Source organism: Streptomyces sp. MCA2 (genome assembly GCF_023544705.1).
Lineage (GTDB): Bacteria > Actinomycetota > Actinomycetes > Streptomycetales > Streptomycetaceae > Streptomyces > Streptomyces decoyicus.
The window spans coordinates 56,720-112,761 of the sequence record NZ_JAMJFM010000026.1 but is presented as its reverse complement, the minus strand read 5'-3'; the positions used below and the strand labels follow the sequence as shown (position 1 = coordinate 112,761).

54 protein-coding genes (1 of these 54 cut by a window edge) are annotated in these 56,042 nt (G+C 71.5%); 28 read left to right on the top strand and 26 right to left on the bottom strand.

Going from position 1 to position 56,042, the window contains the following annotated elements; genetic code table 11:
* From M8I34_RS22205 to M8I34_RS22190, 4 genes are all read left to right on the top strand, one after another.
* Positions 1 to 803, top strand: the 3' portion of a protein-coding gene (locus M8I34_RS22205; RefSeq protein WP_250051605.1) for a PfkB family carbohydrate kinase. 70 nt of this gene lie to the left of the window's left edge; the window shows 803 of its 873 coding nt (coding positions 71–873); its start codon lies off the left edge, out of view; it ends in the stop codon at positions 801 to 803.
* Complete coding sequence (locus M8I34_RS22200; RefSeq protein ID WP_250051603.1) at positions 800 to 1,423, top strand: 2'-5' RNA ligase family protein; 624 nt, start codon at positions 800 to 802, stop codon at positions 1,421 to 1,423. Before M8I34_RS22205 ends, M8I34_RS22200 begins: the two co-directional genes overlap by 4 nt.
* A complete protein-coding gene (locus M8I34_RS22195; protein ID WP_250051601.1) occupies positions 1,420 to 2,184 on the top strand; it encodes an inositol monophosphatase family protein in 765 nt (254 codons plus the stop codon). The genes M8I34_RS22200 and M8I34_RS22195 overlap by 4 nt, the downstream gene beginning before the upstream one ends.
* 223 nt (positions 2,185 to 2,407) lie before the next feature.
* Complete coding sequence (locus M8I34_RS22190; protein WP_374210966.1) at positions 2,408 to 3,049, top strand: TetR/AcrR family transcriptional regulator; 642 nt, start codon at positions 2,408 to 2,410, stop codon at positions 3,047 to 3,049.
* Positions 3,050 to 3,157: 108 nt separating this feature from the next.
* Here M8I34_RS22190 and M8I34_RS22185 read toward each other — a convergent pair whose 3' ends face one another.
* Together M8I34_RS22185 and M8I34_RS22180 are read right to left on the bottom strand one after the other, a co-directional pair.
* Positions 3,158 to 4,141, bottom strand: a complete 984-nt coding sequence (locus M8I34_RS22185; protein ID WP_279614403.1) for a DeoR/GlpR family DNA-binding transcription regulator — start codon at positions 4,139 to 4,141, stop codon at positions 3,158 to 3,160.
* Positions 4,142 to 4,443: 302 nt separating this feature from the next.
* The gene (locus M8I34_RS22180; RefSeq protein WP_250051599.1) at positions 4,444 to 5,889 is read right to left on the bottom strand and encodes an NAD(P)H-quinone dehydrogenase; all 1,446 of its coding nucleotides are present in this window, start codon (positions 5,887 to 5,889) and stop codon (positions 4,444 to 4,446) included.
* A gap of 139 nt (positions 5,890 to 6,028) precedes the next feature.
* Here M8I34_RS22180 and M8I34_RS22175 point away from each other — a divergent pair, with 139 nt between their 5' ends.
* The 3 genes from M8I34_RS22175 (at position 6,029) to M8I34_RS22165 (ending at position 9,658) form a co-directional block, all read left to right on the top strand.
* Positions 6,029 to 6,466 carry a gamma-glutamylcyclotransferase gene (locus M8I34_RS22175; protein WP_030087091.1) on the top strand — a complete coding sequence of 146 codons (438 nt, stop codon included), beginning with the start codon at positions 6,029 to 6,031 and terminating at the stop codon, positions 6,464 to 6,466.
* A gap of 182 nt (positions 6,467 to 6,648) precedes the next feature.
* Positions 6,649 to 7,470 carry a purine-nucleoside phosphorylase gene (locus M8I34_RS22170; RefSeq protein ID WP_250051597.1) on the top strand — a complete coding sequence of 274 codons (822 nt, stop codon included), beginning with the start codon at positions 6,649 to 6,651 and terminating at the stop codon, positions 7,468 to 7,470.
* 487 nt (positions 7,471 to 7,957) lie between these two features.
* The gene (locus M8I34_RS22165; protein WP_250051595.1) at positions 7,958 to 9,658 is read left to right on the top strand and encodes a phospho-sugar mutase; all 1,701 of its coding nucleotides are present in this window, start codon (positions 7,958 to 7,960) and stop codon (positions 9,656 to 9,658) included.
* 492 nt (positions 9,659 to 10,150) lie between these two features.
* Here M8I34_RS22165 and M8I34_RS22160 read toward each other — a convergent pair whose 3' ends face one another.
* Complete coding sequence (locus M8I34_RS22160) at positions 10,151 to 10,774, bottom strand: PH domain-containing protein (RefSeq protein WP_250051594.1); 624 nt, start codon at positions 10,772 to 10,774, stop codon at positions 10,151 to 10,153.
* A gap of 231 nt (positions 10,775 to 11,005) precedes the next feature.
* Between M8I34_RS22160 and deoC the strand changes: the two genes are divergently transcribed.
* From deoC to M8I34_RS22125, 7 genes are all read left to right on the top strand, one after another.
* The gene (deoC, locus tag M8I34_RS22155; RefSeq protein ID WP_244420243.1) at positions 11,006 to 12,001 is read left to right on the top strand and encodes a deoxyribose-phosphate aldolase; all 996 of its coding nucleotides are present in this window, start codon (positions 11,006 to 11,008) and stop codon (positions 11,999 to 12,001) included.
* Positions 12,002 to 12,008: 7 nt separating this feature from the next.
* The gene (locus M8I34_RS22150; protein WP_250051593.1) at positions 12,009 to 13,460 is read left to right on the top strand and encodes an aldehyde dehydrogenase family protein; all 1,452 of its coding nucleotides are present in this window, start codon (positions 12,009 to 12,011) and stop codon (positions 13,458 to 13,460) included.
* Complete coding sequence (locus M8I34_RS22145; protein WP_250051591.1) at positions 13,460 to 14,326, top strand: aldehyde dehydrogenase family protein; 867 nt, start codon at positions 13,460 to 13,462, stop codon at positions 14,324 to 14,326. The genes M8I34_RS22150 and M8I34_RS22145 overlap by 1 nt, the downstream gene beginning before the upstream one ends.
* A gap of 139 nt (positions 14,327 to 14,465) precedes the next feature.
* Entirely contained in the window at positions 14,466 to 14,801 is a 336-nt protein-coding gene (locus M8I34_RS22140; RefSeq protein ID WP_250051589.1) for a hypothetical protein, read from the top strand.
* Positions 14,798 to 15,943, top strand: a complete 1,146-nt coding sequence (locus tag M8I34_RS22135) for a WXG100 family type VII secretion target (protein WP_250051587.1) — start codon at positions 14,798 to 14,800, stop codon at positions 15,941 to 15,943. The genes M8I34_RS22140 and M8I34_RS22135 overlap by 4 nt, the downstream gene beginning before the upstream one ends.
* A 31-nt stretch (positions 15,944 to 15,974) precedes the next feature.
* Complete coding sequence (locus tag M8I34_RS22130) at positions 15,975 to 16,745, top strand: hypothetical protein (protein ID WP_250051584.1); 771 nt, start codon at positions 15,975 to 15,977, stop codon at positions 16,743 to 16,745.
* A gap of 27 nt (positions 16,746 to 16,772) precedes the next feature.
* Entirely contained in the window at positions 16,773 to 17,468 is a 696-nt protein-coding gene (locus M8I34_RS22125; RefSeq protein WP_250051582.1) for a hypothetical protein, read from the top strand.
* A gap of 114 nt (positions 17,469 to 17,582) precedes the next feature.
* Here the strand turns inward: M8I34_RS22125 and M8I34_RS22120 are convergent, their stop codons facing one another.
* Positions 17,583 to 17,987, bottom strand: coding sequence for a hypothetical protein (locus tag M8I34_RS22120; RefSeq protein ID WP_250051580.1), 405 nt, complete (start codon positions 17,985 to 17,987; stop codon positions 17,583 to 17,585).
* A gap of 157 nt (positions 17,988 to 18,144) precedes the next feature.
* Here M8I34_RS22120 and M8I34_RS22115 point away from each other — a divergent pair, with 157 nt between their 5' ends.
* Complete coding sequence (locus M8I34_RS22115) at positions 18,145 to 18,900, top strand: ATP-binding protein (protein WP_250051578.1); 756 nt, start codon at positions 18,145 to 18,147, stop codon at positions 18,898 to 18,900.
* Positions 18,901 to 19,186: 286 nt separating this feature from the next.
* Here M8I34_RS22115 and M8I34_RS22110 read toward each other — a convergent pair whose 3' ends face one another.
* The gene (locus tag M8I34_RS22110; protein WP_250051576.1) at positions 19,187 to 20,014 is read right to left on the bottom strand and encodes a SigE family RNA polymerase sigma factor; all 828 of its coding nucleotides are present in this window, start codon (positions 20,012 to 20,014) and stop codon (positions 19,187 to 19,189) included.
* Positions 20,015 to 20,240: 226 nt separating this feature from the next.
* Here M8I34_RS22110 and afsQ1 point away from each other — a divergent pair, with 226 nt between their 5' ends.
* The 5 genes from afsQ1 to M8I34_RS22085 all read left to right on the top strand — a co-directional run bounded on the left by afsQ1 (position 20,241) and on the right by M8I34_RS22085 (position 24,308).
* Entirely contained in the window at positions 20,241 to 20,918 is a 678-nt protein-coding gene (gene afsQ1 / locus M8I34_RS22105) for a two-component system response regulator AfsQ1 (protein WP_026169550.1), read from the top strand.
* A 95-nt stretch (positions 20,919 to 21,013) separates the two neighbouring features.
* Positions 21,014 to 22,762 (top strand): HAMP domain-containing sensor histidine kinase, encoded by a 1,749-nt coding sequence (locus M8I34_RS22100; protein WP_250051645.1) that lies wholly within the window; start codon positions 21,014 to 21,016, stop codon positions 22,760 to 22,762.
* On the top strand, positions 22,759 to 23,406 hold the full coding sequence (locus tag M8I34_RS22095; protein WP_250051574.1) for a hypothetical protein: 648 nt from the start codon (positions 22,759 to 22,761) through the stop codon (positions 23,404 to 23,406). Before M8I34_RS22100 ends, M8I34_RS22095 begins: the two co-directional genes overlap by 4 nt.
* 131 nt (positions 23,407 to 23,537) lie before the next feature.
* Positions 23,538 to 24,053 carry a VanZ family protein gene (locus tag M8I34_RS22090; protein WP_284050641.1) on the top strand — a complete coding sequence of 172 codons (516 nt, stop codon included), beginning with the start codon at positions 23,538 to 23,540 and terminating at the stop codon, positions 24,051 to 24,053.
* Positions 24,054 to 24,098: 45 nt separating this feature from the next.
* A complete protein-coding gene (locus tag M8I34_RS22085) occupies positions 24,099 to 24,308 on the top strand; it encodes a PspC domain-containing protein (protein ID WP_030087060.1) in 210 nt (69 codons plus the stop codon).
* Between the two features lie 228 nt (positions 24,309 to 24,536).
* Here M8I34_RS22085 and M8I34_RS22080 read toward each other — a convergent pair whose 3' ends face one another.
* Both M8I34_RS22080 and M8I34_RS22075 read right to left on the bottom strand, forming a co-directional pair.
* Positions 24,537 to 24,806, bottom strand: coding sequence for a hypothetical protein (locus M8I34_RS22080; protein WP_250051572.1), 270 nt, complete (start codon positions 24,804 to 24,806; stop codon positions 24,537 to 24,539).
* 141 nt (positions 24,807 to 24,947) lie between these two features.
* Entirely contained in the window at positions 24,948 to 26,108 is a 1,161-nt protein-coding gene (locus M8I34_RS22075; protein ID WP_250051570.1) for an adenosine deaminase, read from the bottom strand.
* A 103-nt stretch (positions 26,109 to 26,211) separates the two neighbouring features.
* On the opposite strand from M8I34_RS22075, the gene M8I34_RS22070 reads away from it, so the two are divergent.
* Positions 26,212 to 27,030, top strand: a complete 819-nt coding sequence (locus tag M8I34_RS22070) for an alpha/beta hydrolase (protein ID WP_250051569.1) — start codon at positions 26,212 to 26,214, stop codon at positions 27,028 to 27,030.
* Positions 27,031 to 27,057: 27 nt separating this feature from the next.
* On the opposite strand, the gene M8I34_RS22065 is transcribed toward M8I34_RS22070, so the two are convergent.
* Positions 27,058 to 28,074 carry a LysR substrate-binding domain-containing protein gene (locus tag M8I34_RS22065; RefSeq protein WP_374210965.1) on the bottom strand — a complete coding sequence of 339 codons (1,017 nt, stop codon included), beginning with the start codon at positions 28,072 to 28,074 and terminating at the stop codon, positions 27,058 to 27,060.
* A 62-nt stretch (positions 28,075 to 28,136) separates the two neighbouring features.
* Between M8I34_RS22065 and M8I34_RS22060 the strand changes: the two genes are divergently transcribed.
* Positions 28,137 to 29,462 carry an MFS transporter gene (locus tag M8I34_RS22060; RefSeq protein WP_250051565.1) on the top strand — a complete coding sequence of 442 codons (1,326 nt, stop codon included), beginning with the start codon at positions 28,137 to 28,139 and terminating at the stop codon, positions 29,460 to 29,462.
* A gap of 143 nt (positions 29,463 to 29,605) precedes the next feature.
* On the opposite strand, the gene M8I34_RS22055 is transcribed toward M8I34_RS22060, so the two are convergent.
* From M8I34_RS22055 to M8I34_RS22005, 11 genes are all read right to left on the bottom strand, one after another.
* On the bottom strand, positions 29,606 to 30,883 hold the full coding sequence (locus M8I34_RS22055; RefSeq protein WP_250051563.1) for a thymidine phosphorylase: 1,278 nt from the start codon (positions 30,881 to 30,883) through the stop codon (positions 29,606 to 29,608).
* 89 nt (positions 30,884 to 30,972) lie between these two features.
* Complete coding sequence (locus tag M8I34_RS22050; RefSeq protein WP_250051561.1) at positions 30,973 to 31,389, bottom strand: cytidine deaminase; 417 nt, start codon at positions 31,387 to 31,389, stop codon at positions 30,973 to 30,975.
* Entirely contained in the window at positions 31,386 to 32,666 is a 1,281-nt protein-coding gene (locus tag M8I34_RS22045) for an ABC transporter permease (protein ID WP_250051559.1), read from the bottom strand. The genes M8I34_RS22050 and M8I34_RS22045 overlap by 4 nt, the downstream gene beginning before the upstream one ends.
* On the bottom strand, positions 32,663 to 33,844 hold the full coding sequence (locus tag M8I34_RS22040) for an ABC transporter permease (RefSeq protein WP_374210964.1): 1,182 nt from the start codon (positions 33,842 to 33,844) through the stop codon (positions 32,663 to 32,665). Before M8I34_RS22040 ends, M8I34_RS22045 begins: the two co-directional genes overlap by 4 nt.
* Entirely contained in the window at positions 33,841 to 35,382 is a 1,542-nt protein-coding gene (locus M8I34_RS22035) for an ABC transporter ATP-binding protein (protein ID WP_250051557.1), read from the bottom strand. Before M8I34_RS22035 ends, M8I34_RS22040 begins: the two co-directional genes overlap by 4 nt.
* 233 nt (positions 35,383 to 35,615) lie before the next feature.
* Positions 35,616 to 36,647 (bottom strand): BMP family ABC transporter substrate-binding protein, encoded by a 1,032-nt coding sequence (locus tag M8I34_RS22030; protein WP_250051555.1) that lies wholly within the window; start codon positions 36,645 to 36,647, stop codon positions 35,616 to 35,618.
* 268 nt (positions 36,648 to 36,915) lie between these two features.
* Positions 36,916 to 38,187, bottom strand: coding sequence for an amidohydrolase (locus tag M8I34_RS22025; protein ID WP_250051553.1), 1,272 nt, complete (start codon positions 38,185 to 38,187; stop codon positions 36,916 to 36,918).
* A 139-nt stretch (positions 38,188 to 38,326) separates the two neighbouring features.
* A complete protein-coding gene (locus M8I34_RS22020; RefSeq protein ID WP_374210963.1) occupies positions 38,327 to 39,541 on the bottom strand; it encodes a hypothetical protein in 1,215 nt (404 codons plus the stop codon).
* 28 nt (positions 39,542 to 39,569) lie between these two features.
* The gene (locus M8I34_RS22015; protein WP_030087032.1) at positions 39,570 to 40,499 is read right to left on the bottom strand and encodes an N-acetylneuraminate synthase family protein; all 930 of its coding nucleotides are present in this window, start codon (positions 40,497 to 40,499) and stop codon (positions 39,570 to 39,572) included.
* An 81-nt stretch (positions 40,500 to 40,580) separates the two neighbouring features.
* A complete protein-coding gene (locus M8I34_RS22010) occupies positions 40,581 to 41,873 on the bottom strand; it encodes an acylneuraminate cytidylyltransferase (protein ID WP_250051552.1) in 1,293 nt (430 codons plus the stop codon).
* Between the two features lie 38 nt (positions 41,874 to 41,911).
* Positions 41,912 to 43,246: a DUF6716 putative glycosyltransferase gene (locus M8I34_RS22005; protein ID WP_374210962.1), complete on the bottom strand. Its 1,335-nt coding sequence runs from the start codon at positions 43,244 to 43,246 to the stop codon at positions 41,912 to 41,914.
* 187 nt (positions 43,247 to 43,433) lie between these two features.
* On the opposite strand from M8I34_RS22005, the gene M8I34_RS22000 reads away from it, so the two are divergent.
* The 3 genes from M8I34_RS22000 to M8I34_RS21990 are packed head-to-tail and all read left to right on the top strand — an operon-like array spanning position 43,434 to position 46,917.
* Positions 43,434 to 44,411 carry a glycosyltransferase gene (locus tag M8I34_RS22000; RefSeq protein WP_250051551.1) on the top strand — a complete coding sequence of 326 codons (978 nt, stop codon included), beginning with the start codon at positions 43,434 to 43,436 and terminating at the stop codon, positions 44,409 to 44,411.
* On the top strand, positions 44,411 to 45,766 hold the full coding sequence (locus M8I34_RS21995; RefSeq protein WP_250051549.1) for an alpha-2,8-polysialyltransferase family protein: 1,356 nt from the start codon (positions 44,411 to 44,413) through the stop codon (positions 45,764 to 45,766). Before M8I34_RS22000 ends, M8I34_RS21995 begins: the two co-directional genes overlap by 1 nt.
* Positions 45,763 to 46,917, top strand: a complete 1,155-nt coding sequence (locus M8I34_RS21990) for an acyltransferase (RefSeq protein WP_250051547.1) — start codon at positions 45,763 to 45,765, stop codon at positions 46,915 to 46,917. Before M8I34_RS21995 ends, M8I34_RS21990 begins: the two co-directional genes overlap by 4 nt.
* Positions 46,918 to 46,929: 12 nt before the next feature.
* Here the strand turns inward: M8I34_RS21990 and M8I34_RS21985 are convergent, their stop codons facing one another.
* Positions 46,930 to 47,628 (bottom strand): TetR/AcrR family transcriptional regulator C-terminal domain-containing protein, encoded by a 699-nt coding sequence (locus M8I34_RS21985; RefSeq protein WP_250051545.1) that lies wholly within the window; start codon positions 47,626 to 47,628, stop codon positions 46,930 to 46,932.
* Positions 47,629 to 47,666: 38 nt separating this feature from the next.
* On the opposite strand from M8I34_RS21985, the gene M8I34_RS21980 reads away from it, so the two are divergent.
* Entirely contained in the window at positions 47,667 to 49,238 is a 1,572-nt protein-coding gene (locus M8I34_RS21980) for an FAD-dependent monooxygenase (protein ID WP_250051544.1), read from the top strand.
* A 34-nt stretch (positions 49,239 to 49,272) separates the two neighbouring features.
* On the opposite strand, the gene M8I34_RS21975 is transcribed toward M8I34_RS21980, so the two are convergent.
* Complete coding sequence (locus M8I34_RS21975) at positions 49,273 to 49,872, bottom strand: TetR/AcrR family transcriptional regulator (protein WP_250051542.1); 600 nt, start codon at positions 49,870 to 49,872, stop codon at positions 49,273 to 49,275.
* A 69-nt stretch (positions 49,873 to 49,941) separates the two neighbouring features.
* On the opposite strand from M8I34_RS21975, the gene M8I34_RS21970 reads away from it, so the two are divergent.
* Positions 49,942 to 50,934, top strand: coding sequence for a DMT family transporter (locus tag M8I34_RS21970; RefSeq protein ID WP_250051540.1), 993 nt, complete (start codon positions 49,942 to 49,944; stop codon positions 50,932 to 50,934).
* A 38-nt stretch (positions 50,935 to 50,972) separates the two neighbouring features.
* On the opposite strand, the gene M8I34_RS21965 is transcribed toward M8I34_RS21970, so the two are convergent.
* Positions 50,973 to 52,370: a gluconate:H+ symporter gene (locus tag M8I34_RS21965; protein ID WP_250051538.1), complete on the bottom strand. Its 1,398-nt coding sequence runs from the start codon at positions 52,368 to 52,370 to the stop codon at positions 50,973 to 50,975.
* Between the two features lie 65 nt (positions 52,371 to 52,435).
* Positions 52,436 to 52,957, bottom strand: coding sequence for a gluconokinase (locus M8I34_RS21960; protein WP_250051536.1), 522 nt, complete (start codon positions 52,955 to 52,957; stop codon positions 52,436 to 52,438).
* A 132-nt stretch (positions 52,958 to 53,089) separates the two neighbouring features.
* On the opposite strand from M8I34_RS21960, the gene M8I34_RS21955 reads away from it, so the two are divergent.
* A complete protein-coding gene (locus tag M8I34_RS21955) occupies positions 53,090 to 53,791 on the top strand; it encodes a FadR/GntR family transcriptional regulator (protein WP_250051535.1) in 702 nt (233 codons plus the stop codon).
* Positions 53,792 to 53,849: 58 nt separating this feature from the next.
* On the opposite strand, the gene M8I34_RS21950 is transcribed toward M8I34_RS21955, so the two are convergent.
* From M8I34_RS21950 to M8I34_RS21940, 3 genes are read right to left on the bottom strand one after another with little or no spacing between them, the layout of a single operon-like run.
* Positions 53,850 to 54,062: a hypothetical protein gene (locus M8I34_RS21950; RefSeq protein ID WP_250051533.1), complete on the bottom strand. Its 213-nt coding sequence runs from the start codon at positions 54,060 to 54,062 to the stop codon at positions 53,850 to 53,852.
* Positions 54,063 to 54,076: 14 nt separating this feature from the next.
* A complete protein-coding gene (locus M8I34_RS21945; RefSeq protein ID WP_250051531.1) occupies positions 54,077 to 54,376 on the bottom strand; it encodes a hypothetical protein in 300 nt (99 codons plus the stop codon).
* Between the two features lie 27 nt (positions 54,377 to 54,403).
* Entirely contained in the window at positions 54,404 to 56,002 is a 1,599-nt protein-coding gene (locus M8I34_RS21940; protein ID WP_250051529.1) for a methylmalonyl-CoA mutase, read from the bottom strand.
* Between the last annotated feature and the right edge of the window lie 40 nt (positions 56,003 to 56,042).

The following is a 56,042-nucleotide window of genomic DNA, read 5'->3' as shown; positions in this document are numbered from 1 at the left end:
TCCAGACGGAGCGCTTTCCGGAGGAACACGAGAAACTCCGGGGCGGGACATGCTGGGCGTCACCAGGAGGCTCCGCGGCCAACACCGCCCTGGGGCTTGCCCATCACGGCTGCGCGGTGACACTGGTCTCCGCGGTGGGTGACGACGCCCTGGGACGGGTGTGCCTCGACGATCTGCGGGCCGGCGGGGTGGACACTTCGTTGACGCGTATCGCCCCGGCCACCCGGACCGGCATGGCCATCGTCTTCTCCTCGGGCGCGGGCAAAAGGATGATGACCTTCGCGGGTGCGGACCGGGACGCGGCGATCGACGCGGTCACTGCGGACGAGATACTCGCCCTGGACCATGTGCATGTCGTCGGTGACATCACTCCGCCGCTCACCCGGTTAGTGGCCCTGACCCTGCGGCTCGGCCGTTCGGTGTCGGTCGAATGGAACGGCCGGGACATGAGTTCGCTCGCCGGGCCCGCGACGCTGAACCTCATGAACGCGGACGAGATGAGGAATCTCCCCGGCGCAGCGGCGCACGACCCTGCGGTCACTGCACAGCGGTACGCCGAGGCGCTGTCGGCCGAAGTGATCGTGACCCTGGGCCCGGACGGTGCGCTATGGGCCTCCCCCGGCCGCCCTCCGCTGCTGGTCCCCACCATTCCCGTCGAACCGGTGGACCGCACCGGTGGCGGTGATGCCTTCAACGCCGGTGTGATCGCGGCGAGGCTGAGCGGCGCCCCGCCGACCGAGTGTCTGCGCCGGGGCCTCGACGCTGCCGTACACGTGATCACTAAGAGAGGAGCCCATCCGTGACCAGCTGGCTTGGCGTAGCGCTGCTTCCCAGAGCGGACCACCTGCTTTCCGCAATCCAACTGCAAGAGGAGGTCGGAGGTGAGCACCGGCTGCACCCAGCCCTGGCAGCGGACGGCAATCTCCCTCACGTCACCGTCTTCCAGGGCCCGTTCTCCGATTCCCTCGACCCGGAGACCGTGCTGGAGAAGATCGGCAGGTCCACGGCCCTGAAGGAGATCCGGCTGGCCACCGTGGGCATCGTGTACCAGCCCACAGGGTGGGTCTTCCTCTCCCTGGCGAAACCAGCGCTGCTGGTCGGCCTACAGCAGGCAGCCCTCGACGTGTTGGACTCCCACCTCGACCGCAGAGCATTCGACACGGCCAAGGACACCACACGCTTCTCGGAGAGCGAGCGTGCCAGCTTCGCCCAATACGGATACCGGTACACGGGCGACGCCTACGCACCACACATCACACTCGGACGAGCCGAGGAACGGATCGCCCAGGATGTGGTGCACACCGCGTCCGAGCGCACCTCCATTCCGACAGACTGGGTGTTCGACCGGCTCAGCGTCTATGTGATGGGGGAGCACGGTGCCCATGCGCAGACGCTGGCTGAACGGGCGCTGGACCGGACGTGAGTGAGCCCGACGCGCTGCTCGACTTGGCCGAGCAGGCCGTCGATGCGGGCATCGCCCGGCTGGCCGACGCCGGAGAAGGCTGGTCCGCCCGACGGTTCAAAGCGTCGGGAGAAGAGGTCACCGCGGCGGATCTCGAAGTCGAGGAAGTGGTCTCGGCCGTGCTGCGACGGCATTCTCCCGGCGTCCCCGTAATCGGCGAGGAGACTGCCGTCGGGACGACCCTCCCGCCCCGGTGCTGGCTGCTGGACCCCATCGACGGAACGATGAACTTCACTCGGGGCTCCCCATTCCACGCCATATCGCTGGCGTACGTCGAAGACCGCCTCCCCCGACTGGGCGTCGTCGACGCTCCAGCCCTCGGCCGCCGCTGGCACACGGGACAGCAAGGCTGCCCGCCACCCTCCGCGCCAGTGGCCCGCACCGTGGACGAAGCGGTCATCGGCCTCACCGGTACGGGTTCCGGCGACCCCCGGCGCATCGGCCTGCTCCAGAGCACGGCGTACCGGATCAGGATGCATGGGGCCATGAGCCTGGACCTCGTGGGCGTGGCCGAGGGCTGGCTGGACGCCTGCGTCTGCCTGCGCCCCAGGCCGTGGGACGTCGCTGCCGGCACCGCACTCGTCCGGAAGCGGGGCGGGGCGGTTCTGGGTGCGGGCGGCCGGGAGTTCGCCTTCGACTCCCCCGTCCTCGTCGCGGGTCACACGGCGCTGGCCCGTGCGGTCCTCCGCCTGTGGGAATCGCGGCCCGCCGAGGGCGGGTGAAGCGAGCAGCCCGCGAAGGCGCCGGGCCCGGCCGCTCCGGCCGCCGCGCGCAGCCGCCGGGCCTGAGGTGGCGGCGATCGGGCCCACGGGGCCTCGGCACCACGGCCCGGATCTCCTAGCCGCACGGAGGGAGCAGAGACCGGCTCCCTTGCCTGCCCCCTCGGCGCGCAATGGCATCCTGGAGCCACCGGGCCGCAACCGGCCGGGGCGAGGGAGGACGGCGATGGCGACCGAGACGGCAGGGCAGCGGCGGACGGCGCAGGGTCCGGTGGCGGATGCACCGGTGCGGTCGCATGACGTGCGGCCCATGCGTGCGGATGCGCGCCGCAACTACGAACGGCTGCTCACGGAGGCCCGTACGGCCTTCACCGAGCACGGCACGGACACCTCGCTGGAGGACATCGCGCGCCGCGCCGGCGTCGGCATCGGGACGCTCTACCGGCACTTCCCCAACCGGACCGCCCTGATGGGCGCGGTTTTCCAGGGCGAGGTGGACGCCCTGCTGACGCATGCCAAAAAGCTCGCCGACGCGCCGCAGCCGTGCGCCGCGCTGGTGGAGTGGCTGCGCGCGATCATCACCCACGCCAGCACCTACCGCGGGCTGTCGCGCGCGCTGATGACGGCGTCGGCGGACGACAGCTCGGGGATGGCGCGGTGCAGCGTGCCGATGCGGGAGGCCGGTGACGCACTGCTGACCCGTGCCCAGCAGGCCGGAGCCGTACGCCCCGATGTGAGCATCAGCGACCTGATGCAGCTGACCAACGGCATCGCGCTGGCCGCCGAGGAATCCCCGGACGACCCCCGGCTCGCCGACCGGCTGCTGACGCTCACCCTGAGCGGGCTGAAGGGCGAGCGGCACCACTGAGCGATGCCCGGCGGATCTTCCTGACGCCGTGGAGCGCCGCCGGAAGCCGTGGTCCGGGCACCGTCGCCGGGGCGGCGCGCCCGTTCGGCGCGCCTCCGGCTCCTGCGCTCAGCGCCGTCGTGGGGCCAGATCGGCGACCCGGCCGCCCGAGGCCTCGGACAGTGGCGTGGCCGAGCGGAGCTGTGGTCCGCCGCCCCCGCCGCCCGGCGCGTGGTTGCGCCGCTGGCCCGGCAGGGGGACGTCCCGGCGGGGGCCCCGGCGGTCTGCCGCGGCGTCCATCCCGGGCTGCCCCGGGCCGCGGCCCGCGCCCGGACCGCCGGCGACGGCGATCTGCACACCCTGGTCGGCCAGCGCCTGGAGTTCCGTGGCGGCGCGGTCGTCATGGCCCGGCGGCTCGTCCGTGACGAGCCGTGTGATCACATCCGTCGGCACGGTCTGGAACATCGTGTCGGACCCGAGCTTGGTGTGGTCGGCGAGCACCACCACCTCCCCCGCCGCCTGCACCAGCGCCCGGTCGACGCTGGCGGAGAGCATGTTGGAGGTGGACAGACCGCGCTCTGCGGTCAGTCCACTGCCCGACAGGAAGGCGCGGGAGACCCGCAGGCCCTGGAGGGACTGTTCGGCACCACTGCCGACGAGCGCATAGTTGGAGCCGCGCAGGGTGCCGCCGGTCATCACGACCTCGACGCGGTTGGCATGGGCCAACGCCTGGGCGACCAGCAGGGAGTTGGTGACGACGGTCAGGCCGGGGACGCGGGCGAGCCGGCGGGCCAGCTCCTGGGTGGTCGTTCCGGCACCGACGACAATGGCCTCGCCCTCTTCGACGAAGCCGGCCGCGAGATCGGCAATGGCCGTTTTCTCCGCGGTCGCTAGATGGGATTTCTGTGGGAATCCGGATTCGCGAGTAAAGCCTCCCGGCAGGACCGCACCGCCGTGTCGGCGGTCGAGCAGTCCCTCTGCCTCCAGCGCCCGCACGTCCCGCCGTACGGTTACTTCGGAGGTCTGGACGACGCGGGCGAGCTCCCGGAGCGATACGGCTCCATTGGCGCGCACCATTTCAAGGATCAATTGGCGACGTTCTGCAGCGAACACGAAACTGACAGTAACGCCAACGACCGTCTGTTTTCAGCAGGTTGCACCAATTAACGGAAGTTGTACGCACCGCGGAGCGTGACGTGGTATGCGGTATGCATATGTCGTGCGGATGTCGAACTGCCGGGCGGCGCGACCCGCTTGCCCCCTGGTCAGCCGCCCTGCACGGCCCGTACGGCGGCGGCCCGGCCGGGCGGACCGGCCCCCCGCGGATGCAGGGACGTTTCATCCCAAGTGCTCACCGCTGGCACAAAGATTTCAATCGGCCGGCCGCTGCCGTGCGTTTATCGCCTCATTGCCGGCTACTCGCCGGCCGTCTTGCGGATGTGCAGCTGACGGGCGACCTCGGCGATCGATCCGGACAGCGACGGGTAGACCGTGAAGGTATTGGCCATCTGCTCGACGGTCAGATTGTTGTCGACCGCGATCGAGATGGGATGGATCAGCTCACTGGCGCGCGGGGAGACGACCACACCGCCGACGACGATGCCCGTACCGGGGCGGCAGAGCAGCTTCACGAAGCCGTCGCGGATGCCCTGCATCTTGGCGCGCGGGTTGCGCAGCAGCGGGAGCTTCACGACCAGCGCGTCGATCTTGCCGCTGTCGACGTCGGCCTGGGAGTAGCCGACGGTGGCGATCTCCGGGTCGGTGAAGACGTTCGCGGAGACCGTCTTGAGGTTCAGCGGCGTGACCGCGTCGCCGAGGAAGTGGTACATCGCGATCCGGCCCTGCATCGCGGCGACGGACGCCAGCGCGAAGACGCCGGTGCAGTCGCCGGCCGCGTACACGCCCTGGGCGGAGGTGCGGGAGACCTTGTCGGTCCAGATGTGGCCGGAGTCCTTGAGCTTGACGCCGGCCGCTTCCAGGCCGATCCCCTCGGTGTTGGGGATGGAGCCGACGGCCATCAGACAGTGCGTGCCGGAGATCGTGCGGCCGTCGGCCAGGGTGACCTCGACGCGGTCGCCGACCCGTTTGGCGGACTGGGCCCGGGAGCGCGCCATCACGTTCATGCCGCGGCGGCGGAAGACGTCCTCCAGGACGGCGGCGGCGTCCGGGTCCTCGCCCGGCAGCACCCGGTCACGGGAGGAGACGAGGGTGACGCGGGAGCCGAGCGCCTGGTAGGCACCGGCGAACTCGGCACCGGTGACACCGGAACCGACCACGATCAGCTCTTCGGGCAGCTCGTCGAGGTCGTAGACCTGCGTCCAGTTCAGGATCCGCTCGCCGTCGGGGAGCGCGTCCGGGATCTCACGGGGGTGCGCGCCGGTGGCGATCAGCACCGCGTCCGCGATCAGGCCCTCGGTGGTGCCGTCGGCGGCTGTGACCGTCACCTTGCGGGAGCCGTCCGGCGCCTGGCCCGGCTCCAGCCGGCCGCGGCCGCGCATGACCCGGCCGCCGGCCCGGGTCACGGACGCGGTGATGTCATGCGACTGGGCGAGCGCGAGACGCTTGACCCGTCGGTTGACCTTGCCCAGGTCGACGCCGACGACCCGGGCGGGCCGGTCGATGTGCGGCGTGTCGTCCTCGACGATGATGCCGAGCTCTTCGTACGACGAATCGAAGGTGGTCATCACCTCGGCCGTGGCGATAAGAGTCTTCGACGGCACGCAGTCGGTGAGCACCGACGCCCCGCCCAGACCGTCGCAGTCGACGACGGTCACCTCCGCGCCGAGAGAGGCGGCCACCAGGGCCGCTTCGTATCCGCCGGGTCCGCCACCGATGATCACGATCCGAGTCACGTACTCCATTCTCCCGCACGCCCGTACGTCCCTCTCGCCCGGGGGCGGTCTGCGCCCCTTGCGGGCAACCGGGCGCGCCCTGCCAGGCCTCTTGTCCGGACCTCGGGTCCCACGAGCCCGACGGGCAACCTCCCGTACCCTCGGAACCATGTCGCTCTACGCCGCGTACGCCGGCAACCTCGACGCGCGGCTGATGTCCCGCCGCGCACCGCACTCACCGCTGCGCGGCACCGGCTGGCTGGACGGCTGGCGGCTCACCTTCGGCGGCGAGCAGATGGGCTGGGAAGGCGCCCTGGCGACGGTCGTGGAGGACCCGGCCTCCCAGCTCTTCGTCGCGCTCTACGACATCGCGCCCATGGACGAGGAGTCCATGGACCGCTGGGAGGGCGTCGGCCTGGAGATATACCGCCGGATGCGGGTGCGGGTGCACACCCTCGACGGCGACGAGACGGCGTGGATCTATGTCCTCAACGGTTACGAGGGCGGCCTGCCGTCGGCCCGCTACCTGGGCGAGATCGCGGACGCCGCGGAATCGGCGGGCGCACCGCACGACTATGTGATGGAACTGCGCAAGCGGCCCTGCTGACGGGCGGCGGGCGGACGGCCGCGGCGGGCACACCGCCGTAGGGGTGCGCCGTAGGGGTACGCCGTACGGGTGCCGCGACGCGCCCGGGGCGACACTTTCGGCAGAAGCCACAAGACAACGATCCCAGGACCGTGAGCAGTGACATCTACGCGCGTAGGGGAATACCGGCTACCCTCGTCCGCGTGAACGCATCTGTTACCCCGGACATCGCGCGCGACCCGCAGGGTGCCGCCGCCGACGCCGCCGCCCGTCTGCGCGAGCTGACCGGCGCCGAGACCCATGACGTCGCCCTGGTGATGGGCTCCGGCTGGGCGCCGGCCGCCGAGGCCCTGGGCGCGCCCGAGCACGAATTCCCCGTCACCGAGCTGCCCGGCTTCCCGGCGCCGGCCGTCGCCGGACACGGCGGCACGATCCGCTCGTACCGGGTCGGCGAGAAGCGGGCCCTGGTCTTCCTGGGCCGTACGCACTACTACGAGGGCCGTGGTGTCGCCGCGGTCGCGCACGGCGTCCGTACCGCCGCGGCGGCCGGCTGCAAGACCATCGTGCTCACCAACGGGTGCGGCGGTCTGCGCGAGGGCATGCGCCCCGGCCAGCCGGTCCTCATCAGCGACCACCTCAACCTGACCGCCACCTCCCCGATCGTCGGCGCGAACTTCGTCGACCTGACGGACCTGTACTCGCCGCGGCTGCGCGCGCTGTGCAAGGAGGTCGACCCCAGCCTGGAGGAGGGCGTCTACGCCCAGTTCCCCGGCCCGCACTACGAGACCCCGGCCGAGATCAAGATGATCCGGACGCTGGGCGCCGACCTGGTCGGTATGTCCACGGTCCTGGAGGCCATCGCGGCGCGCGAGGCCGGCGCCGAGGTGCTCGGTCTGTCCCTGGTGACGAACCTCGCCGCCGGCATGACGGGCGAGCCGCTCAACCACGAAGAGGTGCTCCAGGCCGGCCGCGACTCCGCGACCCGGATGGGCAGCCTGCTCGCCCAGGTGCTCGGCAAGCTCTGAGGCCGTCACGGCGTCAGGCGCCATGACGTCATGGAGTCACGCGCCGCGACGTCATGGAGTCAGGCGTCGTCACGACCTCACCGCGTCATGAGGTCATGGAGTCATGACGTCATGGAGTCAGGCGTCACGGCGTTGCGGCGTCACGGCGTCACGGCGTCACGGCGTTGCGGCGTCACGGCGTCACGGCGTTGCGGCGTTGCGGCGTCACGGCGTCGAGCACCGCACGACGACGGAGGACGGCCGCGGCGGGTGTGCGACACCCGCCGGGCCGCCCCGCCGCCGTCACCACCGCAGCGGCCCCGCCGCCCGGCCGCCGGCCGCTCCCGCCGCGCTACACCGCCGTCCCCCGCGCTGCCATCCAGTGGCATTGGCCGGTTCTGCGGCTCCCCTCCCCCGCGTAATGGGTAGGCGTGACGAGCCGAGAGGGGCCCTCCCCCGCAGCTGTCCCCAGCGCGCCCCCACCCGCATCCACCGTCAGGAGCATCACGTGGCTACCGATCCCGCGGAGCTGATCAACCGGGCCAAGGCATGGCTGGCCGAGGACCCCGACCCGGAGACCCGGGACGAGCTGTCCAAGCTCATCGAAGCCGCCGACGACGGCGAGATCGCCGCGGAGCTGGCCGCCCGGTTCGCCGGCACCCTCCAGTTCGGCACCGCCGGGCTGCGCGGTGAGCTGGGCGCGGGCCCGATGCGGATGAACCGCTCCGTGGTCATCCGGGCGGCGGCCGGTCTCGCCGCGTACCTCAAGGCGCAGGGCGACGGTGCCGGCCTGGTCGTCGTCGGCTACGACGCCCGCCACAAGAGCGCCGACTTCGCCCGCGACACGGCGGCCGTGATGGTCGGCGCGGGCCTGCGCGCCGCGGTCCTGCCGCGCCCGCTGCCCACCCCGGTCCTGGCCTTCGCGATAAGGCATCTGGGCGCGGTGGCCGGTGTCGAGGTCACCGCCAGCCACAACCCGCCGCGCGACAACGGCTACAAGGTCTATCTGGGCGACGGCTCGCAGATCGTGCCGCCCGCCGACGGCGAGATCGCCGCCGAGATCGCCGCGGTCGGCCCGCTGGCCGGCGTACCGCGCCCCGAGGCCGGCTGGGAAACCCTCGACGAGACGGTCCTGGACGCCTATCTGGCGCGTACGGACGCGGTGCTGACCCCCGGCTCCCGCCGGGACACGAAGGTCGTCTACACGCCGATGCACGGCGTCGGCCGGGACACCCTCGTCGCCGCCTTCGCACGGGCCGGGTTCCCGGCCCCGACGGTCGTCGCGGAACAGGCCGAGCCGGACCCGGACTTCCCGACGGTCGCCTTCCCCAACCCGGAGGAGCCGGGCGCGATGGATCTCGCGTTCGCCGCCGCCCGCGAACGGGGCGCTTCCGGCGTCGACGTCGACATCGTCATCGCCAACGACCCCGACGCGGACCGCTGCGCCGTCGCCGTCCCCGACCCCGGCACGCCGGACGGCTGGCGGATGCTGCGCGGCGACGAGGTCGGCGCACTGCTCGCGGCCCATCTGGTCAGCAAGCGCGCCACCGGCACGTTCGCGACGACCATCGTCTCCTCCCAGCTGATGTCCCGTATTGCGGCCGCCTCCTCGCTCCCGTACGAGGAGACGCTGACCGGCTTCAAGTGGCTGGCGCGGGTGGACGGCCTGCGGTACGCCTTCGAGGAGGCGCTCGGCTACTGCGTCGACCCGGAGGGCGTCCGCGACAAGGACGGCATCACCGCGGCGCTGCTGATCACCGAGCTGGCCGCGGAGCTCAAGCGGGACGGGCGCACCCTCACCGACCTGCTCGACGACCTCGCGGTGGAGTTCGGGCTGCACGCCACCGATCAGCTCTCGGTCCGCGTGGAGGATCTGTCGCTGATCGCCGACGCCATGCGCACCCTGCGCGCGCAGCCGCCGGCCGCGCTGGCGGGTCTGACCGTGGCCCGGGCCGACGACCTGGACCGGGGTACGGAGACGCTGCCGCCGACCGACGGGCTGCGCTACTACCTGTCCGGTTCGCCGGAGGCCGGCATCGAGGCCGCCCGTGTGGTGGTCCGGCCCAGCGGCACCGAGCCCAAGCTCAAGTGCTACCTGGAGGTCGTGGTCCCGGTGGCCGCACCCGAGGCGCTCCCGGAGGCCCGGACGAAGGCCGCCGCGACACTGGCGTCGATCAAGCGGGATCTGTCGGCGGCGGCGGGGATCTGAACGGCTGACGGCTGACGGGCGGCCGGACGGCTGACGGTTGACGGGCGGCTGAACGGCTGCACGGCTGCACGGCGGTCGGACGCATCGCACGCGTCGGCCGGACGCCTGAACGGCTGACGGGCGGCTGAACGGCGGCCGGATGTATTGCACGCGTCGGGCTGGCACGTACTGCACGCGTCGGGCTGGCACGTACTGCACGTGCCGGCCCGACGTGCTGCCCCGCCGGCCCCGACGTACCGCTCACGCCGACCCGGCGCCCTACACCCGCCCCCCGAAACCGACGCACTACACCCGCCCACCCCCCGAAGGGGGGTGGGCGGCGGGGAAACAACAACACCGGGGTGGGCGGCGGGGAAACAACAACACCGGGGTGGGCGGCGGGGAAACAACAACACCCAGGGGCGGCGGGGAAACAACCCAGGGGCGCCCCACTTCCCGTACTGCCGGCGCCCCGGCGCACTGTCTACAGCGCCACCATCACGGCCGCACCTTCTACAGCGCCACCATCACGGCCAGCCCGACCGCACCCACCACGATCGGCGCGACGATCGCGTACGCCCAGCGCACCACCGGCTCGCCCTGGGCGCTCTCGCGGTCCGCGGCGCGCTCCTTGAGTTCGCGGAGCTCTTCGAGGGCCTGGTCGGCCACGGCGCGCGGTGCCGGGCCGGGCTCCACCTGCGGTCCGAAGCGGGGCCCGGAGATGGCGCCGCGGCGCGCCTGCCGGCTGGCCTTCTTGCGCTGCCGCAGCGACACCGGGATGGCCCACAGCTGGTAGGTGCCGGCGGCGGTGACCGCCTCGGTGGAGAACGCCGCCCGCAGCGTCTCCACGGCGCCCCACGGCAGCGTGATCGTACGGAACGGATTGCGTACCGTCAGCCGGTCCTCGCCCGCCCTGACCAGCGGCCGCAGGGTGTAGGCGATCACCAGGGGGACCCCGAGGAGCAGCGCGAACACCGCCATCAGCTTGGTCTGCGTGACGCCCTGGAGCAACGCGTCGCCGCCGAGCCAGCCTCCGAGCAGGAGGAGCAGGACGCCGCCCGCGAGGGCCGCGGGCGAGCGGTAGCTGCGCTCCGCGTACTGCTGCTGGGGCGGGGTGGAACGGTCCTGGCTCGTCATGTCGCCGATTCTGCCTGACCGTCCGCATGCCGGACATTGCGTTACGGCATCATTCGGGAGCCGTGCCCCGTGCCCTTCCGGCCCCGGGTACGGTCGCGTTCGGCGCCGCCACCGGGCAGTTGGCCCTTCTGTGTCCTCCGGCGCGCTCCCGCACGCTCCATTCCGGCCGGATTCGGACCGCTGAAGGGGATGACATGGCGCTACGCGCGTAGATATGCTCCCCTCGTGACCATGCCCATCACTGTTCCCGCATACGGCAAGGAAGCCGCGGGGCGTCTGGCGTCAATGGCGGACGTGACCGCCGACGACGGTGCGCTGCGCCGCTTCCTCCACGGCCTCCCCGGCGTCGACGCGGTCGGCCTCGAGGCCCGCGCCGCCACCCTCGGCACCCGCTCGATCAAGACGACGGCGAAGGCGTACGCCATCGATCTCGCCATCTCGATGATCGACCTGACGACCCTCGAAGGCGCGGACACCCCGGGCAAGGTCCGGGCGCTGTGCGCCAAGGGCGTCCACCCGGACCCCACGGACCGCACCGCCCCCAAGGTCGCGGCGATCTGCGTCTACCCGGACATGGTCGCGACGGCCAAGGAGGCGCTCGGCGACTCCGGTATCCACGTCGCGTCCGTGGCCACGGCCTTCCCGGCCGGCCGGGTCGCGCTGCCGGTCAAGCTCGCCGACACGCGTGACGCGGTCGCGGCCGGCGCCGACGAGATCGACATGGTGATCGACCGGGGCGCCTTCCTCTCCGGCCGCTACATGGACGTCTTCGAGGAGATCAAGGCCGTCAAGGAGGCCTGCGCGCGGCCCGATGGCAGCGCCGCCCACCTCAAGGTCATCTTCGAGACCGGCGAGCTCCAGACGTACGACAACGTCCGCCGGGTCTCCTGGCTCGCGATGCTCGCGGGCGCCGACTTCATCAAGACCTCGACCGGCAAGGTCGCCGTCAACGCCACGCCGCCGGTCACCCTCCTCATGCTGGAGGCGGTCCGTGACTTCCACGCCACGACCGGCGTCCAGGTCGGTGTGAAGCCGGCCGGCGGTATCCGTACCACCAAGGACGCGATCAAGTACCTGGTGATGGTCAACGAGACCCTCGGCGAGCCCTGGCTGACCGCCGACTGGTTCCGCTTCGGCGCCTCCAGCCTCCTGAACGACCTGCTGATGCAGCGCCAGAAGCTCAGCACCGGCCGCTACTCCGGCCCCGACTACGTCACGGTGGACTGAGGCTCCCATGACCTTCGATTACGCACCCGCACCCGAATCCCGCGCGGTCGTCGACATCGCGCCGTCCTACGGCCTGTTCATCGACGGCGAGTTCGCCCCGGCCTCCGACGGCAAGGTCTTCAAGACCGTCTCCCCGTCCTCCGAGGAGGCCCTCTCGGAGGTCGCCCAGGCGAGCGCCGAGGACGTCGACCGCGCCGTGAAGGCCGCCCGTAAGGCCTTCGAGAAGTGGTCCGCGCTGCCCGGCGCCGAGCGGGCGAAGTACCTCTTCCGGATCGCCCGGATCATCCAGGAGCGCTCGCGCGAGCTGGCCGTGCTGGAGTCGCTCGACAACGGCAAGCCGCTCCGCGAGTCCCGCGACGCCGACCTGCCGCTGGTCGCCGCGCACTTCTTCTACTACGCGGGCTGGGCCGACAAGCTCGACCACGCGGGGTACGGCGCGAACCCCCGCCCCCTGGGCGTCGCCGGCCAGGTCATCCCCTGGAACTTCCCGCTGCTCATGCTCGCGTGGAAGATCGCCCCGGCGCTGGCGACCGGCAACACGGTCGTCCTCAAGCCCGCCGAGACGACCCCGCTGTCCGCCCTGTTCTTCGCGGACATCTGCCGCCAGGCGGGCCTGCCCAAGGGCGTCGTCAACATCCTCACCGGCGACGGCTCCACGGGCGCCTCGCTGGTCGGGCACCCCGACATCAACAAGGTGGCCTTCACGGGTTCCACCGAGGTCGGCAAGGCCATCGCCCGTACGGTCGCCGGCACCGACAAGAAGGTGACCCTCGAACTGGGCGGCAAGGCGGCCAACATCGTCTTCGACGACGCGCCGCTCGACCAGGCCGTCGAGGGCATCGTCAACGGGATCTTCTTCAACCAGGGCCATGTCTGCTGCGCGGGCTCGCGCCTGCTGGTCCAGGAGTCGGTCCAGGACGAGCTGCTGGACGCCCTCAAGCGCCGGATGCAGACCCTGCGCGTGGGCGACCCGCTCGACAAGAACACCGACATCGGCGCCATCAACTCCGCCGAGCAGCTGGCCCGGATCACCGCGCTGGCCGACGCGGGCGAGGCCGAGGGCGCCGAGCGCTGGGCGCCGTCCTGCGAGCTCCCCACCTCCGGCTACTGGTTCGCCCCGACGCTGTTCACCGGCGTCACCCAGGCGCACCGCATCGCCCGTGAGGAGATCTTCGGCCCGGTGCTGTCCGTGCTGACCTTCCGCACCCCCGCGGAGGCCGTGGAGAAGGCCAACAACACCCCCTACGGGCTCTCCGCCGGCATCTGGACGGAGAAGGGCTCGCGGATGCTGTGGATGGCGAACAAGCTGCGCGCGGGCATCATCTGGTCCAACACGTTCAACAAGTTCGACCCGGCCTCGCCCTTCGGCGGCTACAAGGAGTCGGGCTACGGCCGCGAGGGCGGCCGGCACGGTCTGGAGGCGTACCTCGCCCCGTCGAGCCCGAAGGGCGAGCACTGATGAACACTGTTGACCGCTTGAGTGTGCTCAAGACCTACAAGCTGTACGTCGGGGGCAAGTTCCCCCGGTCCGAGAGCGGGCGGGTGTACGAGGTGACCGACTCCAAGGGCACATGGCTCGCCAACGCGCCGCTGGCCTCCCGCAAGGACGCCCGCGACGCGGTGGTCGCCGCCCGTAAGGCGTTCGGCGGCTGGTCGGGCGCCACGGCCTACAACCGCGGGCAGATCCTCTACCGCGTCGCCGAGATGCTGGAGGGCCGCCGCGACCAGTTCACCGCGGAGGTAGCCACCGCCGAGGGGCTGTCGAAGGCGAAGGCCGCGGCGCAGGTGGACGCGGCGATCGACCGCTGGGTCTGGTACGCGGGCTGGTCCGACAAGGTCGCCCAGATCGCCGGCGGCGCCAACCCGGTGGCCGGTCCGTACTTCAACCTCTCCTCCCCCGAGCCGACCGGCGTGGTCGCGGTCCTGGCTCCCCAGGACTCGTCGTTCCTCGGCCTGGTCTCGGTGATCGCCCCGGCGATCGTCACCGGCAACACGGTGGTCGTGGCGGCCGCCGAGGGCGCCCCGCTGCCCGCCCTCTCGCTGGCCGAGGTGCTCGCCACGTCCGACCTCCCGGGCGGCGTGGTCAACATCCTCTCGGGCCGTACCGCGGAGCTGGGCGCCCCACTCGCCGCCCACCAGGACGTCAACGCCCTCGATCTCGCGGGCGCCGGCGAGGAGTTGGCGACGGAGCTGGAGAAGGCCGCGGCCGACAACCTCAAGCGGGTGCTCCGCCCGGCGGCGGTCAACTGGACCGCCGACCCCGGCACCGGCCGTCTGCTGGGCTTCCTGGAGACGAAGACGGTGTGGCATCCGATGGGTGTTTAGGGCTGCTCTGGCGGCCTTATGACGTGCCGTCACCAATGCCCTTGCGGGGCCTCGCCTGAAGGCGGGGCCCCGCACTGCTGCCCGAGCCTTTCACTACCATTGGCTTGACCGCACGACGACAACATTTCGGGGGAGATCCGTGTCGGAGCAATTCAGCGCTGCCCAGGAAGCGCTGCACAAATTCGCCAAGAGCGCCGACCAGCGGGCCGAGAAGATGCGGGCGATCCGCAGCAAGCTCGCCTCGCATGAGCTCAACAAGGAGGCCTTCGGGAAGCTCCCGGAGTCCGATGAGCTCTACCAGGCCTACGACGAGCAGAGCGAGCACTGCCTGGACACGCTCGACTCTGCGGCCACGCTGGAAGAGAAGATCAGCGAGGGCGTCACCGAGACGGCACGTGCCTATCAGTCCGACGAGGACGAGACTGCCGCGTCGATGCGGCAGATCCACCAGGGCGGGCCGGGGAGCACCCGATGAGCGGGCCGGTGTCGGGGGCGCTGGGCGCCTATAACAAGGTCAACGACTGGATGAGCGGTTTCGACTCCGCCGTTGACAGCATCATGCGTCCGCTCGTCGAACCGCTCGCCGAGCACCTGGAGGCGGTCACCGGCGATGACGAGGGCATCCAGGAAGCCGCCAAGCTCTGGCGCGACCAGGCAGCCGAGCTACGCGACCTGATCGCCGATCAGCGGCGTGACCGTGCGGACCTCGCCCACGAGTGGACCGGCGAGGCCGCCGAGGCGTTCCAGGGGCACCTCGCCGAGCTGGAAACCGCCCTGGAGGCGGAAGCCGAGGACATGGACGCCGTGGCCGACGTCCTGGAGCAGGCCGGCGCGCAGGCGAAGATGGCCGAGCAGGTCGTCGAGACGCTCATCCGTGAGCTGATCGAATGGGCCCTCATCGAACTCGCCGTGGCCCTGGCCACCTCGATCGTCACGGCCGGCATCTCGGCCGCTGCTGCCGCGGCAGCAGCGGTGGCCGAGGCCAGTTTCGTGTCGGCGCGTATCGCCAGGGTGCTGGCCGAACTGGCAAAGGAGCTCAAGGCCTTCGTCAACATCATCAAGCTGCTGAAAAAAGCCAAGAAGATGTCGAAGGTCAAGAAGCTCAAGCCCTGGACCTGGAAGCACCTCAAGGACCCGGTCGAAGCCGAGAAGTTCGCGAAGGCGCTGGCCGCCAAGAAGGCGTTGAAGGTCATCAAGACGCCGATGAAGGGGGCCGTGGAGCTGGGAATGGGCGGCCTCGGCTTCTCCGGGGATCCGACCCAGGCGGTCTCCCCCATCGTCCAGCACGAGGCCGACGAACTCGACGACGCGCTGAGCGGCAAGGGGTCCCACGACAGTGGCGGCAGCGGCGGTCACGGCAGCCCCCACCTGCCGCCTGCGTCCGACTTCGAAGCGCAGCCCGTCGCGCAGGACCCACTCAGCCGCTACCGCGAACCGGCGGTCAGCGGCCACCAGAACCCACCGGTGACGGGACTCCCCACCGACCCGGCACCGGTCGCGCAGGACCCACTCAGCCGCTACCGCGAACCGGCCGTTGAGGAGAATCCCGGAGTGACCACCATGCCGGCGGCGGCCCGGACGACCGCGCCCCGCGATCCCGACAACCCGTTCGGCTGAGCCGCACACCGGACGAGAGGAGCGGCACCGGATGAAGCCGTTTTACCGCGACTGTTTTCCCCCTTTCCTCCAGCCAGGGGAAAGGCTGATCATCGCCTCGGACTACTGCCACAATGCGGCGCTGCCCTTCGTCCCTGCCGGGCTGCGCACCCCGCGCACCCCGTCCCCTCTCGAACCGCGGGTACGGGGCGCGCTGGGGAACGCTCTGGGCAAGGTGACGAAGCCGCTGGGCCCGGCGATCAACAACCGGCTGGCGAACAATCCCGTGACGCGGGCCGTCAGCGGGTCCGCCGACAACAGCGCGCCGCGGCCCGTCGGCGGAGCGGGCGAAAACGTCGCCACTTATGCCGCCGGAGACTTCGGCGACAACTACGGAAGGCGGCCGGACCGCGATCTCAGCGAGGCGGTGTTCGAAGTTCAGGAGACGATCGAGGACGCCGTGTCCGACGCCGTCGAGCACATGATGTACGGCAAGCCCATGGAGGGCGGCTGGTCGAGCATGGCCGGGCGTTTCCTGGTCGATCTGACGAACGCGGGCGACGAGCCCAGATTCCAGGCGCTGACCGACCGCCGGCTGATCGTGCTCGTGAACCGCAACAAGAGCTGGCTGGACGGCACGCCGAAGTGTGATCTCGGGGTGGCGGTGCCCCGTACGAACATCGCCCGGGTCACCGCGCATTCGAAGGCCGTCACCAAGGGGCGGTTCGACGTCACCTTCGTCGACGGTTCGTGGATCGCCCTGGGCAGTCTGCACCGCGAGAATATGGAGGGCGTTGTCGCCGCCTTCCACCAAGGCGTCTGATTCACATGTTCCAGGGGAGCTGACCGCGTGCCGAAGATGGACCATGCAACGCCCTGCCGCCAGTTCCTCCACCCTGGCGAAGTACTACGGGAGGCCCGGGACTACCACGAGTACCCGGATCTCCCGCTCGTGCCCGCTCATCTTCGGGCGCCCCGCAAGCGGCCGCCGCGCGCAAAGGGTCTCCTGGGGAAGCTGAGCGACATCCTCGACAAGGCGTCGCAGCCGTCCGGCGGTGCGGCCGCCAGTCGACCGTCCGACAGCCGCCTGCTCAACAACAGGCTGATCGACAACCGGATGACGCGCGCGGCCGGAAATGTCGCGGAAAACCTGAACGAGGCCCAGGAGAACATCGAGGACGCCCTCGACGACGCCGCGAACCGCGCGCTGTTCGGCAAGACCATGGAGGGCAGCTGGACCAGCATGGCCGGCCGGTTCCATGCCCAGGTCACCAACGCGGGCGGCGAGCCCCGGCACCAGGCGCTCACCGACCGTCGGCTGTTCGTGCTGACGGATCAGGCCACCGGGTGGCGGGAGCGGGAGCCGGAGCTGGAAGTCGCCGTCCAGATCCAGCTGTCGAACATCGCGGAGCTGCGGCCCCGTCCGCGTATGACGTTCCCCCGCGGCCGCTTCGACCTGGTCTTCGTCGACGGCTCGTGGCTGGCGCTGTGCTGTTCGTTCCAGGAGGACATGGAGGCCATGGTCACGGCCTTCCACGGGCGCTGACCCCGGACGGCAAGGCGGCGGGGCGGCGGGCGCGACCGGTCCCGGCGGCTGAGGGCCGCCGGGACAGCGCCCGGCCCCCTGGTTCTCAGCCGGGCAGCGCCCGCCGCACCGGCCTCACCCCGGCAGCACCCTCGTCAGCGTCCCCACCAGCGGCAGGTCCTTGAGCGCGCCGCCGTCCGAGAGGGCCCCGGTCACCAGCGTGGTGCCCACCGGCTTGAAGTCGGCGATCTGGGTGCTGACGGCGTTGGCGAGCGGGTCGACCGGGGTGTTGGCCAAGGGGTTCACCTGGAGGTTCTTGACCGGACCGAGGCCGCCGCCGAGGGAGTTCACGAGCGCGCCGGTCAGTGCCGAGGCGGTGGCACCGGTGTCGCTGCTGCGTTCCGGGGCGGCCTTGGGGGCGGCGGCCGCCGTTGCCGCACCGCCCGCCGCGATCGCGGCGCCGGCCGCGGAGATGACCAGCCCGGCCCGCAGCAATGTGCGCGGAATACGGCTGGGCTTGGGACGTGCATGGGAGGGCATGTGCCACCTGCCTGTGGATCGAAGCGGTCGAAGTGCTGTGCGAGCGAGAGCAGTCGGGTAATCGATTGACTGCGTAGCGTAGTTGAGGCGGGGATGGCCGATCCACCTCGCGCGCCAGGGGTACCCCACACGGCCCCATACGCGACAATGGGTGCCCGTGAGCTCCCACTCGTGCACCCCGCCGTCCGCCCCCATGCGCTCGACGCCTCCGCCACGCTCGGCTTCTCCCCCACTCTCGGCCTCGTTCGAGCGGGGGGACCCCCATGAGCGGAGGGACCCCCATGAGCGGGGGGGCGCCCCCGCCCGGGTCATCCTGCTGACCGGCCCCTCGGGCTCCGGCAAGACGTCCCTGGCCGCGCGCAGCGGACTGCCCGTCCTCCGTCTCGACGACTTCTACAAGGAGGGGACGGACCCGACGCTGCCGCAACTGCCCGACGGCGGCGGCGCCGACTGGGACGCGCCGCTGTCCTGGGACGCCGGAGCCGCGGTCGCCGCCATCGATGCGCTGTGCCGTACGGGGCGTACGGACGTTCCGGTCTACGACATCGGGGCCAGCGCCCGGGTCGGCGCGTCGGGGCTCGACCTCGGCGGCGCCCCGCTGTTCATCGCGGAGGGTGTCTTCGCCGCCGATGTCATCGCGGAGTGCCGTGCGGCGGGACTGCTGGCCGACGCGCTGTGTCTGCGCGGCCGCCCCACCACCACGTTCCGCCGCCGGCTGGCACGGGATCTGCGCGAGGGCCGCAAGTCGGCCCTCTATCTCGTACGGCGGGGCCTGCGGCTGCTGCGCAACGAGCGGTCGATCGTCGCCCGGCACACCGCGCTGGGCGCACACCCCTGCGCCAAGCCGGAGGCGCTGGCGCGGATATCGGCGGCGCGGGCGACGGACGGGCAGGGCGCGGCCGTACGTTCCTGACGGGCGGTCCGGCCGCGGCCGCACGTTCCTGATGGGCGGTTCCGGCCCCGGCCACGCTCAAGACCGCGCCGGCGCATACGAAGAAGCGGGTTCGGGCAGACCCCCCGGCCGCCCGAACCCGCTTCCTCTTCCCCTGTACGCCCCCGTACTTTCCCCCGCATCCCCCGATACGTCCGACTTGAGCGGATTGCTCCGTTGCTGCCGGTTCCCCCGTATCCCCTTTTCCCCTCGGGCGTTTCCCCCGGTTCTCCCTCGGGCCCCCCGGCCCTCGGGCTCCCCCGATCCTTCAGGCCACCAGCTCGCCGAAGGACTCCTCCTGGTCACGGCCGAAGCTGAGGACCTCGTCCTCGCGCAGCCGGCGCAGGGCGCGCCAGATGCTCGACTTCACCGTGCCGACACTGATGCCGAGAATGTCCGCGATCTCCGGGTCCGTACGGCCTTCGTAGTAACGCAGCACCAGCATCGTGCGCTGCGTCTCGGGCAGCCGGACCAGCGCCTGCCACAGCACGGCGCGCAGCTCGGTGCCGCGCATCGCGTCCACGTCGCCCGCCGTCTCCGGCAGCTCCTCGGTCGGGTACTCGTTCAGCTTGCGCCGACGCCAGGCGCTGATGTGCAGATTGGTCATGGTGCGGCGCAGATAGCCGCCGAGCGCCGCCTTGTCACTGATCCGGTCCCACGCCCGGTAGGTCGAGAACAGCGCACTCTGGAGCAGGTCCTCGGCCTCGTAGCGGTCACCGGTCAGGTGGTAGGCGGTGGCGTACAGGGAGGACCGGCGCTCCTGGACGTAGGCGGTGAAGGCCGCTTCGGCCTCCGCCGTCTCCGCCGGGGAACGCCGTTCCCCCGTGGCCTCCCCGTACTCCGCTCCCCCGTTGCTTCCCCCGTGGGCGGCGTTGCCCCCGTGCCCCCGGTTTTCCCCGTCGGCCCCGTCGAGCGTGACCGTCGTGGCGTCGATGGCCACCATGTACGGCGGCCGCTGACGCCCGATGCCGCGAGCGCACCCCCTACTTCCCCCGAAGGAGGTGCCCCCGCCGACACCGGACTTCTCGCTGGTCCTGACGACGTCGTGGAGTCGCGTGATAACTGCGCTGGAAGTGGTGCCGTGCAGTGTGTTCATCTCGCGCCCCCCGTCGTAGAGCCCAGCTCGTTCGGTGTGTTCGGGTGTTGATCTCTCCCGATGCCCCAAAGACTGCCAACCCAGTTTCATCGCGTTGTCCGCCGACTGTCACAGGCCTGTCACAGGGGTCGCTGCGGCGCGTCGCGGGGGTCCCGGGCGTGCGGGCCTTGTGTACGAGAGCGGCACTGGTCGATCTCCCGGCGTCCCATGGGCCAGAATGGCTGACGTGCCTTTCCTGTTGCTGATCGAGGACGACGACGCCATCCGCACGGCCCTCGAACTCTCGCTGTCCCGCCAAGGTCACCGTGTGGTGACCGCGGCGACGGGCGAGGACGGCCTGAAACTGCTGCGTGAGCAGCGCCCGGACCTGATCGTGCTGGATGTGATGCTGCCGGGCATCGACGGTTTCGAGGTGTGCCGGCGGATCAGGCGTACGGACCAGCTGCCCATCATCCTGCTCACCGCGCGTAACGATGACATCGACGTCGTGGTGGGGCTGGAGTCCGGAGCCGACGACTATGTCGTCAAGCCGGTGCAGGGAAGGGTGCTGGACGCCCGGATCCGGGCCGTGCTGCGCCGTGGCGAGCGGGAGTCCAGCGATTCGGCGACGTTCGGCTCGCTGGTGATCGACCGGTCGGCGATGACGGTCACCAAGAACGGCGAGGATCTGCAACTGACACCGACCGAGCTGCGGTTGCTGCTGGAGCTGAGCCGCCGGCCCGGTCAGGCGCTGTCCCGGCAGCAGTTGCTGCGGCTGGTGTGGGAGCACGACTACCTCGGCGACTCGCGCCTGGTGGACGCGTGTGTGCAGCGGCTGCGCGCGAAGGTGGAGGACGTACCGTCCTCCCCGACCCTGATCCGTACGGTCCGTGGCGTCGGCTACCGGCTGGACTCCCCGCAGTGAGGGAGCGTGCCACGGGCGGCGCGACGACGGATGACGGCCCCGGCGGCGGTACCGGGAGCGCCGGGGCGCCCGCGGCCGGCCGGCGGGTGCTGCGGATGCTGGGGCGCGCGTCGGGGCTGCTGCGCTGGACGAGTCTGCGGCTGCGGCTGGTCGTGGTCTTCGCGCTGGTGGCGCTGACCGCGGCGGTCTCCGCGTCCGGCATCGCGTACTGGCTCAACCGCAACACCGTTCTGGACCGCACACAGAACGCCGTCCTCAAGGATTTCCGCAAGTCGCTGGAGGACAGTACGCGGTCGCTGCCGCTGCGTCCGCGGTGCACCGAACTCCAGGACGCGGCGCGGCAGATGGCGGGCGGGCCGCAGAACTACGCGGTGCTGCTGATCGGCGTGGACCGTGAGGGCAAGGACTGCGCGGCCACCACGCACAAGGACATGCTGACGCTCAAGAACGTGCCGACGTCGCTGCGCAGCGCGGTCGACGAGGTGCGTCCGGTCGACGATTCCAACCGCTACTCGCACCATCTCTACTGGCAGCGCAAGCAGGTCGGGGACAGCCCCTACCTCGTCGCCGGGGCGAAGGTGATCGGCGGCGGGCCCACCGGCTACATGATGAAGTCGCTGGCCACCGAGCGGCAGGACCTCAACTCGCTGGCCTGGTCGCTGGGCATCGCGACCGCGCTCGCGCTGGTCGGCTCGGCGCTGCTGGCGCAGGCTGCGGCGACGACGGTGCTGCGGCCCGTACAGCGGCTGGGCCATGCGGCGCGGCAGCTCGGCGAGGGGCGTCTGGACACCCGGCTGCGGGTGACCGGCACGGATGAACTCGCCGACCTCTCCCGGACGTTCAACCGCACGGCGGAGCGTCTGGAGCAGCGGGTCGAGGAGCTGAGCGGGCGCGAGGCGGCGTCCCGGCGGTTCGTCGCCGATATGTCGCACGAGCTGCGGACGCCGCTGACCGCGATCACCGCGGTCTCCGAGGTGCTGGAGGAGGAGGCCGACTCCCTCGACCCGATGATCGCGCCCGCGGTGCAGCTGGTGGTCAGCGAGACCCGGCGGCTGAACGACCTCGTGGAGAACCTGATGGAGGTCACCCGCTTCGACGCGGGCACGGCCCGGCTGGTGCTGGACGAGGTCGATGTCGCCGACCAGGTGACCGCCTGTATCGACGCACGGGCCTGGCTGGACGCGGTCGAGCTGGACGCGGACCGCGGCACGGTGGCCCGGCTGGACCCGCGGCGGCTGGACGTCATCCTGGCGAACCTGATCGGCAACGCCCTCAAGCACGGCGGCTCGCCGGTGCGGGTCTCGGTCCGTACCGAAGGCGTGGCGGGCGACGACGCGGGCGGCGGGACGGGCAGCACGGCCGTCGGCGGCGGGGCGGGCGCTCCGGCCGGGCCCGAGGCGGACGGCGGACCGGCCGGCGGTGCCGGGGACGGCGGTCCGGAGCGGTCCGGACGGACGGCGGACACGGAGCGATCCGGGTGGACGGCGGACGCGGAGCAGTCCGGGTGGGCGGAGGACGCGGAGCGGCCGGGGAGCGGGACGCTGGTGATCCGCGTACGCGACCACGGCCCCGGCATCCCCGAAGAGGTCCTCCCGCATGTCTTCGACCGCTTCTACAAGGCGAGCGCCTCCCGGCCGCGGTCGGAGGGCAGCGGTCTGGGCCTGTCGATCGCGCTGGAGAACGCACATATCCACGGCGGGGAGATCACCGCGGCCAATCTCCCCGAGGGCGGCGCGGTCTTCACCCTGCGGCTGCCGATGGACGCTTCCCCGCTGGCGGGCGGCGACCGGAGGGACGGCGGCCCGGAGGGCCCGGCCGGCGAGGGCACGGAGGGCGGGCGATGAGGTCCAGCAGGCGGATAGGACGGCGCGGCGCCGCCGTGGCGGCGCTCGCGCTCGCCGTCGCGGGCTGCGGGATCCGGGGCACGTCCGTACCTGTCGACGCGGGCGGCGCGCCCTCACGGGTGAGCTGCAAGGCCCCGGGGAACGAGTCGTCGCCGAGCCCGTCCGGTGACGGGACACGGTCCGTCGTGTATCTGGTGTGCGGCTCGGCGCTGGCCCAGGTGGAGCGGGCCGTGCCGCCGTCCGAGGCCGACGGCCCACGGCTGCCGGCCGCCCGTGCGCTGCTCGGCGAGCTCCAGCGCAAGCCGTCGCCGGACGAGGAGAAGGCCGGTTTCAGCAGCGCGCTGCCGCAGGACCTGAAGGTCTCCGGGCCCCGCGCGGGCGACCGGTCGGACGCACTGCGGCTGAGCATCCGGCCCGACGACCTGCCGTCGTTCGCGCTGGCGCAGCTGGTGTGCACCTACGGCGCGAGCCCGGCGCTGGGCCGTGGGCATGCGGCGGTGCTGGGCGGGCCCGGCGACGATACGGCGCACCGTTACGACTGCTCGGCGGATGTGCTGGCCAACCCGGACATCGCGGAGAACGCCGGGTGGGGGGACCCGTTGTCGCAGGAGTCGCATGAGTCGCAGGAGTCGGAAGAGGAGTGAGACCGGGCGCCACGGCGGGGGTGAAAGGGGACGGGCCAAGACGGGCGCAATTGGGCGGAACCGAGGCCCCCGCTCCCGGCGTCCTGGGCTGTGTGCAGCGTCATGGCCCCGGCACCACAGCCGCCCCCCGCATGCGCGTCACCGGACTTCTGCTCCTCGTGGCGCATCTATCGATCGTCGGCTGGCTGACGCTTCGCCCCCGTACGGTGCCGTGGGTACCCGCCGCGAATCTCGAACCACTGGCGACGATCCAGGCCGAGCTGGCGCGCGGCCCGTCGTGGGACGTCATACAGCATCTGGGCGGATCGGTGCTGCTGCTGGCACCTCTGGGCGTGCTGCTGCCCCTCTCGGCAGGCCGACTGAACGTTTCGCCGCTGGTGTCCCTGACCCGTACCGCCTTCGCCGGAGCGATGATCGCGCTGGCCATCGAGCTGCTTCAGACAGGGGTGCCCGGCCGGGTCCCCGACGTCGACTCGGTGCTGCTCGGCACCCTCGGGGTGGCCGTGGTGCACCTTGCGGTCGTTCCCGGGGCGCGGTGCCGGCTGCGCCGCCGGTACGGGCATCTCGGGGACACGACCCCGAGAATCCCCAGGGTTGAACTGGCCCCGCAGACTGACGTTCTCTCCGGCAGCCGGACCTACCTTTGAGACATCGGGGCAAACGCCCCACCGAGTCGAAAAGGAGCCGTCCTCATGGCCGCCGCACTGGTCCGCCCCCGCAATAACCGAATGATCGCCGGAGTGTGCGCGGGCCTGGCCCGTCGCTTCGGTACGACCCCGACGACGATGCGCGTGCTCTTCGTGGTCTCGTGTCTGCTTCCCGGCCCGCAGTTCCTGCTCTATCTGGCGCTGTGGATACTCCTCCCCTCCGAGGAGAAGGCCACCGGCGCCGCCGCCTGGTGACCCACCCGGCGGGCCGGCGGCCGACGGCCCGGCGCGCACCGCTGACCCGGTCGGCCCGACGCGCCCCGCTGACCCGACGCACCGGCGCGCCCCGCCGACCGGCTCCCGGCTCCCGGCTCCCGGCTCCCGGCTCCCGGCTCCCGGCCGCACATGACGATGCCCCGGCCGTACGCGCAAGGGCGTACGGCCGGGGCACGGCGCAGTGGGCGTCCGGTGGGACGGGCCGCGTCAGCCGCCGAGGAGGCTGCCGGGCTGGAGGCCGCCCAGCAGCTTGTTGCCGTGGGAGTTCAGCTTGGTCTTGACGTCGTTGCCGGCCGGCTTGGACTTGGTGAGCCCGGAGACGGTCTTGGCGGCGTCCTTCACCGGCAGGCTCTTCAGCACCCCGGTGGTGTCGGAGCCGGCGGCCGCCGGGGCCGCGCTGGCGACGCCCGCAGCGGTGACGACGAAAGCGGCACCGAGCGCGACGGTACCGAGAGTCTTGATGGTTCCCTGCTTCATCGAATTACGTCCTCGTGATGGGGGTTTGACCGGCGAATCAACCTAGCGAGGCCGAAACCGGCGCCGCAAACAGCCACGAGGAAAGAAAAAACGGCCGGTGGACATTCCACCGGCCGTTGCGCTATAGGCTCGCACTACTGCTCACACAGAGTCAGAACCACTGCTCAGCGGGGCAGCTGCACCCTGCGGACGGAACAGCCACTCGGCCCGCAGTTCCGCGTAACCCGGCTTGATGACGTCATTGATCATCGCCAGACGTTCATCGAAAGGAATGAACGCTGATTTCATCGCATTGACTGTAAACCACTGCATGTCATCGAGCGTGTATCGGAATGTCTTGACCAGGTGCTCGAATTCCCGGGACATGTTCGTGCCGCTCATCAGCCGGTTGTCGGTATTGACCGTGAGCCGGAACTGAAGTCGGCGCAGCAGGCCGATGGGGTGCTCCGCGTAGGAGGGGGCGGCACCGGTCTGGAGGTTGGAGGTCGGGCACATCTCCAGCGGGATGCGCTTGTCCCGGACGTACGAGGCGAGCCGGCCGAGCTTGACCGAGCCGTCGTCGGCGACCTCGATGTCGTCGATGATCCGGACGCCGTGGCCGAGGCGGTCGGCGCCGCACCACTGGAGGGCCTGCCAGATGGACGGCAGGCCGAAGGCCTCACCGGCGTGAATGGTGAAGTGGTTGTTCTCCCGCTTGAGGTACTCGAACGCGTCGAGGTGGCGGGTGGGCGGGTAACCGGCCTCCGCGCCCGCGATGTCGAAGCCGACGACGCCGGTGTCCCGGTAGCGGTTGGCGAGTTCGGCGATCTCCAGGGCGCGGGCGGCGTGCCGCATGGCGGTCAGCAGGGCGCCGACGCGGATGCGGTGGCCCCTCTCGCGGGCCCGCCGCTCGCCCTCGCGGAAGCCCTCGTTGACCGCCTCGACGACCTCTTCGAGGGTCAGGCCCTGTTCGAGGTGCTGCTCGGGCGCGTACCTGACCTCGGCATAGACCACACCGTCGGCGGCCAGGTCCTCGGCGCACTCGGCGGCCACCCGGGCCAGTGCGTCGCGGGTCTGCATGACGGCGCAGGTGTGCGCGAAGGTCTCCAGGTAGCGCTCGAGCGAGCCGGAGTCGGCGGCCTCACGGAACCAGATCCCGAGCTTTTCCGGGTCGGCTTCGGGCAGTCCCTCGTAGCCGTTCTCGCGGGCCAGCTCGACGACGGTGGCGGGGCGCAGGCCGCCGTCGAGGTGGTCGTGGAGCAGCACCTTGGGGGCACGGCGGATCTGTTCACTGGTCGGGAGTGTGGTGGTCTCGCTCGTCATTTCGGCACTCTAGCCCCTACGCGCGTAGATCTCATCGAACGATACGTAACAGTGACCCGTCCATGGGGTGGCGGGCAGGCCGCCGTCTGCCATCGTTCTGGTCATGGCTCAGCAAGCACTGCCGGTGCGCGAGGCCCGGCTGGGAAAACCGCTGGGAACGGCCGGCAAGGAAGGCACGCGCGAGGCGCTCCGGTGGCGGAGCGGTAGCGGCCGGGGCGCCGGCCGGGAGGTGAGCGGGGTCGCGCTTTTACTGCCCGGGGGCGGACCGACCGGGGTGCGGCGGCCGTCGCCGGTGGCGGCGCTGGCGGTGCGTCCGCTGGCGGTCCGGCTGGCGAAGGCGGGACGGCCTGAGGGCCTGACGGCCCATGTCGTGCGCTACCGGTGCAGCGGCTGGAACGGTCCCGACGCGCATCCGGCACGGGATGCCACCTGGGCCCTGGACGAGGTGGTCCGCCGTTACGGCGATGTCCCGGTCTGCCTCGTCGGCACGGGCATGGGAGCCCGCGCCGCCCTGCACGCAGCAGGCCACCCCGCCGTCAACTCCGTACTGGCACTGGCCCCTTGGCTGCCCGACCCCGGCGAGAACGACGGGCGGCCCGATCCGGTGAAACAGCTCATCGGCCGGCAGGTCCTGCTCGTCCACGGCACCAACGACGAACGCACCGACCCCGATCTGTCCTACCGCTATGCCGAGCGGGCCAAGAAGATCAACCGCGACACCTGCCGCTTCGAGGTGCACTCCGACGGCCACTCGCTCCACCAGCACCGCGCCGAAGTCCTCGCCCTGGCGGCCGACTTCATGCTCGGCTCCCTGTTCGCCCGGGGCTACTCCAGACCCGTGAAGGACGCCCTGGCAGCGCCACCACCGCTGGGCCTGCGGATGCCGCTGGCCGCGGGCTTCGGGGCGTCACTGCGGCACTGAGCGGCGTCCGCCCCTGGACCGCGCCCGTCACCTGGGCAACAACCTCCCCCGCCGGCTCAGCAGGAACTTCTTGAACTCGGCGACCGGGGGTGTGTCCGGGTGGCCGTCCAGCCAGGCGACGCCGATCTCGCGGACCGCGCGCGGCGCCGTCACGGTCAGCTCGGCGACCCCGGGTCGCGGCACGGCGGGCGGCGGGAGCAGCGCGACGCCCAGGCCGGCCGCGACCAGCCCGCGCAGCGTCTCGGCCTCCTCCCCCTCGAAGGCGATGCGCGGGGTGAAGCCCGCCTCGGCGCACAGCGCGTCGGTGATCCGGCGCAGCCCGTAGCCGGGTTCGAGGGTGACGAACAGCTCGCCCGCGGCCTCCGCGAGCCGGACCCGCTTGCGCCCGGCCAGCGGATGGTCGTCCGGGACGACCAGGCGCAGCTTCTGTTCGTCGAGCCGGCGGGCGACCAGGTCGGGATAGTCGGGGACCGGGGAGGTCAGACACAGGTCGAGGTCGCCGGCGCGCAGACGTTCGATCATCGCCTCGCCGTAGTTCTGGACGAGCTGGAAGCGGACGCGCGGGTGGTCGGCGCGGAAGCTGCGGATCAGGCCGGGCACGGTCTCCGAGCCGAGCGTGTGCAGAAAGCCGAACGCCACCTTCCCCGCGGCCGGGTCGACATCGGCCCGTACGGACTCCGTCGCCCGCTCCAGATCCGTCAACGCCCGCTCGGTGGAGGCGAGGAACGCGCGGCCGGCCGGGGTGAGGGAGAGCGTGCGGCCGTGCCGGGCGAAGAGGGCGACGCCGAGGTCGTCCTCCAGGCGGACGAGGGCGCGGCTGAGCGTCGGCTGCGGCATCCCGAGCTCCTGCGCGGCGCGGGTGACGTGTTCGTGCCGGGCGACGGCGGTGAACTGGGCGAGCCGCGGGGCGAGGATCACCGCCCAGGAGTCGACGCCGAGCTCGGCCGCCTCCCCCACTTCCGCGCCAACGGGCCTCGACCCGGCAATGTCTTTTCTGTTGCGACCTTGCAACAGGGGCCCTTGCAACCTGCGGTCATGTGTCACAGCATCGATTATGGCGTTTCCATGCATTGGACGCATGAAACTGCGCGGCCTACCTTCGAAACATGCCTCCCGCTGATACCGGGGCGTCCGTCACCGACCGTGCGGCCGCCTCTCCTCTGTCGTCCACCGACTCCCCTTCCTCCGCCTCCTCCGCCGCGCCCGACCCCGAGTCGGCCAAGCTGCGGCCGGGCGGCCCCGGCTACCGCCGGATGAGCTTCGCCCTCTTCGCCGCCGGAGTGGCGACCTTCGCGCTCCTGTACTCCACGCAGGCGCTGCTGCCCGCGATCTCCGGTGACCTCGGGGTCAGCCCGGACCAGGCGAGCTGGACCGTGTCCGCGGCCACCTTCGGCCTGGCCCTCGGCGTGATCCCGCTGAGCGCGGTCTCCGAGCGCTTCGGCCGGCGCACGCTGATGACGCTGTCGCTCTCGGTCGCCGCGCTGATCGCGATGCTGGTGCCGTTCGCCCCGTCGCTCGGCGCGCTGATCGCGCTGCGCGGCATCCAGGGTGTGGCGCTGGCCGGACTGCCGGCGTCGGCGATGGCCTTCCTGGCCGAGGAGGTACGCGCCAAGGCGCTGGTGGCGGCCATCGGGCTGTTCGTGGCGGGCAACAGCATCGGCGGGATGTCCGGCCGGATCGTGACCGGCTGGGTCGCCCAGGCCTGGGGCTGGCGGGCCGCGCTGGCCGCGGTGGGTGTGCTGGCCGTGGTCTGCGCGGTGACGTTCCGGCTGCTGGTCCCCAAGGCCCGGCACTTCGCGCCCCGTTCGGTGGGCCCGCGAGCCCTGGCCCGTACGCTCGGCAACCACCTCGCCGACCCTCTGCTCCGCCGTCTCTACGCCATCGGCGGCCTGTTCATGACGGTCTTCGGCGCGGTCTACACGGTCATCGGCTACCGCCTGGTCTCCGAGCCGTTCAACCTCCCGCAGGGCATTGTCGGTTCGATCTTCGTGGTCTACCTGGTCGGTACGGTCTCCTCGGCCGCGGCCGGCCAGCTGGTCGCCCGTACGGGCCGCCGCGGCGCCCTCTACCTGGCCGTCGGCACCACCTCCACGGGCCTGCTGCTCTCCCTCGCCGACTCCGTCGCCGCGGTGCTGGCGGGCCTCATCCTGATCACCGCGGGCTTCTTCGCGGGCCATGCGGTCGCCTCGTCCGCGGTCAGCCGCACCGCCAAGACGGCCCGCGCCCAGGCGTCGGCGCTGTACCAGTGCGCGTACTACGTCGGCAGCAGCCTGGGCGGCGCCCTGGGCGCCGCCGCCTTCCACGCCGTCGGCTGGGAGGGGACCGTCCTCCTCGGCCTCGCCGCGATGGTCGGCGCCGCCTCGATCACCCTCTACGCCACCCGCAAGGCCGTGGCCGAGCGCCGCCTCCTCCATCTGGAGAAGGCCGCGTAGCCTCCCTCAGTCCGAAGGGCCCGCTCCACCACCTGTCCTGGTGGGGCGGGCCCTTCGTCCGTGTGCGGCGGGTGATCATGGGCCCACGGACCCTTTCACCCCTACGAGCCGCGTCATCAGCGGCTTCCGGCCGTGGGCGCAGGTCAGGCGATACGTTCCCGCACCACCGGAGTGGCGGCGAAGGCCGCGTCCTCGGGGCCGACCAGGACGCCGCCGTCCAGGGCCTCCAGGGCGTAGGGGAACTTCTCGGGGGTGTCGGTGTGCAGGGTCAGCAGGGGCTGGCCGGCGGTGACGGTGTCGCCGGGCTTGGCGTGGAGTTCGACGCCCGCGCCGGCCTGGACCGGGTCCTCCTTGCGGGCGCGGCCGGCGCCCAGGCGCCAGGCGGCGAGGCCGACGGCGTAGGCGTCGAGGGTGGTGAGGGTGCCGGAGGAGGCGGCGGTGACGACGTGCTGTTCGCGGGCCACGGGGAGGGCCGCGTCGGGGTCGCCGCCCTGCGCGGCGATCATGCGGCGCCAGTGGTCCATGGCGGAGCCGTCGGCCAGGGCCTTGGCCGGGTCGGCGTCCTCGAGGCCGGCCGCGTCGAGCATCTCGCGGGCCAGCGCCAGGGTCAGCTCGACGACGTCCTGGGGGCCGCCGCCGGCCAGCACCTCGACGGATTCGCGGACTTCGAGGGCGTTGCCGGCGGTCCGGCCGAGCGGGGTGGCCATGTCGGTGAGCAGGGCGACCGTCTTGACGCCGTGGTCGGTACCCAACTCGACCATCGTGGAGGCCAGTTCGCGGGCGTTGTCGAGGTCCTTCATGAAGGCGCCGGAGCCGACCTTGACGTCCAGGACGAGGGAGCCGGTGCCCTCGGCGATCTTCTTGGACATGATGGAGGAGGCGATCAGGGGGATGGACTCGACGGTGCCGGTGACATCGCGGAGCGCGTAGAGCTTCTTGTCGGCGGGGGCGAGGCCGTCACCGGCGGCGCAGATGACGGAGCCGACCTCGCGCAGCACGTTCAGCATCTCGGCGTTGGAGAGCGTCGCGCGCCAGCCGGGGATCGCTTCGAGCTTGTCGAGGGTGCCGCCGGTGTGGCCCAGGCCGCGGCCGGAGAGCTGCGGGACGGCCGCGCCGCAGGCGGCGACGAGCGGGGCGAGCGGGAGGGTGATCTTGTCGCCGACGCCGCCGGTGGAGTGCTTGTCGGCGGTGGGGCGCGGCAGGGACGAGAAGTCCATGCGCTCACCGGAGTTGATCATCGCCGCCGTCCAGCGGGCGATCTCCGTGCGGTTCATGCCGTTGAGGAAGATGGCCATCGCCAGGGACGACATCTGCTCATGGGCGACCTCGCCACGGGTGTAGGCGTCGATGACCCAGTCGATCTGATCGGGGGTCAGCACGCCGCGGTCGCGCTTGGTGCGGATGACGGAGATGACGTCCATGGAGGTTCCTTTCGAACGGGTAGGTCCCGTTCTACACGCATAGACACGAGGGTGGCCAGACCGGACGGGGTCCGGCCACCCCTCGTGCGTCAGGGAGCCAGATGGCCGGGCCCGAACGCGTCCGGCAGCAGCTCGGTCAGTGGGCGGATGCCCGCTGCCGTGTCCACCAGCAGGTCCGGGCCGCCGTGTTCGTACAGGAGTTGGCGGCAGCGGCCGCAGGGGACGAGCAGGTCGCCGGTGCGGTCGACGCAGGTGAAGGCGGTCAGGCGGGGGGTCGGGCCGTCCTGGGAACGGCCCGTGAAGAGGGCCGAGACCAGGGCGCATTCGGCGCAGAGGGCCAGGCCGTACGAGGCGTTCTCGACGTTGCAGCCGGTGAGGGTGCGGCCGTCGTCCACGAGGGCGGCGGCGCCGACGGGGTAGCCGGAATAAGGGGCGTAGGCCCGGGACATCGCGTCCCGGGCCTGCGCGCGCAGTGCGGTCCAGTCGACCGGCACCGGTGGTGTCATGCGCCTTGTCCTCGGCGGTAGGGCCTGCCGTTCGCCTTCGGCGGCCGCAGCCGCTGGGAGAAGAGGGCGAGGACGAGCAGGGTGGCGATGTACGGGCTCGCCTCGACCAGTTCCAGGGGAACGGTGTCGGCCAGGAAGTACCACCCTATGAGGACGGCGGCGGCAACAGCCGACACCGCGGCCTGGGCGCGCTTGGCGGCGCGCAGCCGGAGCAAGGCGAGCACCGCGAGGAGCGCGGCCAGGCCCAGCAGCAGCGCGTGGACGGTCGGGCCGCCGCTGCGCAGCTGCATGGCGTCCATGAAGCCGAACAGGCCCGCGCCCATCGCGACGCCGCCCGGCCGCCAGTTGCCGAAGATCATCGTGGCGAGACCGATGTAGCCGCGGCCGCCGGTCTGGCCGTCCTGGTAGAAGTGCACCCCGATGGAGAGGAAGGCACCGCCGAGGCCGGCCAGGGCTCCGGAGACCAGCACCGCCGCGTACTTGTACGAGTAGACGTTGACGCCCAGGGTCTCGGCCGAGATGGGGGCCTCGCCGCAGGAGCGCAGCCGCAGGCCGAACGAGGAGCGCCAGAGTGCGTAGAAGGTGCCGATGAACAGGCCGATGGTGAGCAGGGTCAGCCAGGAGACGTTGGTGACCGCGGCGCCGAGGATGCCGGCGACGTCGGAGACCAGGAACCAGTGGTGGCCCTCCAGGGAGTTCAGCCAGTCCGACAGGCCGGGGACGGTGAACGTCGGCATGTCGGGCATCGGCGGGGACTGCTTGTCGTTGCCGCCGGCCGCCATGGCCGCGCTGCCCTCCTGGCCGAACCACAGGGTGGCCAGGTACTGGGTGGCACCGAGCGCCAGGATGTTGACCGCGACACCGGAGACGATGTGGTCGACGCCGAAGGTCACGGTGGCGACGGCGTGGATGAGGCCGCCGAGCGCGCCGCCGAGGATGCCGGCCGCGGCCGCCGCCCAGGGGCCGTGCTGCCAGCCGACCCAGCCGGCCGCGAACGAGCCGAGCATCATCATGCCTTCGAGGCCGATGTTGACCACGCCGGCCCGCTCGGACCACAGTCCGCCCAGACCCGCCAGGCCGATCGGTACGGCGGCGCTCAGCGCGGCGCCGAACTGGCCGGTGGAGGTGAGGTCCCCGGCGCCGGTGACGGCCCGGAGGGCGGAGACGGCGACCAGGCCGACGGCGATGATCAGCAGGATCCAGGGGTAGGTCAGCTTGCGCCGGCCGCCCCTTCCTGGGACCGCGAGCTTGGTCGCGGACTTGAGGTCCGTACTCACGCCGACACCTCCGGGTTGTCGCTCTTGCCGGGCTTGTCGGCGTTTGTCGTGCGGGACAGGGCGGCCAGCTCCTCGCCGACCTTGCGCTGCTGGAGGTTCAGCCCGTAGCGGCGCACGATCTCGTAGGCGATGACCACGCACAGGACGATGACGCCCTGGATGACGCCGACGATTTCCTGGGCGTAGCCCTCGAACTCCAGCCGCGAGCCGGTGCGGTCGAGGAACGCCCACAGCAGGGCGCCGAAGGCCATGCCGACGGGGTGGTTGCGGCCGAGCAGCGCGATGGCGATACCGGTGAAGCCGATACCGGCCGGGAAGTCCGTGCCGTACTGGAAGGACTCGCCGAGCAGGGTGGGCATGCCGACCAGGCCGGCCGCCGCGCCCGACAGCAGCATGCTGCTGACGACCATGCGCTTGACGCTGACGCCGCTGGCCTCGGCGGCCGACTCGGAGGCGCCCACGGCGCGCAGGTCGAAGCCGAAGCGGGTGCGGTTGATGCCGAACCAGTACAGCGCACCGGCCAGCACCGCGATCACCACGAAGCCGAGGACCGGCTTGGGGTGGGTCGGGAAGGAGAAGAAGTGGCTGGATTCCGGGAGGAACTTGGTGTGCAGGAGGTTGCCGTCCTTGATGGCGAGGCGGCCGTCCTGGAGGAAGTACCCGATGATCGAGGCGGCGATCGCGTTCAGCATGATCGTGGTGATCACTTCGCTGACGCCGCGGGTGGTCTTCAGCAGACCGGCGATGCCCGACCAGACCGCGCCCACCAGCATCGCGATGACGATGAGCAGGATGATCTGGATCGCGCCGGGGAGGGCGATGGCCCCGCCGACCGCGGCGGCCGCGAAGGCCGCCAGACGGTACTGGCCGTCGACGCCGATGTTGAAGAGGTTCATCCGGAAGCCGATGGCGACCGCCAGTGCCGAAAGGTAGTACGGCACCGCCTTGTTGATGATCCAGACCTGGCTGTCGCTGTAGTGGCCGTAGTCGGCCATGATCCCGTAGGCCCGGAACGGGTTCTCGCCCGACGCCAGGAAGACCAGGGACGAGATCACGATCGCGGCGACGATGGCCAGGACGGGCGCGGCGATCGCGAGGATCACCTTGTCCCGGGTGGCGCTCTTGGCGATGGCTTCCACGGTGGGGTTCTTGGCGGGGTTCGTGGTGGAGGTGCTCACTTCTGCTCACCGTCCTGCTCGCCGGCGCCGTCCGGCGTACTGTCGTCCGCCGCGGTCGCGTCCGCGGCGGTGAGGTGGCCGCTGGCGGCACCGGTCATGGCGGAGCCCAACTCCTCCGGGGTGATGACGGCGGGGTCCGCGTCCGCGACCAGCCGGCCCCGGTACATCACCCGCAGGGTGTCGGACAGGCCGATCAGCTCGTCCAGGTCGGCGGAGATCAGCAGCACCGCCAGGCCCTCGCGGCGCGCCTCGCGGATCTGTTCCCAGATCTGCGCCTGCGCGCCGACGTCGACGCCGCGGGTGGGGTGGGCGGCGATCAGCAGCTTGGGCCGGTGGCTCATCTCGCGGCCGACGATCAGCTTCTGCTGGTTGCCGCCGGAGAGCGAGGACGCGGTGACCTCGATGCCGGGGGTGCGCACGTCGTACTCGGCGACGATGCGCTCGGTGTCCTTGCGGGCGCCGGGGATGTCGAGGAGCTTGCCCTTGCTGTTGGGGCGCTCGGTGACGTGGCCGAGGATGCGGTTCTCCCACAGCGGGGCTTCCAGCAGCAGGCCGTGGCGGTGGCGGTCCTCGGGGATGTAGCCGATGCCGCCCTCGCGCCGGGCGCGGGTGGAGGCCCCGGACAGGTCGGTGCCGTCCAGGGTGACGGTGCCGTGGTCGGGGGTGCGGGTGCCCATGACGGCTTCGACGAGTTCGGCCTGGCCGTTGCCCTCGACACCGGCGACGCCCAGCACCTCGCCCTTGTGGATGGTGAAGGAGATGCCGTCCAGGACGGTGCGGACCACGCCGTCGGAGTCGGTCGCGGAGAGGTGCAGATCGCGGACGCGCAGCATCTCCTCGTCCGTGACGGTCGATTCACGGGTCTCCGGGGACGGCAGTTCGCTGCCGACCATCAGCTCCGCCAGTTGCTTGGACGTGGTCTCGGACGGGACGACCGAGGCCACGGTGGTGCCGCGCCGGATGACGGTGATGTCGTCGGCGACCGAGAGCACCTCGCCCAGCTTGTGCGAGATGAAGATGACGGTCAGGCCCTCGGACTTGAGCTCGCGCAGGTTGTCGAAGAGCGCGTCGACCTCCTGCGGGACCAGCACGGCGGTCGGCTCGTCGAGGATGAGGGTGCGGGCGCCGCGGTAGAGGACCTTGAGGATCTCCACCCGCTGGCGGTCGGCGACACCGAGGTCCTCGACCAGGACGTCCGGCCGGATGCCCAGCCCGTACGCGTCCGAGAGCTCCTTTATCTTCGCGCGGGCGCCGCCGGCGATGCCGTGCAGCTTCTCCGCGCCGAGGACGGTGTTCTCCAGGACGGTGAGGTTGTCGGCGAGCATGAAGTGCTGGTGCACCATGCCGATGCCGCGGGCGATGGCGTCGCCCGGGGTGTGCAGGGTGACCTGCTCGCCGTCGAGCTCGATGGTGCCCTCGTCCGGCTTCTGCATGCCGTAGAGGATCTTCATCAGGGTGGACTTGCCGGCACCGTTCTCGCCGCACAGGGCGTGGACGGTGCCGCGGCGCACGGTGAGATGGATGTCGTGGTTGGCCACGACACCGGGGAACCTTTTGGTGATTCCGCGGAGTTCAACAGCAGGGGCGTCCGGGCCGGCCGGGCCGCTGCTCGTGGATGCTGCGTTGATGGCGCACTCCCCTCGGGGATGAAGGAGCGGAAAGGACGTAAGAAAAGCGGGGAAGGGGACCGGAAAGGCCGGTCACAAGGGGGACGTGGCGCGCGTCCCCGGGGGCCTGCATTTCGGCGGCCCGGGGCGGCGGTGGTCCCTGGCTACGGCGTCTCCTTGACCTTCACCTTGCCCTCGATGATCTTCTTCCGGGCCGCGTCGATCTGCGGCTGGATGTCCTTGATGAAGCCGCCCGAGGTGGCGAGCGAGACACCGCTGTGCTTGAGGTCGTAGGCGTGGATGCCGGTCAGCGGCTTGTGGTCCTCGACGCTCTTGATCAGGTCGAAGACCGCCACGTCGACGTTCTTCACCACCGAGGTGAGGATGCGGTTCTTGTAGCGGGCCAGACCGGGCTGCTGGTACTGGTCGGAGTCGACCCCGATCGCCCAGGCGCCCTTGACCTTGCTGACCGCCTCGATCGTTCCGGCGCCCGACTGCCCGGCCGCCGTGTAGATCACGTCGGTACCGCTGTCGAGCATGCCGTCGGCCTTGGCCTTGGCGGCGGCCGGGTCGTTGAAGCCCTTGTCGTTGTTCGGGTAGAGGTACTGCGAGGTGACCTTGGCCTTCGGGTCGGTGTCGCGGACCCCCTGCTCGAAGCCGGCCTGGAACTTCTGGATCAGTGCGTTGTTCACGCCACCGATGAAGCCCACCTTGTGGGTCTTGCTCTTCAGCGCGGCCGCGACGCCGGCCAGGTACGAGCCCTCGTGCTCGGCGAAGACCATCGCGTCGACGTTCTTGCCCTCCGGCACGGCGTCCACGACACCGAAGGTGGTGTCGGGGAAGTCCTTGGCGACGTTCTGCACGGACTGGCTGTAGGCGAAGCCGACGCCGATGACCGGGTTGTAGCCGGCCTCGGCGAAGGAGGTGAGCCGCTGTTCGCGGTCCGCCTCGGTCTCGCCGTTCTTGGCGGTGAGCATCTTGACGTCGACGCCCAGCTCCTTCTTCGCGTTCTCCACACCGCGGGCGGCCGCTTCGTTGAACGAGTGGTCGTCCCGGCCGCCGATGTCGAAGGCCAGCCCGACCCCCGCGTGTTTGGTGCGATTGGCCTCGGCAAAGCTCTGACCGCACGCGGTGGCGGTGAGCGCGAGGCCCGCGGTGGCGGTGGCCGCGGCGGCAATCCTGATGACCCGACGCACGGGGCCTTCCCTTCGCTCTAAGCGCCCCCATTGGCGCTGGCTTGTCGGGAGATTAACGCGCGTAGACCTGGCGCAAAACCCTCCACTGCGTGGACGTTATCGATTCGAGGCGTAGGGCACCTGGAGGAAACACAGCCGGGCGATATGCGAAGCCCGTCCCGGCAAGCTGCCGGAACGGGCCGTTATGAGGAGTTTGTGGTGAGTGGTCCGTTCCACCCGCCCTCTCGGGCCGCACTCAGGGTGTGAGCGCCGGGACGCACCGTCGTGATCAGTCCGGCAGATCCCCGTCGAGGAGCGCCGCGGCGGTGAAGAGTTCGACGCCGACCTTGATCGCCAGCTCGTCCACATCGAAGTCGCCGCGGTGCAGGTCCCGGCGCGCCGGGTCGGCGGGCGGGTGGACGCCGAGACGGGCCATGGCGCCGGGGACATGTTCGAGGTACCAGGAGAAGTCCTCGCCGCCGAGGGACTGCTCGGTGTCCTCGATGGCGCCCTCGCCACGGCGGGCGGCCATCGCGGAGTGCAGCAGCTGGACGGTGACCGGCTCGTTGACCACCGGCGGCACCCCGCGGACGTAGGTGATCTGCGACTTCGCGCCGTGCAGCGCGGCCACCTCGTCGATCGCCGCATGCACCAGGTCCGGGGCCTTCCGCCAGGCGTCGAGATCGAGACAGCGGACCGTGCCGGAGAGTTCGGCGTGCTGCGGGATCACATTGCAGGCGTGGCCGGAGGCCAGCCGGCCCCAGGTGACGGCGAGACCGGCGCGGGCGTCGACCCGGCGGGAGAGCAGGGCCGGTACGTCCAGGGCGACCCGGGACGCGGCGGTGACCATGTCGGTGGTCAGGTGCGGACGGGCGGTGTGGCCGCCGGGGCCGTCCAGCCCGACCTCCAGCCGGTCACAGGCGGAGGTGATCGCTCCCGTACGGATCCCGATCCGGCCGGCGTCGACGCGCGGATCGCAGTGGACGGCGAGGATCCGGCCGACGCCCTCCAGGGCGCCGGACTCGATCGCGTCGGAGGCGCCGCCCGGCAGCACCTCCTCGGCGGGCTGGAAGATCAGCCGGACGGGGCGCGGCAGGGCGCCCGTGCGGGCCAGTTCGGCCAGCACCAGACCGGCGCCGAGGACGACGGAGGTGTGCACGTCGTGGCCGCAGGCGTGCGCACGGCCGGGGATCGTCGAGGCGTAGTCGACGGTCTTGGTGTCCGGGATGGGCAGGGCGTCGATGTCCGCGCGCAGGGCCAGCAGGGGGCGCGCGGGGGCCGCGGCGAGCGCCGCTCCGTCGGCCGTGGCGTCCGGTGTGCCGATGTCACAGATCAGGCCGGTGCCGACGGCCAGTACCCGGGGCCGCAGACCGGCCCGCTCCAGCCGTTCCTTGAGCGCCGCGGTGGTCCGGAACTCCTGGTTGCCGAGCTCGGGATGCATGTGCAAGTCACGGCGGAAGAGGCCGAGTTCGGCGCGCAGCGCCTCGGGGAGGGCGCCGGGGAGCTGGTCCCCGGCGGGAGTACGGGCGGTGCCGGCATCGCGGGAGATCGAGTGGTTCACCCGTGGAAGGCTACGTGCCTCAATGGGGCAACTGTCCCTCGATCAACAAAAGTTCAGCCCGTTAGGGGAAGAAAATCTAGGCCGCTCGGCGCATGGACGGTTTATGCGACGGGTATGCAGTAAGGCTTCCCGCGCACGGTCATCCGGCCGCCACCCGCTGGGTGAACGGCAGTCGCTGCACGTCGCGGGCGGTGCCGGTGACCCCGTCGAGGAAGCCCTGGGCGCGCGGCGAGGCGTGGGCCGTCAGCCACTCCGGATCGATGTCGCAGACCGCGACCTTGACCTCGGTGCCCCGCAGGGCGAGCGGCAGGGTGTGCACGACCGTGGAGGGGAAGCTGACGATCAGCCGTCCGATGGGGCCGCGCCGGGCGATCAGTTCCAGCGGCAGATCGGGCCGGACGATCTCCAGCCCCGTCTCCGTCACGAGCCGGCGCAGCTTTTCGGCGCTCTCCTTGCGGTGCGCGAAGTAGCGGGTGGCGCCGTGCGTACGGGCCAGCATGCCGACCGCCGCCAGATAGCGGTCGGCGTCCACGACGCCGGTCTCCACCAGCGAGGTGCCGACGATATCGGCGGCGCGGGTGAGCCGGGGCGGGCCGAAGCGGCCGCGGGTCCAGGCGAAGTCGTTGGTGGTGACCTCGACGCCCGGTGGCGCCTCGACGGGCATCGAGCTGAACAGGCCGACGGTGCGCCGGCCGCCCTCGGGCTCCGGGGTGAGCCGGCGCCGGGCGGTGGCCGAGAACGGCGCGAAGAGCAGGTCCCGCGCGCCGCGCCCGCTGCCGTTGCGGTGCCAGCGCACCAGCCGTTCGCCGTGGGCGAGTTGGGAGATGAACTCCATGGTGGCGGTGCCGTCGTCGACCACGACCAGGTCGCGCGCCCTGGTGAGGGTGAGCAGCAGCTGCACGTAGCGGGAGAACGGGTCGCCGATGACGATGCGGCGGGCGCGGCGCAGCAGCGGGGTGAGCCCGCCGATGGTGCGCATCGGCGCCGTCGGGCCGCCGCGGGCCTCTTCCCAGCGCACCGTGTGGCCTTCGTCGCGGGCGAGTTCGGCCATCCGGCGCAGCTGGCCGCGGGTCATCGGGTCGTGCGGGGAGAGCACGACCACGGTGAGCGTGGTGGCCTGTGCCGTGTACGCCCATTCCAGGACGTTCAGCAGCTGCACCGGGCTCTCGACGAACGCGAGGGTGCCGGTGTCCCGGGCGGCGGCCTCCGGTCCGGAACCGGTGCGGGCGGGCCGGCGGCGCTGCCGCGGCACCCCCAGGAGACGACGGGCGGGAGAACCCGTCGTCTCCTGGGGCGGGACCCCGGTGCCGGGCGTGGCGGGCCCGGCGGGGGCCCCTTCAGGTGAGCTCACCATCGCTCCCGTCGGTTCGTCGGCCCGGCCGTCAGACCGCCGCCGGCTCGGCGCCGGCCTCGGCCTCGGCGACCACGCCGGTGACGCGGCGCAGCTTCTTCATCGGGCCGAGCTCGCTCTCGTAGACCTTCTTGACGCCGTCACCGAGGGACTCCTCGATGGTGCGGATGTCGCGGACCAGGCGGGACAGGCCGCCGGGCTCGACGGAGGCGGCCTGGTCGGAGCCCCACATGGCGCGGTCGAGGGTGATGTGGCGCTCGACGAAGGTGGCGCCGAGGGCGACCGCGGCGAGGGTGGTCTGGAGACCGGTCTCGTGGCCGCTGTAGCCGATCGGGACGTTGGGGTACTCGTCCTGGAGGGTGTTGATCATCCGCAGGTTGAGCTCCTCGGCCTTGGCCGGGTAGGTGCTCGTGGCGTGGCAGAGCAGGATGTTCTCGCTGCCCAGGACCTCGACGGCGTGCCGGATCTGCTTGGGGGTGGACATGCCCGTCGAGAGGATGACGGTGCGGCCGGTGGCGCGCATGGCGCGCAGCAGCTCGTCGTCGGTGAGCGAGGCGGAGGCGACCTTGTAGCAGGGCACGTCGAACTTCTCCAGGAAGGCGACGGACTCGACGTCCCACGGGGAGGCGAACCAGGCGATGCCGCGCTTCTTGCAGTACTCGTCGATGGCGCGGTAGCCGTCCTCGTCGAACTCCACACGGTGGCGGTAGTCGATGTAGGTCATCCGGCCCCAGGGGGTGTCGCGCTCGATGTCCCACTGGTCGCGCGGGGTGCAGATCTCCGGGGTCCGCTTCTGGAACTTGACGGCGTCGCAGCCGGCGTCGGCGGCGGCGTCGATCAGCGCGAAGGCGTTCTCCAGGTCGCCGTTGTGGTTGATGCCGATCTCGCCGGTGACGTAGACGGGGCGGCCGGGGCCGGCCTCGCGGGAGCCGAGGGTGCGGAGGCGGGAGTTGCTGCTCATGGGGAGGGTTCCTTCGTGTCGATCAGGGGGTGTGCGGGGTGATCAGGGGTGTTGGGGGGGTATTCAGGGGGTCTTTGTGGGTTACAGGGACGGGCCCAGCAGCCAGGCGGCGATCTCTCGGATCGCGCCGCTGCCGCCGGGCGTCGCGGTGACCGCGCGGGCCGCGCCGCGCACCACGTCGTGCGCCCCGGCGACCGCCACGGGCCAGCCGACGAGGTCGAAGCACGGGAGGTCGTTGACGTCGTTGCCGACGTAGAGCACGCGCTCGGGCGCGATGCCCGCTTCCTCGCACCACTGCTTGAGGGCGAGGTCCTTGCGGTCGATGCCGTGCAGGACGGGCACCCGCAGCTTGCGGGCCCGTGCGGCGACGACCGGGTTGGTCTCCGTGGACAGGATCAGCAGCTTCAGCTCCGCCTTGCGCAGGGCGGCGATGCCGAGGCCGTCGCCGCGGTGCACCGCGACGATCTCCCGTCCGTCGGAGTCGATCAGCACCCGGTCGTCGGTCTGGGTGCCGTCGAAGTCGAGGACGACGGCGTCGATGTCGTCGAGGGTCGGCAGTGCGCCGGGCCGCGGGGCGTCCAGCAGCGGCGCGAGTGCGCGGGCGCGGGCCAGGTCGTGCGGATCGTCGATCTCCAGCACCCGGGCGGGGTCGGTGCGCACGAGTTCGGTGCGGCCGAAGAAGCGGTGGCCGCCGGCGCGGAAGCCGGCCGCTTCCATGGCGTAGGCGGCGCCGGTCTCCAGCAGGTCCTGGGGGCGGTCCTGGCGGCGCGGCCGGAAGGACTTGTCGTGATTGACGCCGTAGCCGCCGGTGGTGGTGACGGCGGCCGGGGCGGTGGCCGTGGGCTGCGCGGGGACCGTGGCGCCCACGGGCCGCTCGGCGGGAGCCGGGCTCACGTCCGCGTCGTCGGCGGCGTCGCGCCAGACGAAGCCGTGGAACGGTGCCACGGTCAGCGCACTGTCGGCGCCGCCCTCGACGACCGCGGCGGCCACCGAGTCGATGTCCTCGCGGACGAGGAAGGGGCTGGTGCACTGGACCAGCAGCACCGCGTCGACCCGGGTGTGGTGCTCGGCCTCGTAGGCGTCCATGGCGTGCAGGACGGCTGCCTCGCTGGTGGCGGTGTCGCCCGCGATGTCACCGGGGCGCCGTACGACGACCGCTCCGGCGCCGCGGGCCGCGGCCGCTATCCCGGCGTCGTCCGTGGACACCACGACATCGGTGACCAGGCGGGCGGCGCGGCATTCGCGGACCGCGCGGGCCACCAGGGGCACTCCCCCGACGGCGGCGAGATTCTTGGCGGGCACGCCCTTGGATCCGCCGCGGGCGGGGATGACGGCAACCACGGTCGGCGGGCTGCTCTGCGGGTTCGGCGGCATGTCGGGCTCCTTCCGGGAGCTGGCGGGCGACGGGGCGGTCACAGCTGCCCCCAGCGGCGGATGGCGGGGGCGACGCGCTGGACGCCGTGGCGGTAGGCGCCACGGGCGGCCTCGCGGACCGTTTCGCGGGCGACCCGGCGCAGTCCGCCGGTCTCCTCGGGGGCGTCCGTATGGCCGGCGACCGGTGCGCCGTGCGGGTCCAGGCCGTGCCGGGCGAGGATGCCGGGGAGGTAGCCGGGGGCGGTACGGGCTGTGTAGTACGGGGTGAGGGGCGGCAGCCGGTCGGCGGTGCGCAGCGCGGTGACCCGGGCGCGGGCCGCGTCGAAGGCCTGCTCGTAGTCCCCGGCGGCGGCGACGCCCTGCCGGGCGAGCCAGTCGGCGTCCGGCTCCGGGCGGTGCCCGGCGTCCAGCTCGTCCCAGGAGGCGAGGCAGCCGGAGCCGAGGAAGTGGTGGTTGCCGAGGACCTCGCGGACGCCGAGGTCGGTGAGGACGGCGGTGGGGATGCCGCGGTGCAGCGACTCCAGGGCGGCGGTCGAGCTGACCGTCACCATCAGGTCGGTGCGGTCCAGGACCTCGCCCATGTTGCCGTACACCAGGCGGCAGTTGGCGGGCAGTCCGCCGGGCGCCTTCGTGGCGAGCTTCTGGTAGGGCAGCTCCTCGATATGGGTGGTGTGCTCGCCCGGCTTGCTGCGGAGCTTGATCAGCACCTCGCGGTCCGGGTGCCTGCGGGCGTGCTCCACGGCCCGGCGCAGCAGGTAGGTCCGGTCCGCGCGGTTCTCCGGGACGGAGGGCTGGGCGGCGAACACCACGGTGTAGGGGTGCTGCGTGCCGGTGTCGCCGTCGCGGCGGTAGCGGTCGCCGCCGAGGAACGGCAGGGCGCATTCGACGACGCTGCCGTCGTCGGCGCCGACACCGCGGTAGACCTCGCGGAACCGGTCCGCGTCGTGCCGGGAGTTGGCGAGGACGACATCCGCGCCGTGCCGCAGCAGCAGCCCGTCGGCGAGCTTCTCGTAGACCACACCGACGTAGCCGGTGACGACGACGGGGCGGCGCTCGGCACCCTGCCAGGCGCGGCCGAGGCCGTGCAGCATCGCCTGCACCGCTCCGCCGACACAGGCCAGCACGACGACGTCGCAGACCGTACGGTCGAGGGACCGGACGAAGTCGACGCCCCTGATTTCGCGCAGCGAGTCCGCACGGGCGCCGACCTCGTCGAGCTGGCGGACCGTGGGAGTGGCGCGGCCGCGGAGAAGGTAGCCGTCGAGCCGGATGTCCGATTGGATTCGGTACGCTGTCAAAGCGCCCCATTTCCATCGGGTATCCGAGTCGGCGAGCACAGCGACCCGCGGCGAAGAAGAGGTACGTGATGGCACGTCGATGACGCTAGGAAGGCATTCCGTTTGGCGGGCCAACTGGGTCGCAACAAAGGGTTAACAGCGGGTCGACGAATGGCCAACCAGCCCGATTGTCGGCCCGGTTAACCATCCCGCCATTCTTCGTTCACCTTGAGGTCCGCACCCGGTAAAGACGAATGCCGTCTGCCCGCCTAACGTCACCCGGGTGGTTAAGCTCTCCGTCATCGTGCCGTTCTACAACGTGCAGACATACGCGCCCGACACCCTGAAAAGCCTGGCGGCCAATGCCCGCGAGGACTTTGAATTCCTGCTCGTCGACGACTGTTCGCGCGACGAGACCCCGGAGATCCTCGCGCGCGCCGAGCGTGAGCTGCCGGGCGCCAGAGTCCTGCGGCACGAACAGAACGGCGGACTGGCCACCGCCCGGAACACCGGCCTGGACGCGGCCCGCGGCGAATACGTCACCTTCCTGGACGGCGACGACTGGCTCGCCCCCGGCTATTACCCCGAACTCCTCGGCGTCATGGAGGAGTTGGGATGTGACTTCGTCCGTACCGACCATGTCCAGTGCACCGCCCGCGCACGCACCGTGCACCGTGTCCCGCACGGCCGGCGCGGGGTGGTGCTGGACCCGCGCGAGGTGATCCTGCCCGCCGACCGCTCCACCTCCGTCGACTACGCCTTCGCCTGGGCCGGGATGTACCACCGCCGGCTGCTGGACGAGGGGGTGCTGCATTTCCGGGACGGTCTGCGCACCGCGGAGGACCGCCCGTGGATCTGGCGGCTGCACCGCGAGGCGAAGTCCATGGCGGTGGTCGGGCTGCTCGGCGTTTTCTACCGGCGCGGAGTGGCGTCCTCACTGACCCAGATCGGAGATGTGCGGCAATTGGACTTCATTCGCGCTTTCGATCAGGTGATCGAGGAAACGGCGCAGGACCGCGATGCCGATCTTCTGCTGCCCAAGGCGGTGCGCACCTATTGCGCGATCATTTCCCACCATCTCGGTTCGATCGAACGTTTCGAACCGCAGGTCGCCCGTAAATTGCGCGCGATGAGCGCCGCGGCCATGAAACGCATGCCGCAGGACGTACTGAAGGAAGCCCTGGATTCGATGGATGTGCAGCGAGCGTCCCGGCTGCGGCGCCTGCGCCGTCGCCCCGTCCCGGCGGAGGTCGCCGCCTGATGTCCACCCGACCGCGTACCCAGATCTTCATGGCGTCCACGCTCTACGGTGCGGCGACGCTCGCCGCCGCGCTGGACGCCGACTGCTTCGCGCCGGCCGACCGCCGGCTGCTGCTGCTCAGCAACAACGCGACCACCCCGGAGACCACCGCGTCGCTGGACACCATGCCCGGCTTCGAGCGGCTGCGCGGCCGCTTCGACCGGGTGCTGTCGTGGAACGAGACGATCAGCCCGTTCCACCCCGGCGGCTGGTCGCCGCGCTCGGACGACGCCCCGCTGTGGGAGCGGCATCTGCGGCTGCTGTGGGGCCTGGGCGACGACCACATCGAGCTGGTCGTGGAGTCGATCCAGGTCAACCCGGCGCTGGCGGTCGCCCAGCTGTTCCCGGACGCGCCGATCGATGTCTACGCCGACGGGCTGATGAGCTACGGGCCCACCCGCAACAAGCTCGACCCGCTGATCGGCACCCGCATCAGCCGGCTGCTGCATCTGGATCTGGTGCCGGGCCTGACGCCGCTGCTGCTCACCGAGTTCGACGTCGCGCCGCAGACCGTGCCGGCCGACGCCTTCACCAAGGTGCTGGCCGAACTCTGTGACGCCAGTGGCGAGGTGGCGGTCCCCGAGGGGGCCGCGCTGCTGCTCGGCCAGTACCTCTCCGCGCTGGGCATCCTCACGCCCGAGGAGGAAGAGGAGCTCCATGTGCGGATGGTGCGCGGCGCCGCCGAGCGCGGCCACCGCGAGATCGTCTTCAAACCGCACCCGTCCGCGCCGGCCCGCTGGTCGCGGCTGCTGGAGCGGGAGGCCGAGAAGCTGGACGTCGCGCTGACCGTGCTGGACACCCCGGTCCTGGCCGAGGTGCTCTACCAGCGGATGCGGCCGGCGCTGGTCGTCGGCTGCTTCTCCACCGCCCTGCTGACGGCGGCCACGTTCTACGACCTGCCCACCGCACGGACCGGCACCGGGCTGCTGCTGGAGCGGCTCACGCCGTACCAGAACAGCAACCGCGTCCCGGTCACGATCGTGGACGCGCTGGTGCCCGACCTGGGCGACCGCAGCGAACGCCCGCGCGCCTTCGCGACGGCCGGGAGCATCGAGGGCCTGGTCACCGCGGTCGGCTATGCGATGCAGCACCAGATCTATCCGCAGCTGCGGCCGGCCGCCGAGCGCTATCTCGCGACCCGTCTCGACCAGGTCACCTGGCGCTACTTCAAGCGCCGCCGGCTGACCGCGCTGGCGCTGCCCGGCGCGCTCCCGTCCCAGCTGTCGTTCATTCCGCGCAATGCCACCGTCCGCAGGGTCGCGCGCCGGGCGCGTGCGGTGCAGCGGCGGCTGAAGAAGCGGGCCGCGTTCGGATGAGCGCGCCCCAGCTGACGACCGGCGCGCCGCCTGTCGCGCCGGATCTCGTCACCACCGCTCCCCGGCCCGCGATACGGGGGCGCAGCCGCGGCGGACCGTCGCGGCTGCGCGCCCTGGACGGGCTGCGGCTGCTCGCCGCGCTGATGGTCGCCGCGTACCACTACGGGGGCCGCAACGGCGAGATAGCCCAGGCCTGGGGCGGCTCGCCCGCCCACCAATTCCCCACCGCCGCGCCGCTGTTCGCCTACGGCTGTCTGGGCGTGCAGATCTTCTTCGTGATCAGCGGCTTCGTGATCTGCCTCAGCGGCTGGGGACGGACGCTGCGCGCCTTCATCGCCTCCCGCGTCTCCCGCCTCTACCCGGCCTACTGGGCCGCGATCCTGCTGGTCACCGCGGTCTTCGCGCTCCCCTGGGTCGCCTTCGAGGCGCTGGCGCCCAGCGAGGTGCTGACCAATCTGACCATGCTCCAGCAGCCGTTGGGCGTGGACCGGGTGCTCGGGGTGTGCTGGACCCTCTGGGCGGAGATGCGCTTCTACGCGCTCTTCGCGCTCTGCGTCGTACTGCCCGGCGCCACCCGCCGCCGGGTGGTGCTGTTCTGCGCGGGCTGGACGCTGGCCGCCGCGCTGGCGCAGGCCGCCCACCAGCCCTTCCTCGACACCGTGCTGATGCCCGAGTACGCCCCGTTCTTCATCGGCGGGGTGGGCCTGTACCTGCTGCACCGCTACGGCGCCCGCGATCCGATCGCCTGGGCGATAGTGCTGGTCAGCTGGCTGATCGGCCAGCATTACGCGGTCGCGGGACTGTGGCACGCACCGTCGGCCACCGCGTTCTCCTACCGTTCGACGGCCGTCATCATCGCCGTCGTCACGCTCGGCTTCGCCCTGGTCGCGGCGGTCGCGCTGGGCAGGCTGCACTGGGCGAACTGGCGCTGGCTGACCGTGGCCGGCGCGCTGACCTACCCGTTCTATCTCGTGCACGAGCATCTGGGCTGGGTCGTGGTGCGGGCGCTGCACCACGGCATCGGACTGCCCTCGTACGCGACGCTGATACTGACCGTCGCGCTGATGCTGCTGCTCGCGTGGGTGCTGCACCGCTGCATAGAGCGCCCGCTCACACCCGTGCTGAAGCGGTCGATCGACCCACGGCGCTGACCGACTCCCCGCTCAACTGCCCGCCCGGCTCCCCGTGTCCGGGCCCAGGGTGGCCTCGATCCCCGCAATGATGATGCCCAGCCCGGCCTCGAAGTTCTGCTCGATGTCGCCGAACATCTCCTCGCCGGCCCGCGCCGCGAGCGGATAGTCCTCGATGAGGCGCCGCTCGCGGGCGGCCAGGTCATAGGCCGGGTCGCGGGCCTCCGGCTGTCCGGGCTCCGGGTGGACCGACTGCTCCTCGATCACCAGGCCCACGGTGTAGTTGTACGCCGTCCACCAGGCCCGCGCCGCGCTACGCAGGCTGAAACCCGCCTCGGTGAAGGTGCGCAGCAAGCCGTCGAGCGGCCCGGCGTAGCTCTCGTCGGTCATCCGCGTGCCGCTGAAGACCTTGCCGCCATCGCGGTAGCCGAGCAGCTCGCGGCGCATCGCCCGGCAGACGTCGCGAACGGTCTCCTGCCAGGTACGGCCGTCCGGGCCCGCAGCGGCCCCTCCGGCCCCTCCGGCCGCCAGGTGCCCGGTCATCCGCCGGAACATCTCGGTGGCCATCTCGTCCAGCAGCTCCCGCTTGTTCTTGAAGTGCCAGTACAGCGCGGGGGCCTGGACGTTCAGCTCCTTGGCGATGCGCCGGAGGGTGAGCCCGTCGAGGCCCACTTCGTTCAGCAGCCGCAGAGCGGTGTCCACGACCTGTTTCCGGTCGATGCGCGAAACCATGTTGACAACTTAACACCGTTAAGGCCATGCTCGGAAACATGGAACTTAACAACGTTAAGGAAGCCTTCGGCGCCGCCCTGCCCGACGACGGTGCGGCCGTCGACGTACTGATCGCCGGCGCCGGGCCCACCGGCCTCGCCCTGGGCATCGACCTCGCCCGCCGCGGGGTGCGCGCCCTGATCGTCGAGCGGCAGGACCGCCTCTCGCCCGGCGCCCGCGGCACCGGCCTTCAGCCGCGCAGTCAGGAGGTCTACGACGACCTCGGGCTGCTGGACACCGTCCGGGCGGCCGGCGGCCTCTACCCGAAGACGGCCCTCTGGGAGAACGGCCGGATCACCGAGACCACCGAGATGATCGAGCGGGTCGACCCGACGCCCGCCATCCCGTACTCGAACACCCTGATGGTGCCGCAGTTCCGCAATCAGGAGCTGCTGTACGAGCGGCTGCGGGAGCTCGACGGCGAGGTGCTCTTCGGCACCGAACTCACCGCATTCGACCAGGACTCGACCGGGGTGACCGCCCGTCTGCGCCGCGCCGACGGAGCGGAGCGCACCGTGCACGGCGCCTATCTGGTCGGCACCGACGGCGGGCGCAGCACCGTACGCAGGGCGCTGGGCGCACGGATGAGCGGTCCGTCGCTGGAGCCGGGCGCCGTAGTGCTCGCGGATGTCCGGGTGGACGGCCTCGACCGGGACCACTGGCACCGCTGGCCGCTGGCGAACGGCGGGTTCGTCTCGCTGCTTCCGCTGGCCGGCACCGACTACTTCCAGAGCTTCATCGTGGCCTTCGCCGAAGCGCCCGACCTCTCGCCCGAGACGGTCCATGCCCAGCTGGTGGCCCACACCCACCTCGGCGCCGAGCAGATCCGCGAGGTCCTGTGGACCTCCCTCTACCGCCCCAAGGCGGGCATGGTGGACGCCTACCGCCACGGCCGGGTCTTCCTGGCGGGCGATGCCGCGCACATCCACTCCCCGGCGGGCGGCCAGGGCCTGAACACCAGCGTCCAGGACGCCTACAACCTCGGCTGGAAGCTCGGCCAGGTGCTGCGGCACGGCGCCCCCGACGCCCTGCTCGACACCTACCACGCCGAGCGCCGTCCGATCGCCGAGCGCATCCTCGACACCAGCACCCGGCTGCACCGCTCCCGCGAGCTGCGGCGCGGCCGGGACCTGCACCAGCTCGACATCGGCTACCGCGACAGCCCCCTGACGCGGGAGCTGCGCACGGACCTCGCCGAGGGCATACCCGTCGCGGGCGACCGGGCCCCCGACGCCCCGTGCAGCACCGCCGACGGCAAGCCCACCCGGCTCTTCGACGCCTTCCGGGGCCCGCACTTCACCCTGCTCGACCTGGGCGGCACCGGCGTCGACGACACCGCCCTGCCCGCCGCTCCGGACCTGCTGCGCCTCGTCCGCCTCGGCGGCCCGACCCCCGACCTGATCGACACCGACGGCCATATCCGCGACGCTTACGGCCCCGGCCCCGCCGTGCTCCTCATCCGCCCCGACGGCTATCTCGCCCTCGCCGCACCGCCCGAGGACGCGACGGCGCAGGTGACCGCGGACCTCGGGGCCTACCTGGGCGCGGGCCTGGCACCGGCGGCCCGGTGAACCCCGCCGGCCGGTCCGGCGGGCCCACCGCCGGTCACGGCCGCACCCCCGCGGCGGCGAGCAGCGTCCGCGCCTCGTCGCGGGCCTGACCGATCGGATCGGGGAAGATGCCCAGACCGTGGGCGACGAGGGCCCCTTCATGAAGGAGCATCAGCGCCCGGCCCAGCCGGTCGGCCCGGCCGGGGGCGGCGGCCCTGACCAGATCGGTGAACAGCGCGAGCATCCACTCCTTCTGCGCGGTGATGATCGCGTACGCCGGGTGGGACGGATCGCTGATCTCGGCATGGGCGTTGACCATGCTGCACCCCTTGCCGCTGTGCTCCGCCGACCAGGCGCGGGAGGCGTCGAAGACGGCCAGGACCCCCGCCGCGGGCGACGGCCGGGCGGCGTCGAGATACGGCGCGAGAAAGGCCCGCCAGCGTTCATCGCGGTCCGCGAGGTACTCCACGACGATCTGCTCCTTGGAGCCGAACCGGTCGTAGAGGGTCTTCTTCGTCACCCCGGCCTCGGCGGCGATCAGGTCCACCCCGACGGCATGGATCCCGCGCTCGTAGAACAGCCGCCCGGCGGCCTCCAGGGCGCGCCGCGCGGCAGGCGTCATCGTGATCCGGAGCGGTTTCTGCGAGGTACCCATGCAAAAAGTATACCGATCTGTATAGTGAAAGGAGAGGTATACAGATCGGTCTACTGAAGGGGCGACGACATGCATCTCCTGCTCTCGGCCGCCTTCGTGCTCTGCTGGAGCTCCGGGTTCATCGGGGCCAAGCTCGGCGCGGACAGTGCGCCCGCCGGCACGCTCCTCATGTGGCGGTTCCTGCCGCTCGCCGCCGTCCTCGTCGTCGTGGCGGCCCTCTCCGCCCGCGCCGCGTGGCGGGGCCTGACCGCACGGGACCTGGCCCGGCAGGCCGTCATCGGCGCCCTGTCGCAGAGCGGCTATCTGCTCACCGTCTACTCCGCGATCCAGCTCGGGGTCTCCAGCGGCACCACGGCCCTGATCGACGGCACCCAGCCGCTGGTGGCCGGGGCGCTCGCCGGTCCGCTGCTGCACCAGTACGTCTCCCGCCGGCAGTGGCTCGGTCTGGGTCTGGGCGTGGGCGGCGTCATCGTGGTCACCACGGCCGACGCGGCAGCCGGCTCGGGGGTGGCCGGGTGGGCCTACCTCGTCCCGTTCCTCGGGATGTCCTCGCTGGTGGCGGCCACGTTCCTGGAGAACCGCTCGCGCACCCGGGTCGCCCCGTCGGTGTCGATGACGATCCACTGCACCACCAGCGCCGTCCTGTTCACCGCCCTCGCCGCGGGCACCGGCTCCCTCCAACCGCCCGCCTCGCTCTCGTTCTGGGTGGCGGTCGGCTGGCTGGTGGTGCTGTCCACCTTCGGCGGGTACGGGCTGTACTGGCTGATCCTCCGGCGCCGGGGCGTCACCGAGGTGAACACCCTGATGTTCCTGATGGCGCCGGTCACTGCCCTGTGGGGAGCCGCCATGTTCGGCGAGCCCTTCGGCCCGCAGACCGCCGCGGGGCTGGCCCTCGGGCTTGCGGCGGTCGCCGTCGTGCACCGCGGCGCGGCACGTCCGGCCGGGGCGGACACCACCGCAAGCCCGCCCCCCTGTGCACGAGGCCGCACCAGCGGACATCCGCTCGTACGGCCTCGTGACGGGGACAGGCGCCTGAGGGGGGTGGGGCGCCCGGGGCGGTAACCCGCCCGGAAGGAACAGGGGTGGGACGGGCCTGGGCCCTAAAGAACCAGGGAGAGCAGCAGCACGCACCCGATGCCCACGACCGAGATCAGCGTCTCCATCACCGACCAGGTCTTCAGCGTCTGGCCGACGTTCATCCCGAAGTACTCCTTGACCAGCCAGAATCCGGCGTCGTTGACATGGCTGAAGAACAGCGACCCGCAGCCGATGGCCAGCACCAGCAGCGCGGCATGGGTGGTGCTCATCTCCGCGGCGAGCGGGGCGACCAGCCCGGCGGCGGAGATGGTGGCCACCGTCGCGGAGCCGGTCGCGAGCCGGATGGCGACCGCGATCAGCCAGGCGAGCAGCAGCGCGGAGATGTTCCAGCCCTTGGAGACGTCCAGGATCATCTGACCGACGCCGGCGTCCACCAGCGTCTGCTTGAAGCCGCCGCCCGCGCCGACGATCAGCACCACACCGGCGATCGGGGCGAGCGACTTCTCGACGGTGGTGGCGATCCGGCCGCGGGTGAAGCCGGCCGCCCGGCCCAGCGTGAACATCGCGACGAGGACGGCGGTGAGCAGCGCGATCAGCGGCGAGCCGATCACGTCGAAGACCCGCTGGACGGCGTGCTCCGGGTTGTCGACGACGATGTCCACCAGCGCCTTGGCCAGCATCATCACCACCGGCAGCAGCACGGTGGCCACGGTGATCCCGAAGCCGGGCCGCTTCTCCAGGTCGTCGGTGGCGCGCTCGGGCACCATGTTCTCCGGCGGGCGGATGTCCACCCAGCGGGCCGCGTAACGGGAGAAGACCGGACCGGCGATGATCGCGGTCGGGATGGCGACGACCACACCGAGCGCGAGGGTGACACCGAGGTTCGCACCGACGGCGTCGATCGCCACGAGCGGTCCGGGGTGCGGGGGGATCAGCCCGTGCATGACGGACAGTCCGGCCAGCGCCGGGATGCCGATGCGCATCAGCGAGAAGTTGCCGCGCTTGGCGACCAGCAGCACCACGGGGATCAGCAGCACGATGCCGACCTCGAAGAAGATCGGCAGCCCCACGATCCCGGCGATCAGCACCATCGCCCAGGGCATCGCCTTCCGGCTCGCCCTCGCCAGGATCGTGTCGACGATCTGGTCCGCACCGCCGGAGTCGGCGAGCAGCCGCCCGAGGACGGCACCGAGCGCGATCAGCACGCCCGTGCCCGCGACCGTCGTGCCCAGGCCCGCCGAGAAGCTGGTGATGACCTTGTCGAGCGGTGCGCCGGCCACCGCGCCGAGCACCAGCGAACCGATGATCAGCGACAGGAAGGCATGCAGCTTGAACTTGGTGATGAGCAGGACGATGACGGCTATGCCGGCCAGGACGGCGATGCCCAGCTGTGCGTGGCCGGCCGTGGTTATCGGCTCGACCGCGTCCGCTGCGAGCATCTCGACGCTGAGATGAGTCACGGCGATTCCCTTGGTTGGACGGAGGGGGAAAGGGGGTGCTGCGGTACGGGTGTGGGGGTACGGGGTTATGCGCCCGGCGGGTCCATCGCGCGCAGTGCGGCCACCGCGCGCTCGGCGATCTCCTCCGGGGTGCCGGACACATCCACGGCGACACCGGCCTCGTCGGGTCCGAGCGGTTCGAGCGTGGCGAACTGGGAGTCCAGCAGTGCGGTCGGCATGAAGTGGCCCTTGCGCTCGGCCATCCGCTCCTCGATCAGCGAGCGGTCGCCGGTGAGGTGCAGGAAGACGAGGCGGGGTGCGGCCGCCCGGAGCCGGTCGCGGTAGGCGCGCTTGAGCGCGGAGCTGCTGACCACACCGCCGCCGTGCCCGGCGCGCTCGTGCGCCCAGGCCCCTATGGCGTCCAGCCAGGGGCCGCGGTCGTCGTCGTCCAGCGGGACGCCCGCCGACATCTTGGCGATGTTGGCCGGCGGATGGAAGTCGTCACCCTCGGCGTAGGGAACGCCCAGCCTGTCGGCCGCCATCGGGCCGATCGTGGTCTTGCCGGTGCCGGCCACGCCCATCACGACGATCACGTCGGGGGTGCTCATCCCGTGGTACCTCGCTGTCTTCATCGACCTCGTGCGGCCCCTACTGAAACCCATTAGGTACGACGTATTCAAGAGCCTGTGATGCAAACGTCATACTTAATTGGCCGGAGGGCGGGAACGTAGGCTTGCCCCATGGAAAACGAGGGGAAGGGACTGCACGCCCGTGTACTGGAGTCCCTGGGGCCCGCGATCACCGCGGGCGACTACCCTCCGGGTACGGTCCTGCGCACGGACGAGCTGGAGCAGCGCTTCGACGTCTCCCGCACGGTCATCCGCGAGGCGATCCGGGTGCTGGAGTCCATGCGGCTGGTCGCTTCCCGGCGCCGGGTGGGGGTGACCGTCCGGCCCACCGAGGAGTGGAACGTCTACGATCCGCGGGTGATCGGCTGGCGGCTGGCCGGCCGGGACCGCCCCCGGCAGCTGCGCTCGCTGACCGTGCTGCGCTCCGCGATCGAACCGGTCGCCGCGGGCCTCGCCGCCCAGCACGCCACCCCCGCGCAGTGCGCCGAACTCACCGAACAGGCCATGGGGATGGTCGCCACCTCACGCGGCCAGCAGCTCGACGCCTATCTCGTCCACGACACGGCCTTCCACCGCGTCGTGCTGACCGCCTCCGGCAACGAGATGTTCGCCCGGCTCGGCGATGTGGTCGCCGCCGTCCTGACCGGCCGCACCCAGCACCATGTGATGTTCACCGACCCCGACCCGGCCGCGGTCACCCTCCATGTGCAGGTCGCCGAGGCGGTACGCACCGGCGACGCGGCACGGGCGGAGTCCCTGACCCGTGAGATCACGGCGGGCGCGATGGCCGAACTGGACGTGCTGGCACCGTAGTCGGCAGGACGTCCGCGCACCGTCAGGGCAAACAGCAACCGGCAACCGGCGCCCCGGCTCAGAACAGCGGCTGCTGCCCCGGGATCGACGGCTCCTCCGGGTCGAACAGCTTCTCCGCGGGCGCCATCATCGGCGCGATCCGGCGCGACCCCGGGCAGGAGATCAGCTCCAGCACCGTCCGCCGGCCAGGCGGGTCATGACGGGCGAAGCGGCCGCCGACAACGGCGATCTCTCGGGTACAGACGGGGCACGCGCGGCGGGGTGACGACATGACACCAGTGTGACTCAGCCCAGCTCGGCGGTCACAAGCTCCCGTACCCGCCCGGCCAGCTCCCGCGCCCGCGGATCAGCCCGCTCGGCCGCGTCCACCAGCCGGGCGATGTCGTCCGCCCACCGCCCCGAGGCGGCCTCCCGCACCCCGACCCGCGCGCCTCCGCGCTCCACCAACCCCCGGACCGTCTCCGCATCCCGCCCCCGGCGCACCGCCTTCACGGCCCCCACCGCATTGGCCAGCGAACCGCCCGCCAACGCCTCCGGCTCCAGTTCCCCGACGACACGGAAGCCATGGCCCGTACCGACGCTCATCTGTCCTCCGCCCCCTCAACTGCCCACTCAGAACGCATCCGTGGGCACATACGTCCCCCAGACCTCCCGCAGTGCATCGCACACCTCGCCCACCGTCGCCCTCGCCCGCAAGGCCTCGCGCATGGGGTGGAGGACATTGTCCGTGCCCTCGGCGGCCTTGCGCAGATCGCCGAGCGCGGCCGACACCGCACGGGCGTTACGGCGTTCCCTGAGCACGGCCAGCCGTTCGATCTGCTGGGCCTCGATCGCGGGATCGACCCGCAGCGGCTCGTAGGGCTCCTCCTCGTCCAGCTGGAAGCGGTTGACGCCGACCACGACCCGCTCACCGGCGTCCGTCTCCTGGGCGAGGCGGTAGGCGTTGCGCTCGATCTCCTCCTTCTGGAAGCCCCGCTCGATGGCGGCCACCGCACCGCCCATGTCCTCGACCCGCCGCATCAGCGCCACGGCCGCCTCCTCGGCCTCGTCCGTCATCGACTCGACGGCGTAGGAACCGGCGAACGGATCGACGGTGGCGGTCACATCGGTCTCGTACGCGAGCACCTGCTGGGTACGCAGCGCCAGCCGCGCCGACTTGTCCGTGGGCAGGGCGATGGCCTCGTCGAAGGAATTGGTGTGCAGCGACTGGGTGCCGCCGAGCACGGCGGCGAGCCCCTGGAGGGTGACCCGGGCGAGGTTCACCTCCGGCTGCTGGGCGGTCAGCTGCACCCCCGCCGTCTGGGTGTGGAACCGCAGCATCAGCGACTTGGGGTTCCGCGCACCGAACTCCTCCCGCATCACCCGGGCCCAGATCCTGCGCGCGGCCCGGAACTTGGCGACCTCTTCGAGCAGCGTCGTCCGCGCGACGAAGAAGAAGGACAGCCGCGGCGCGAAGTCGTCGACATCCATCCCGGCGGCAACGGCGGTCCGCACATAGGCGATGCCGTTGGCGAGCGTGAAGGCGATTTCCTGCGCGGGCGAGGCGCCCGCCTCCGCCATGTGGTAGCCGGAGATGGAGATGGTGTTCCACCGGGGGATCTCGGCCCGGCAGTACTGGAAGATGTCCGCGGTCAGCCGCAGCGACGGCTGCGGCGGGAAGATATACGTCCCCCGCGCGATGTACTCCTTGAGCACATCGTTCTGCACGGTCCCGTTCAGCTGACCGGCCGCCACCCCTTCCTCCTCCCCCACCAGTTGGTAGAGGAGCAGCAGCAGCGCGGCGGGCGCGTTGATCGTCATCGACGTCGACACCCTGTCCAGCGGGATACCGCCGAACAGCACCCGCATGTCCTCGACGGAGTCGATGGCCACCCCGACCTTGCCGACCTCGCCCGAGGCGATCGGGGTGTCGGAGTCGTGGCCCATCTGCGTCGGCAGATCGAAGGCGACCGACAGGCCCGTGGTGCCGTGGGCGATCAGCTGCCGGTAGCGGGCGTTGGACTCGCGCGCGGTGCCGAAGCCGGCGTACTGCCGCATCGTCCAGGGCCGCCCGGTGTACATCGACGGATACACACCCCGGGTGAAGGGGTAGCTGCCGGGCGCGCCGAGGCTGCGCTCCGGGTCCCAGCCCTCCAGCGCCTCCGGCCCGTACACAGGCTCGACGGGCAGACCGCTCTCGTTGTGCCGCACATTGCCCGACTCGTACGCCATGGGTGTACGCCTCCCATTGGGTGACCGGTCAGTCCGGGTT

What these genes read in the sequence shown, in the direction of transcription:
- deoC (WP_244420243.1), top strand. Translation starts at nt 11,006, where the DNA reads ATGCCCATCACTGTTCCCGCATACGGCAAGGAAGCCGCGGGGCGTCTG.
- M8I34_RS22190 (WP_374210966.1), top strand. Translation starts at nt 2,408, where the DNA reads ATGGCGACCGAGACGGCAGGGCAGCGGCGGACGGCGCAGGGTCCGGTG.
- M8I34_RS22135 (WP_250051587.1), top strand. Translation starts at nt 14,798, where the DNA reads ATGAGCGGGCCGGTGTCGGGGGCGCTGGGCGCCTATAACAAGGTCAAC.
- M8I34_RS22160 (WP_250051594.1), bottom strand. Translation starts at nt 10,774, where the DNA reads ATGACGAGCCAGGACCGTTCCACCCCGCCCCAGCAGCAGTACGCGGAG.
- M8I34_RS22175 (WP_030087091.1), top strand. Translation starts at nt 6,029, where the DNA reads ATGTCGCTCTACGCCGCGTACGCCGGCAACCTCGACGCGCGGCTGATG.
- M8I34_RS22120 (WP_250051580.1), bottom strand. Translation starts at nt 17,987, where the DNA reads ATGCCCTCCCATGCACGTCCCAAGCCCAGCCGTATTCCGCGCACATTG.
- M8I34_RS22095 (WP_250051574.1), top strand. Translation starts at nt 22,759, where the DNA reads ATGAGGTCCAGCAGGCGGATAGGACGGCGCGGCGCCGCCGTGGCGGCG.
- M8I34_RS22020 (WP_374210963.1), bottom strand. Translation starts at nt 39,541, where the DNA reads ATGGTGAGCTCACCTGAAGGGGCCCCCGCCGGGCCCGCCACGCCCGGC.
- M8I34_RS21995 (WP_250051549.1), top strand. Translation starts at nt 44,411, where the DNA reads ATGTCCACCCGACCGCGTACCCAGATCTTCATGGCGTCCACGCTCTAC.
- M8I34_RS22050 (WP_250051561.1), bottom strand. Translation starts at nt 31,389, where the DNA reads ATGACACCACCGGTGCCGGTCGACTGGACCGCACTGCGCGCGCAGGCC.
- M8I34_RS21945 (WP_250051531.1), bottom strand. Translation starts at nt 54,376, where the DNA reads ATGAGCGTCGGTACGGGCCATGGCTTCCGTGTCGTCGGGGAACTGGAG.
- M8I34_RS22090 (WP_284050641.1), top strand. Translation starts at nt 23,538, where the DNA reads ATGCGCGTCACCGGACTTCTGCTCCTCGTGGCGCATCTATCGATCGTC.
- M8I34_RS21990 (WP_250051547.1), top strand. Translation starts at nt 45,763, where the DNA reads ATGAGCGCGCCCCAGCTGACGACCGGCGCGCCGCCTGTCGCGCCGGAT.
- M8I34_RS22070 (WP_250051569.1), top strand. Translation starts at nt 26,212, where the DNA reads ATGGCTCAGCAAGCACTGCCGGTGCGCGAGGCCCGGCTGGGAAAACCG.
- M8I34_RS22150 (WP_250051593.1), top strand. Translation starts at nt 12,009, where the DNA reads ATGACCTTCGATTACGCACCCGCACCCGAATCCCGCGCGGTCGTCGAC.
- M8I34_RS22060 (WP_250051565.1), top strand. Translation starts at nt 28,137, where the DNA reads ATGCCTCCCGCTGATACCGGGGCGTCCGTCACCGACCGTGCGGCCGCC.
- M8I34_RS22180 (WP_250051599.1), bottom strand. Translation starts at nt 5,889, where the DNA reads ATGGAGTACGTGACTCGGATCGTGATCATCGGTGGCGGACCCGGCGGA.
- M8I34_RS22015 (WP_030087032.1), bottom strand. Translation starts at nt 40,499, where the DNA reads ATGAGCAGCAACTCCCGCCTCCGCACCCTCGGCTCCCGCGAGGCCGGC.
- M8I34_RS21960 (WP_250051536.1), bottom strand. Translation starts at nt 52,957, where the DNA reads ATGAGCACCCCCGACGTGATCGTCGTGATGGGCGTGGCCGGCACCGGC.
- M8I34_RS22080 (WP_250051572.1), bottom strand. Translation starts at nt 24,806, where the DNA reads ATGAAGCAGGGAACCATCAAGACTCTCGGTACCGTCGCGCTCGGTGCC.
- M8I34_RS21980 (WP_250051544.1), top strand. Translation starts at nt 47,667, where the DNA reads ATGGAACTTAACAACGTTAAGGAAGCCTTCGGCGCCGCCCTGCCCGAC.
- M8I34_RS21970 (WP_250051540.1), top strand. Translation starts at nt 49,942, where the DNA reads ATGCATCTCCTGCTCTCGGCCGCCTTCGTGCTCTGCTGGAGCTCCGGG.
- M8I34_RS21975 (WP_250051542.1), bottom strand. Translation starts at nt 49,872, where the DNA reads ATGGGTACCTCGCAGAAACCGCTCCGGATCACGATGACGCCTGCCGCG.
- M8I34_RS22075 (WP_250051570.1), bottom strand. Translation starts at nt 26,108, where the DNA reads ATGACGAGCGAGACCACCACACTCCCGACCAGTGAACAGATCCGCCGT.
- M8I34_RS22100 (WP_250051645.1), top strand. Translation starts at nt 21,014, where the DNA reads ATGCTGGGGCGCGCGTCGGGGCTGCTGCGCTGGACGAGTCTGCGGCTG.
- M8I34_RS21955 (WP_250051535.1), top strand. Translation starts at nt 53,090, where the DNA reads ATGGAAAACGAGGGGAAGGGACTGCACGCCCGTGTACTGGAGTCCCTG.
- M8I34_RS22055 (WP_250051563.1), bottom strand. Translation starts at nt 30,883, where the DNA reads ATGGACGTCATCTCCGTCATCCGCACCAAGCGCGACCGCGGCGTGCTG.
- M8I34_RS21985 (WP_250051545.1), bottom strand. Translation starts at nt 47,628, where the DNA reads ATGGTTTCGCGCATCGACCGGAAACAGGTCGTGGACACCGCTCTGCGG.
- M8I34_RS22110 (WP_250051576.1), bottom strand. Translation starts at nt 20,014, where the DNA reads ATGAACACACTGCACGGCACCACTTCCAGCGCAGTTATCACGCGACTC.
- M8I34_RS21940 (WP_250051529.1), bottom strand. Translation starts at nt 56,002, where the DNA reads ATGGCGTACGAGTCGGGCAATGTGCGGCACAACGAGAGCGGTCTGCCC.
- M8I34_RS22130 (WP_250051584.1), top strand. Translation starts at nt 15,975, where the DNA reads ATGAAGCCGTTTTACCGCGACTGTTTTCCCCCTTTCCTCCAGCCAGGG.
- M8I34_RS22085 (WP_030087060.1), top strand. Translation starts at nt 24,099, where the DNA reads ATGGCCGCCGCACTGGTCCGCCCCCGCAATAACCGAATGATCGCCGGA.
- M8I34_RS21950 (WP_250051533.1), bottom strand. Translation starts at nt 54,062, where the DNA reads ATGTCGTCACCCCGCCGCGCGTGCCCCGTCTGTACCCGAGAGATCGCC.
- M8I34_RS22010 (WP_250051552.1), bottom strand. Translation starts at nt 41,873, where the DNA reads ATGCCGCCGAACCCGCAGAGCAGCCCGCCGACCGTGGTTGCCGTCATC.
- M8I34_RS22145 (WP_250051591.1), top strand. Translation starts at nt 13,460, where the DNA reads ATGAACACTGTTGACCGCTTGAGTGTGCTCAAGACCTACAAGCTGTAC.